The 57,671-nt window shown below is 42.3% G+C and carries 57 protein-coding genes and 1 other annotated feature (1 of these 58 running past the window's edge); of the genes, 41 read left to right on the top strand and 16 right to left on the bottom strand.

What is annotated here, in order from left to right:
• From JOC95_RS12255 to JOC95_RS12235, 5 genes are all read left to right on the top strand, one after another.
• On the top strand, positions 1-1,222 hold the 3' portion of the coding sequence (locus JOC95_RS12255) for a sugar ABC transporter substrate-binding protein (RefSeq protein ID WP_204416625.1). It extends 80 nt beyond the left edge of the window; the window shows 1,222 of its 1,302 coding nt (coding positions 81-1,302); the start codon falls outside the window, past its left edge; its stop codon occupies positions 1,220-1,222.
• An 82-nt stretch (positions 1,223-1,304) separates the two neighbouring features.
• Positions 1,305-2,597 carry a carbohydrate ABC transporter permease gene (locus tag JOC95_RS12250; protein WP_204416623.1) on the top strand — a complete coding sequence of 431 codons (1,293 nt, stop codon included), beginning with the start codon at positions 1,305-1,307 and terminating at the stop codon, positions 2,595-2,597.
• Entirely contained in the window at positions 2,597-3,439 is an 843-nt protein-coding gene (locus JOC95_RS12245; RefSeq protein WP_204416621.1) for a sugar ABC transporter permease, read from the top strand. The genes JOC95_RS12250 and JOC95_RS12245 overlap by 1 nt, the downstream gene beginning before the upstream one ends.
• Positions 3,440-3,539: 100 nt before the next feature.
• Positions 3,540-5,087 (top strand): alpha-amylase family glycosyl hydrolase, encoded by a 1,548-nt coding sequence (locus JOC95_RS12240; protein WP_204417264.1) that lies wholly within the window; start codon positions 3,540-3,542, stop codon positions 5,085-5,087.
• Between the two features lie 99 nt (positions 5,088-5,186).
• Complete coding sequence (locus JOC95_RS12235; protein WP_204416619.1) at positions 5,187-6,227, top strand: LacI family DNA-binding transcriptional regulator; 1,041 nt, start codon at positions 5,187-5,189, stop codon at positions 6,225-6,227.
• A 570-nt stretch (positions 6,228-6,797) separates the two neighbouring features.
• On the opposite strand, the gene JOC95_RS12230 is transcribed toward JOC95_RS12235, so the two are convergent.
• Positions 6,798-7,661 (bottom strand): SDR family oxidoreductase, encoded by an 864-nt coding sequence (locus JOC95_RS12230; RefSeq protein ID WP_204416617.1) that lies wholly within the window; start codon positions 7,659-7,661, stop codon positions 6,798-6,800.
• A 96-nt stretch (positions 7,662-7,757) separates the two neighbouring features.
• On the opposite strand from JOC95_RS12230, the gene JOC95_RS12225 reads away from it, so the two are divergent.
• Both JOC95_RS12225 and JOC95_RS12220 read left to right on the top strand, forming a co-directional pair.
• Positions 7,758-8,282 (top strand): GNAT family N-acetyltransferase, encoded by a 525-nt coding sequence (locus JOC95_RS12225; RefSeq protein ID WP_224839567.1) that lies wholly within the window; start codon positions 7,758-7,760, stop codon positions 8,280-8,282.
• The gene (locus JOC95_RS12220; RefSeq protein ID WP_204416615.1) at positions 8,282-8,836 is read left to right on the top strand and encodes a GDSL-type esterase/lipase family protein; all 555 of its coding nucleotides are present in this window, start codon (positions 8,282-8,284) and stop codon (positions 8,834-8,836) included. The genes JOC95_RS12225 and JOC95_RS12220 overlap by 1 nt, the downstream gene beginning before the upstream one ends.
• Before the next feature lie 41 nt (positions 8,837-8,877).
• Here JOC95_RS12220 and JOC95_RS12215 read toward each other — a convergent pair whose 3' ends face one another.
• Entirely contained in the window at positions 8,878-9,369 is a 492-nt protein-coding gene (locus tag JOC95_RS12215) for a YajQ family cyclic di-GMP-binding protein (RefSeq protein ID WP_204416613.1), read from the bottom strand.
• 160 nt (positions 9,370-9,529) lie between these two features.
• On the opposite strand from JOC95_RS12215, the gene JOC95_RS12210 reads away from it, so the two are divergent.
• A complete protein-coding gene (locus JOC95_RS12210) occupies positions 9,530-10,399 on the top strand; it encodes a CvfB family protein (RefSeq protein ID WP_239582896.1) in 870 nt (289 codons plus the stop codon).
• 322 nt (positions 10,400-10,721) lie between these two features.
• On the opposite strand, the gene JOC95_RS12205 is transcribed toward JOC95_RS12210, so the two are convergent.
• Positions 10,722-10,853 (bottom strand): DUF3941 domain-containing protein, encoded by a 132-nt coding sequence (locus tag JOC95_RS12205; protein ID WP_204416608.1) that lies wholly within the window; start codon positions 10,851-10,853, stop codon positions 10,722-10,724.
• Positions 10,854-10,925: 72 nt separating this feature from the next.
• Entirely contained in the window at positions 10,926-11,789 is an 864-nt protein-coding gene (locus tag JOC95_RS12200) for a DegV family protein (protein WP_204416606.1), read from the bottom strand.
• 197 nt (positions 11,790-11,986) lie between these two features.
• Between JOC95_RS12200 and JOC95_RS12195 the strand changes: the two genes are divergently transcribed.
• The gene (locus JOC95_RS12195) at positions 11,987-12,832 is read left to right on the top strand and encodes a YitT family protein (protein WP_204416604.1); all 846 of its coding nucleotides are present in this window, start codon (positions 11,987-11,989) and stop codon (positions 12,830-12,832) included.
• 49 nt (positions 12,833-12,881) lie between these two features.
• Here the strand turns inward: JOC95_RS12195 and JOC95_RS12190 are convergent, their stop codons facing one another.
• The 3 genes from JOC95_RS12190 to JOC95_RS12180 all read right to left on the bottom strand — a co-directional run bounded on the left by JOC95_RS12190 (position 12,882) and on the right by JOC95_RS12180 (position 14,134).
• Complete coding sequence (locus JOC95_RS12190) at positions 12,882-13,079, bottom strand: DUF3813 domain-containing protein (protein ID WP_204416602.1); 198 nt, start codon at positions 13,077-13,079, stop codon at positions 12,882-12,884.
• A 3-nt stretch (positions 13,080-13,082) separates the two neighbouring features.
• Positions 13,083-13,235 carry a hypothetical protein gene (locus JOC95_RS12185; protein WP_204416600.1) on the bottom strand — a complete coding sequence of 51 codons (153 nt, stop codon included), beginning with the start codon at positions 13,233-13,235 and terminating at the stop codon, positions 13,083-13,085.
• 92 nt (positions 13,236-13,327) lie between these two features.
• Positions 13,328-14,134 carry a Cof-type HAD-IIB family hydrolase gene (locus JOC95_RS12180; RefSeq protein ID WP_204416598.1) on the bottom strand — a complete coding sequence of 269 codons (807 nt, stop codon included), beginning with the start codon at positions 14,132-14,134 and terminating at the stop codon, positions 13,328-13,330.
• Between the two features lie 131 nt (positions 14,135-14,265).
• On the opposite strand from JOC95_RS12180, the gene JOC95_RS12175 reads away from it, so the two are divergent.
• From JOC95_RS12175 to clpB, 5 genes are all read left to right on the top strand, one after another.
• A complete protein-coding gene (locus JOC95_RS12175) occupies positions 14,266-15,066 on the top strand; it encodes a prolyl oligopeptidase family serine peptidase (protein ID WP_204416596.1) in 801 nt (266 codons plus the stop codon).
• 15 nt (positions 15,067-15,081) lie between these two features.
• Complete coding sequence (locus JOC95_RS12170) at positions 15,082-15,393, top strand: metal-sulfur cluster assembly factor (RefSeq protein ID WP_204417260.1); 312 nt, start codon at positions 15,082-15,084, stop codon at positions 15,391-15,393.
• A gap of 33 nt (positions 15,394-15,426) precedes the next feature.
• A complete protein-coding gene (locus JOC95_RS12165) occupies positions 15,427-15,765 on the top strand; it encodes a DsrE family protein (protein WP_204416594.1) in 339 nt (112 codons plus the stop codon).
• A 140-nt stretch (positions 15,766-15,905) separates the two neighbouring features.
• Positions 15,906-16,085: a YjzC family protein gene (locus tag JOC95_RS12160; protein WP_204416592.1), complete on the top strand. Its 180-nt coding sequence runs from the start codon at positions 15,906-15,908 to the stop codon at positions 16,083-16,085.
• A 97-nt stretch (positions 16,086-16,182) separates the two neighbouring features.
• Complete coding sequence (gene clpB / locus JOC95_RS12155) at positions 16,183-18,765, top strand: ATP-dependent chaperone ClpB (RefSeq protein WP_204416590.1); 2,583 nt, start codon at positions 16,183-16,185, stop codon at positions 18,763-18,765.
• A gap of 247 nt (positions 18,766-19,012) precedes the next feature.
• Here clpB and JOC95_RS12150 read toward each other — a convergent pair whose 3' ends face one another.
• Positions 19,013-19,195 carry a YjzD family protein gene (locus JOC95_RS12150; RefSeq protein WP_204416588.1) on the bottom strand — a complete coding sequence of 61 codons (183 nt, stop codon included), beginning with the start codon at positions 19,193-19,195 and terminating at the stop codon, positions 19,013-19,015.
• A gap of 151 nt (positions 19,196-19,346) precedes the next feature.
• Between JOC95_RS12150 and JOC95_RS21555 the strand changes: the two genes are divergently transcribed.
• The 5 genes from JOC95_RS21555 to JOC95_RS12130 all read left to right on the top strand — a co-directional run bounded on the left by JOC95_RS21555 (position 19,347) and on the right by JOC95_RS12130 (position 22,553).
• Positions 19,347-19,472 (top strand): hypothetical protein, encoded by a 126-nt coding sequence (locus tag JOC95_RS21555; RefSeq protein ID WP_263629559.1) that lies wholly within the window; start codon positions 19,347-19,349, stop codon positions 19,470-19,472.
• 180 nt (positions 19,473-19,652) lie between these two features.
• Entirely contained in the window at positions 19,653-20,390 is a 738-nt protein-coding gene (locus JOC95_RS12145; RefSeq protein ID WP_204416586.1) for an alpha/beta fold hydrolase, read from the top strand.
• 88 nt (positions 20,391-20,478) lie between these two features.
• Entirely contained in the window at positions 20,479-21,270 is a 792-nt protein-coding gene (locus JOC95_RS12140; RefSeq protein ID WP_204416584.1) for an NAD(P)-dependent oxidoreductase, read from the top strand.
• A gap of 125 nt (positions 21,271-21,395) precedes the next feature.
• Positions 21,396-22,364, top strand: a complete 969-nt coding sequence (locus JOC95_RS12135; protein WP_204416582.1) for a BMP family ABC transporter substrate-binding protein — start codon at positions 21,396-21,398, stop codon at positions 22,362-22,364.
• On the top strand, positions 22,365-22,553 hold the full coding sequence (locus tag JOC95_RS12130; protein ID WP_204416579.1) for a ComZ family protein: 189 nt from the start codon (positions 22,365-22,367) through the stop codon (positions 22,551-22,553).
• 35 nt (positions 22,554-22,588) lie between these two features.
• On the opposite strand, the gene JOC95_RS12125 is transcribed toward JOC95_RS12130, so the two are convergent.
• The gene (locus JOC95_RS12125; protein WP_204416577.1) at positions 22,589-22,837 is read right to left on the bottom strand and encodes a hypothetical protein; all 249 of its coding nucleotides are present in this window, start codon (positions 22,835-22,837) and stop codon (positions 22,589-22,591) included.
• A 261-nt stretch (positions 22,838-23,098) separates the two neighbouring features.
• Between JOC95_RS12125 and JOC95_RS12120 the strand changes: the two genes are divergently transcribed.
• The 10 genes from JOC95_RS12120 (at position 23,099) to JOC95_RS12075 (ending at position 33,756) form a co-directional block, all read left to right on the top strand.
• Positions 23,099-24,031 (top strand): beta-ketoacyl-ACP synthase III, encoded by a 933-nt coding sequence (locus JOC95_RS12120; RefSeq protein WP_204416575.1) that lies wholly within the window; start codon positions 23,099-23,101, stop codon positions 24,029-24,031.
• Positions 24,032-24,071: 40 nt separating this feature from the next.
• A complete protein-coding gene (fabF, locus tag JOC95_RS12115) occupies positions 24,072-25,313 on the top strand; it encodes a beta-ketoacyl-ACP synthase II (RefSeq protein WP_204416573.1) in 1,242 nt (413 codons plus the stop codon).
• 146 nt (positions 25,314-25,459) lie between these two features.
• A complete protein-coding gene (locus tag JOC95_RS12110) occupies positions 25,460-26,242 on the top strand; it encodes a DUF2268 domain-containing putative Zn-dependent protease (protein WP_204416571.1) in 783 nt (260 codons plus the stop codon).
• A 436-nt stretch (positions 26,243-26,678) separates the two neighbouring features.
• Complete coding sequence (locus JOC95_RS12105) at positions 26,679-27,656, top strand: ABC transporter ATP-binding protein (protein WP_204416569.1); 978 nt, start codon at positions 26,679-26,681, stop codon at positions 27,654-27,656.
• 2 nt (positions 27,657-27,658) lie between these two features.
• Positions 27,659-28,684 (top strand): ABC transporter ATP-binding protein, encoded by a 1,026-nt coding sequence (locus tag JOC95_RS12100; RefSeq protein ID WP_204416567.1) that lies wholly within the window; start codon positions 27,659-27,661, stop codon positions 28,682-28,684.
• Between the two features lie 111 nt (positions 28,685-28,795).
• The gene (locus JOC95_RS12095; RefSeq protein ID WP_204416565.1) at positions 28,796-30,478 is read left to right on the top strand and encodes an ABC transporter substrate-binding protein; all 1,683 of its coding nucleotides are present in this window, start codon (positions 28,796-28,798) and stop codon (positions 30,476-30,478) included.
• A gap of 157 nt (positions 30,479-30,635) precedes the next feature.
• The gene (locus tag JOC95_RS12090; RefSeq protein ID WP_204416563.1) at positions 30,636-31,586 is read left to right on the top strand and encodes an ABC transporter permease; all 951 of its coding nucleotides are present in this window, start codon (positions 30,636-30,638) and stop codon (positions 31,584-31,586) included.
• Between the two features lie 14 nt (positions 31,587-31,600).
• On the top strand, positions 31,601-32,515 hold the full coding sequence (opp4C, locus tag JOC95_RS12085) for an oligopeptide ABC transporter permease (protein ID WP_204416561.1): 915 nt from the start codon (positions 31,601-31,603) through the stop codon (positions 32,513-32,515).
• Between the two features lie 168 nt (positions 32,516-32,683).
• Complete coding sequence (locus tag JOC95_RS12080; protein ID WP_204416559.1) at positions 32,684-32,911, top strand: YuzI family membrane protein; 228 nt, start codon at positions 32,684-32,686, stop codon at positions 32,909-32,911.
• A 95-nt stretch (positions 32,912-33,006) separates the two neighbouring features.
• Positions 33,007-33,756: a YjbA family protein gene (locus tag JOC95_RS12075; protein WP_204416557.1), complete on the top strand. Its 750-nt coding sequence runs from the start codon at positions 33,007-33,009 to the stop codon at positions 33,754-33,756.
• A 61-nt stretch (positions 33,757-33,817) separates the two neighbouring features.
• Here JOC95_RS12075 and trpS read toward each other — a convergent pair whose 3' ends face one another.
• Positions 33,818-34,810: a tryptophan--tRNA ligase gene (trpS, locus tag JOC95_RS12070; RefSeq protein WP_204416555.1), complete on the bottom strand. Its 993-nt coding sequence runs from the start codon at positions 34,808-34,810 to the stop codon at positions 33,818-33,820.
• Between the two features lie 61 nt (positions 34,811-34,871).
• Positions 34,872-35,089, bottom strand: a binding site (T-box leader).
• Between the two features lie 41 nt (positions 35,090-35,130).
• Positions 35,131-35,508, bottom strand: a complete 378-nt coding sequence (locus JOC95_RS12065) for a DUF3899 domain-containing protein (RefSeq protein WP_204416553.1) — start codon at positions 35,506-35,508, stop codon at positions 35,131-35,133.
• A 330-nt stretch (positions 35,509-35,838) separates the two neighbouring features.
• On the opposite strand from JOC95_RS12065, the gene JOC95_RS12060 reads away from it, so the two are divergent.
• The 6 genes from JOC95_RS12060 (at position 35,839) to JOC95_RS12035 (ending at position 43,081) form a co-directional block, all read left to right on the top strand.
• Positions 35,839-37,533 carry a peptide ABC transporter substrate-binding protein gene (locus JOC95_RS12060; protein ID WP_204416551.1) on the top strand — a complete coding sequence of 565 codons (1,695 nt, stop codon included), beginning with the start codon at positions 35,839-35,841 and terminating at the stop codon, positions 37,531-37,533.
• Positions 37,534-37,686: 153 nt separating this feature from the next.
• Positions 37,687-38,616 carry an oligopeptide ABC transporter permease gene (gene opp3b / locus JOC95_RS12055; RefSeq protein ID WP_204416549.1) on the top strand — a complete coding sequence of 310 codons (930 nt, stop codon included), beginning with the start codon at positions 37,687-37,689 and terminating at the stop codon, positions 38,614-38,616.
• Positions 38,616-39,623 carry an oligopeptide ABC transporter permease gene (opp3C, locus tag JOC95_RS12050; RefSeq protein ID WP_204416547.1) on the top strand — a complete coding sequence of 336 codons (1,008 nt, stop codon included), beginning with the start codon at positions 38,616-38,618 and terminating at the stop codon, positions 39,621-39,623. The genes opp3b and opp3C overlap by 1 nt, the downstream gene beginning before the upstream one ends.
• Positions 39,624-39,645: 22 nt before the next feature.
• Complete coding sequence (locus JOC95_RS12045; protein ID WP_204416545.1) at positions 39,646-40,713, top strand: ABC transporter ATP-binding protein; 1,068 nt, start codon at positions 39,646-39,648, stop codon at positions 40,711-40,713.
• A 2-nt stretch (positions 40,714-40,715) separates the two neighbouring features.
• Positions 40,716-41,663: an ABC transporter ATP-binding protein gene (locus tag JOC95_RS12040; RefSeq protein WP_204416543.1), complete on the top strand. Its 948-nt coding sequence runs from the start codon at positions 40,716-40,718 to the stop codon at positions 41,661-41,663.
• 212 nt (positions 41,664-41,875) lie between these two features.
• Positions 41,876-43,081: a putative glycoside hydrolase gene (locus JOC95_RS12035; RefSeq protein ID WP_204417258.1), complete on the top strand. Its 1,206-nt coding sequence runs from the start codon at positions 41,876-41,878 to the stop codon at positions 43,079-43,081.
• Between the two features lie 55 nt (positions 43,082-43,136).
• Here JOC95_RS12035 and JOC95_RS12030 read toward each other — a convergent pair whose 3' ends face one another.
• The gene (locus tag JOC95_RS12030) at positions 43,137-43,325 is read right to left on the bottom strand and encodes a hypothetical protein (RefSeq protein ID WP_204416541.1); all 189 of its coding nucleotides are present in this window, start codon (positions 43,323-43,325) and stop codon (positions 43,137-43,139) included.
• A gap of 158 nt (positions 43,326-43,483) precedes the next feature.
• Here JOC95_RS12030 and JOC95_RS12025 point away from each other — a divergent pair, with 158 nt between their 5' ends.
• Positions 43,484-44,062, top strand: coding sequence for a GNAT family N-acetyltransferase (locus JOC95_RS12025; RefSeq protein WP_204416539.1), 579 nt, complete (start codon positions 43,484-43,486; stop codon positions 44,060-44,062).
• 610 nt (positions 44,063-44,672) lie between these two features.
• Here the strand turns inward: JOC95_RS12025 and JOC95_RS12020 are convergent.
• From JOC95_RS12020 to JOC95_RS12010, 3 genes are read right to left on the bottom strand one after another with little or no spacing between them, the layout of a single operon-like run.
• Positions 44,673-45,395, bottom strand: coding sequence for a GDSL-type esterase/lipase family protein (locus tag JOC95_RS12020; protein WP_204416537.1), 723 nt, complete (start codon positions 45,393-45,395; stop codon positions 44,673-44,675).
• Between the two features lie 33 nt (positions 45,396-45,428).
• Positions 45,429-48,497: an efflux RND transporter permease subunit gene (locus JOC95_RS12015; RefSeq protein ID WP_204416535.1), complete on the bottom strand. Its 3,069-nt coding sequence runs from the start codon at positions 48,495-48,497 to the stop codon at positions 45,429-45,431.
• A gap of 8 nt (positions 48,498-48,505) precedes the next feature.
• A complete protein-coding gene (locus tag JOC95_RS12010; RefSeq protein WP_204416533.1) occupies positions 48,506-49,723 on the bottom strand; it encodes an efflux RND transporter periplasmic adaptor subunit in 1,218 nt (405 codons plus the stop codon).
• A gap of 417 nt (positions 49,724-50,140) precedes the next feature.
• Between JOC95_RS12010 and spxA the strand changes: the two genes are divergently transcribed.
• Positions 50,141-50,539 carry a transcriptional regulator SpxA gene (spxA, locus tag JOC95_RS12005; RefSeq protein WP_078381419.1) on the top strand — a complete coding sequence of 133 codons (399 nt, stop codon included), beginning with the start codon at positions 50,141-50,143 and terminating at the stop codon, positions 50,537-50,539.
• Between the two features lie 47 nt (positions 50,540-50,586).
• Here the strand turns inward: spxA and JOC95_RS12000 are convergent, their stop codons facing one another.
• Positions 50,587-51,246 (bottom strand): TerC family protein, encoded by a 660-nt coding sequence (locus JOC95_RS12000; RefSeq protein WP_204416531.1) that lies wholly within the window; start codon positions 51,244-51,246, stop codon positions 50,587-50,589.
• A 414-nt stretch (positions 51,247-51,660) separates the two neighbouring features.
• Here JOC95_RS12000 and mecA point away from each other — a divergent pair, with 414 nt between their 5' ends.
• The 4 genes from mecA (at position 51,661) to pepF (ending at position 57,462) form a co-directional block, all read left to right on the top strand.
• A complete protein-coding gene (mecA, locus tag JOC95_RS11995; RefSeq protein ID WP_204416529.1) occupies positions 51,661-52,350 on the top strand; it encodes an adaptor protein MecA in 690 nt (229 codons plus the stop codon).
• A gap of 73 nt (positions 52,351-52,423) precedes the next feature.
• Positions 52,424-53,932 (top strand): cardiolipin synthase, encoded by a 1,509-nt coding sequence (gene cls / locus JOC95_RS11990; protein WP_204416527.1) that lies wholly within the window; start codon positions 52,424-52,426, stop codon positions 53,930-53,932.
• Between the two features lie 449 nt (positions 53,933-54,381).
• A complete protein-coding gene (locus JOC95_RS11985; RefSeq protein ID WP_204416525.1) occupies positions 54,382-55,548 on the top strand; it encodes a competence protein CoiA in 1,167 nt (388 codons plus the stop codon).
• Positions 55,549-55,647: 99 nt separating this feature from the next.
• A complete protein-coding gene (gene pepF / locus JOC95_RS11980; RefSeq protein ID WP_204416523.1) occupies positions 55,648-57,462 on the top strand; it encodes an oligoendopeptidase F in 1,815 nt (604 codons plus the stop codon).
• Positions 57,463-57,671: the final 209 nt, after the last annotated feature.

Here is a 57,671-nt window from a genome sequence, read left to right as displayed (position 1 = left end):
AAACGCGGGAGAAGGCAACGGCAATGGCAATGCTGCAAACAATGGTGAAGGTACGACAACTGAAGGTGTAGAAAAACCAGAAAAGCTTACAGTTTGGGTAAATGATCAAGAAGAGCAAAAAGCAGCTCTTGAAGAAATCTTCGCTGCATACACAGAAGAAACTGGAATCAAGGTAGAAGCTACTGGAATTTCCATGCTTGATCAAATCGAAGTACTAGCGCTGGACGCTCCATCTGGAAAAGGTCCGGATATTTTCTTCCAACCACACGATCGTATCGGTGATATCGTTCTTCAAGGTTTGGCTGATCCTATCGACTTAGGTGAAGATGCTAAGAAATACAGCGAAACTGCTATGAATGCAGTAACTGTTGACGGAGAAGTTTACGGTGTACCTCAAGTAATCGAAACTTACGGATTATTCTATAATAAAGATCTAGTATCTGCTGAAGAAGTTGCTACTATGGAAGGTTTAATGAAAGTTGCAGCTGATCAAACAGATCAAGCACAAGACAAATATGGTTTCTTAATGGAAGCAACTAACTTCTATTTCATCTATCCTTTCTTCGCTGGTAACGGCGGATATGTATTCAAGAACGATGGTTCTGGCTTCGATGCTAAAGATATCGGTCTTGCTAACGAAGGTGCTGTTGAAGGTGGAGAATTGGTACAATCTTGGTTCTCTAACGGTTACATCCCGAAAGAAATCAACGGAGACATCATGAATGGTCTATTCACTGGTGGAAAAGTTGCTTCTGTAATCACAGGTCCTTGGAATATCCCTACTTATAAAGAAGCTTTAGGGGACAAATTAGGTACTGCTACACTTCCAAAGCTTGACAATGGCGACGTTCCTAAATCTTTCGTTGGTGTTAAGACTTGGATGCTAAGCTCTTACTCTGAAAACCAAGAGTGGGCGATTGACTTGATGAAATTCGTTACAAACTATGACAATGCAATGAAATACTACTCTGCAGCTGGTGAAATGCCTGCACTTCAAGAAGCGCTTGATAGCGACGAAATCGCTAACGATGAGTTAATCGGTGCATTCGCAGAGCAAACTCAATACGGTGAGCCTATGCCAAACATTCCACAAATGCAACAAGTTTGGGAGCCTATGGGATCCGCTCTTCAATTCATCGCTAACGGCGACGATGTTGCTGATGTATTAGCAGAAGCGAAACAACAAATTGAAGATAAAATTGCTGCAAGTGGAGCACAGTAACAATTAAGAGGTAGAAGTTGGTGGATAGATGAAGCTTGCAGCTTGTCTATCCACTATTATTCTTTAAGAAGGAGGATCTGCTATGCCTGAGACAGCAACAACCACAATGCGGAAACATAACCCGACCTTAGCCATGATCCTTTCCATTTTGTTTGCAGGGTTAGGGCAACTGTATAACCGCAGATATGCGAAAGGTATTGCATTCATTATCATCGAGGCTTCATTTTTAATAACTTTCTGGAACTTTTTGAGCTGGGGATATTGGGGAATCTTCACACTTGGGGAAATCCCAAAGGTGGACCACTCCATATTTCTACTGATCCAAGGCTTGATTTCCATTATCATCACTGTATTTGCAGCTGGCCTGTATTACCTGAATGTCATGGATGCACGCAATAATGCCATCGATATTAAATTAGGTAAAGGTAAACCATCCATCAGAGAAGGACTTAAAAACTTCTATGACACCGGTTTTCCGTATTTCATGGTCATCCCTGGAATGATCATGCTAGTCTTTATCGTAGTATTACCGCTATTATTCATGGTTTCATTGGCTTTTACCGATTACAATCTCTATAACTCTCCACCTAGAAACCTTCTTAGTTGGGTTGGATTTGAGAACTTCATCAATCTGGTATCGATTCCACTTTGGAAATCCACATTTTTGAGTGTATTCTCATGGACGATTGTTTGGACTGTTGTTGCAACCACAACACAAATTGCACTAGGACTATTTTTGGCGCTGCTAGTTAACGACCCCCGTGTTAAATATAAGCGTTTCATCCGTACTATACTGATTTTACCTTGGGCAGTACCTGCTTTCGTTACAATCCTGATTTTCGCGGCAATGTTCAATGACCGATTCGGTGCCATCAACCGTGATATCCTTGGAACGATCGGCATGGCACTTCCATGGTTGACTGATCCATTCTATACAAAAATTGCAATCATCATGATTCAGACTTGGCTTGGATTCCCGTTCGTATTCGCTTTGTTCACAGGGGTTCTTCAAAGTATTTCGAAGGACTGGTATGAAGCTGCGGACGTGGATGGCGGAACACGTTTCCAGAAATTCCGTTTCATCACAATGCCACATCTCTTGTATGCTACTGCACCACTTTTGATCATGCAGTATGCAGGGAACTTCAATAACTTTAATATCATCTATCTATTCAATAATGGTGGTCCGGCAGTTCGCGGACAAAACGCAGGTGGATCGGATATCCTGATTTCCTGGGTGTTCAAATTGACGTTCGAGACGAACAACTATAACATGGCAGCAGCGATTTCCATTCTGCTTGGATTGATTGTAGCAGGCTTTGCCTTCTTCCAGTTCCGTCGTACTCGTTCGTTTAAAGAGGAGGGTAATATATAATGAACAGAAAAACAAAATCAAAGATCGAAGTATCACTGATCTATTTATTCCTGGGCTTCATGTTCATCATTATTGCCTACCCGTTATTGTGGACAATCGGTCTTTCCCTGAATCCGGGAACCAGCCTTTATTCCGCATCCATGATTCCTGAAAACTGGTCATTGGCACATTACAAGTGGCTATTTACGAGCCCGCAGAGTGATTATGTGCTTTGGTATAAAAACAGTATACTTGTGGCTGTCGCCAATGCATTCTTTTCTGTACTGGTAACATCCTTTGTTGCATACGCGTTTTCACGCTATCGTTTCCGTGGAAGAACTTATGGATTATATGCATTCCTGCTTCTCCAGATGTTCCCTGCATTGATGGCGATGGTTGCCATCTACATCATGCTGAACATGATTAAGCTAGATGACACATTAGTAGGTTTGACCCTGATTTATATCGGTGGCCAAATTCCATTTAACGCTTGGCTTGTTAAAGGGTATTTCGATACGATTCCAAAAGAATTGGACGAAGCGGCTCGCATGGATGGAGCAGGTCATTTTGGGGTGTTCTTTAAGATCATGCTTCCACTTGCCAAGCCTATCTTGGCGGTAGTTGCGCTATTTAACTTTATGGCGCCTTTCACGGACTTCCTATTACCGCGCATCATTTTAAGAAGCCCTGAAAACTTTACACTGGCATTGGGATTGTTCAACTTCATCAATGATCAGTTCGCCAACAACTTTACCCGATTTGCCGCAGGTTCGATACTCATCGCAATCCCGATTGCGTTGATGTTCCTATTCCTGCAACGTTATCTGATCGCAGGATTAACTGCCGGTGGTACAAAAGGATAATAATAGTATATAATCGTTTATGGAAAGCAAAGGTTCTTTTAATAGAAGGAACAAAAAGCGAAAACTACTAAAACGATTTTAAAGGAGGGAAGCGGAATTGATGAAAAGAGTGATGGGGCTCATTCTCATTCCGTTTCTTCTTTTTTCTGCATGGTTCGTACAACCAGTTCAACCTGTAAAAGCTGAAAAAGAAGAACACGCATGGCAAGATGAGATGATCTATTTTATTATGATCGACCGCTTTAACAATGGTGACACCACTAATGATTTCGACGTGAATCGTGATGATCCAAAAGCCTACCATGGTGGGGATTTCCGTGGAATTATAGAAAAGCTTGATTATATCAAGGACATGGGGTTTACAGCCATTTGGCTGACGCCCATCGTAAAGAATGAGGACAAGGGCTATCATGGCTATTGGACTGAGGATTTCTATGAAACGGAAGAGCATTTTGGGACTATTGAGGAATTTAAAGAGCTAGTAGAAGAGGCACACAAACGTGATATCAAAATCATCGTGGATATTGTAGTGAACCACACTGGCTATCAGCATGCCTGGCTGAAGGAACCGGACAAAGCAGATTGGTTCCATCCAAAGAAGGATGTCAGGGACTGGGAAGACCAGGATGAGGTCGAGAATGGCTGGATCTATGGCTTGCCGGACCTGAACCAGGAAAACCCGGAGACCCGCCAGTATTTGCTTGATATGGCAAAATGGTGGATTCAAGAAACAAATATCGATGGCTATCGACTTGATACCGTCAAACATGTTCCTAAAGAGTTCTGGACGGAATTTGCACAGGAAATGAAATCCGTGAAAGAAGACTTCTTTCTAATAGGGGAAGTCTGGAATGACGACCCGCGTTATGTGGCTTCATATGAGGAAACGGGGATCGATTCGTTCGTGGATTTTCCGACTTTTAATGAAATCACCCGTGTATTCTCTGCTCCAGATCAATCGCTGAGTCGTTTGGATACGGTATGGGCACACAATCAGACGTTCTACTCCAACCCGTATGTAATGGGAAAATTCATCGATAATCATGATGTAGAGCGATTTACGAGAGAGGCACTCAAGAAAAAGCAGCATCCGCCTGCAAGAATGAAGCAGGCTCTTGCTTATCTTTATACTGCACCTGGTATTCCAATTGTGTATTATGGAACGGAAATTGCCCTGGATGGCGGTAAAGACCCTGATAACCGCCGTGATATGAACTTTCGGGCGGATCAGGAAATCGTCGACTATATCACCAAGCTTGCAGAATTGAGAAAGAGCATGCCTGCACTGACACATGGAAGTTTCGAAATGCTTTATGAAGAAGGCGGCATGGCTGTCTTCAAACGTGAGTACAAGGAAGAAACTGTAATCATTGCAATCAACAATACAACAGGAACCCAAGTGGCCCCGATAGACCAGGAGAAATTGGGGGAAGACCTGCAGCTTAGAGGAACATTAAGCGATGAGCTTGTCCGAAATAAAGATGGTCAGTATCTGGTCAGCCTGGATCGCGAGACTGCAGAAGTGTATACGGTCAGCGAGGATACAGGGGTGAACGTTCCTTTTGTAACTGCCATGGGACTCATCTATGGGGGATTTATCGCATTCATCGCAGCAGCGATAATGAGGCGCAGAAAGAAAAAAGAATAAAATGGAGTGTGGACATTTCCCTCTTTGGGAAGTGCCCATATCCAATAATGTATCCGTTTACAAGTATGGAGTTTTATATAAAAGGGAGGGGATAGGTGCATGGCAGTTACGATAAAAGATGTAGCCAAGATTGCCAATGTTGCACCTTCCACAGTTTCTCGCGTGATCGCGAACAGTCCGCGCATAAGTGAAAAAACAAAGAAACGCGTGAGAGAAGCAATGGAAGAGCTTGGGTACCATCCGAACTTTATCGCTAGAAGTCTCGCAAACCAAACCACACAGGTCATTGGGCTTGTGATGCCAGCTTCAGCTGATAAAACATTTCAAAATCCATTTTTTCCGGAAGTGCTTAGGGGAATAAGTACAGCCGCACACGAAAAGCAGTATGCCCTTCAGATGTCCACCGGAGTGACGGCAAACGAGATCCTGGACGGTGTGATGCAGATGGTGCAAGGACGCAGGGTTGATGGAATCATCCTGCTCTACTCGGCAGTCGAGGATAAAATTATCAAGTATTTGCAAAAAGAGTGTTTTCCTTTTGTCGTAATCGGAAAGCCATTTGAGCAGGTGGAAGAGATTACACATGTGGATAATGATAATTACAGGGCAGCCAAAGAAGCGACAGAGCATCTGATAGACCTTGGACACAAGCGGGTGGCATTCGTCGGGGGAAGCATTCAGCTGGTAGTGACGATCGACCGCCTATTGGGCTATGAGAAAGCTTTGCGTACAGCGGAAATTCCCTACAAAGATGAATACATCATCCACGAGGAGTTCCTGAAAGAGGGAGGTCAGGAGGCGGTATCCGAACTGCTTAGCCTTGAAGAACCTCCTACTGCCCTAGTGGTAGCGGATGATCTGATGGCATTGGGGATCCTGAATACATTGCATGATATGGGAATCAATGTTCCAGAGCAGATGTCGATTGTCAGCTTCAACAATGTTCTGTTGGCAGAAGTGGCACGTCCGCCATTGACTTCTGTGGACATCAATATCTTTCAGCTTGGATTTCAGGCAGCAAAAACATTGATCCAGAAGGTGAAGGATCCAACAGAGCCGACAAAGCGGATCATCATTCCCCATGGTATGGTGAAGCGCCAGACGTGTAAGGAATATAAATGCAACACAGTGGAAAGCTAGTCTGAATTTTGGACTGGCTTTTTATATTTATTAATACATCCATGATAAACCCATTTAAAATGCGGATAACTATTTGTATAGCGTTTTATTTTTGGGTAAAAAATACAAAGCAAAGTTTGCCGAATCAAAAGCCCCGGATGATACCCTCACCCGAAGAAAACTTCGATAATGAGGGAATCAAAAGCCTTGAATGATACCCTCATCCGAAGAAAACCTCGGTATTGAGGGAATCAAAAGCCCTGAATGATACCCTCACCCGAAGAAAACTTCGGTAATGAGGGAATCAAAAGCCTTGAATGATACCCTCATCCGAAGAAAACCTCGGTAGTGAGGGAATCAAAAGCCCCGGATGATACACTCATCCAAAGGAAACCTCGGTAGTGAGGGAATCAAAAGCCCTGAATGATACCCTCATCCAAAGAAAACTCCGGTAGTGAGGGAATCAAAAGCCCTGAATGATACCCTCTTCCGAAGAAAACCTCGGTAGTGAGGGAATCAAAAGCCCTGAATGATACCCTCACCCAAAGGAAACCTCGGTATTGAGGGAATCAAAAGCTCCGGATGATACCCTCACCCATTCACAATTTTACCGCCATTCACATGCAAAATCTGCCCTGTCATGTAAGAGGAATCATCACTCGCAAGAAAAACGTAGCTTGGTGCGACCTCTTCCGGTTGTCCAGGACGCTTCATCGGGGTATTGGCGCCGAAACTTGCCACCTTGTCAGCCGAAAAAGTGGAGGGAATCAAAGGCGTCCATATCGGACCTGGCGCAACTCCGTTTACACGGATTCCCTTCCCTACCAGCTGCAGTGCAAGAGATCTTGTGAAAGTGACAATTGCCCCTTTTGTCGCAGAATAATCCAGCAAGGTTTCATTTCCGGCATAAGCTGTGACGGATGCCGTATTGATAATGGAACTTCCGCCTGCCAGATAGGGCAATGCAGCTTTTGTCAGATAGAAGAAGGAGAAAACATTCGTACGGAATGTCTTTTCAAGCTGTTCGGAAGTGATATCTTCTATCGATTCCTGCGGATGCTGTTCTGCTGCGTTATTCACAAGGATATCCAATTTATTGAAAGTGGTTATGCATTCATCGATGATCTTTTTGCAAAAAGATTCCTGTCCAATATCCCCTGCAATCAGATGACAACGGCGGCCTTCCTGTTCGACTTGCCTTTTTGTTTCATTGGCATCTTGATGTTCATTCAAGTAGACAATAACTACATCGGCTCCTTCTTTCGCAAAGAGGATTGCTGCTGCCCGTCCGATGCCACTGTCGCCACCGGTAATGATGGCCACCTTATCTTTTAGCTTACCGCTTCCCTTATAGGAAGAATCCTCTGATTTTGGGGCCGGCACCATCTCGGATTCTAGTCCCGGCTGCTGATTTTGATGCTGTGCAGGCAATGTTTTTTTTGTTTGATTTGACATGTGGACACCTCCAATAATTCTTTCATATTATTGGGAAAACGCTTATAATTTATCCTAATAAAGCTAGAACATTACAGTGGGAAATGAGGGGAAACGATGGGGGAGATAATAGTTCGCGAGGCAACCAAGGATGATGCTTCTTCAATGATTGAACATAGCAGGATAGCATATTCAGAAAGCAGGAACCTACTGACAACGCCTGAGGAATTCACTATTACGGTTGAAGAGGAGCTCCGCTGGCTTGCAGATATGAAGGCCAAAAACAATCTTGTACTAGTAGCGGAACAAAATAACAGGATAATCGGTATGCTTAGTGCGCAAAGGGGATCAAGAAAACGGGTGCAGCATAATTGCTATTTAGGAATCAGCATCCAGGAAGCTTATTGCAATAACGGGCTCGGCACCAGGATGATCACTATGCTTTTGGATTGGGCCGCTATGGATCCGATCATTGAAAAAGTCACCCTGGAAGTTTTCTCACACAATGATAGAGGAATACATGTATATGAAAAGCTTGGCTTCAAGGTGGAGGGCAGAAAAGAAAAGCATGCAAAGTTTGAAGATGGTACATATGCAGATGAATATGTGATGGGCCGATTTGTAAAGGGGAGTGGAAATTAGTGAAAACGTTGGTATGCTTTGGTGATAGCATCACGGCACGGGAACTTGATGAAAATGGGCGTGATAGACTGACACCCCGGATCGCAAAGGAAATGCCGGATTGGAAGGTTGTGAACAGTGGGGTATCGGGGAACACCACTGTCGATGCGCTATTGCGTATCGAAGAGGATGTTTTGGCACTCTCTCCGGATTTTGTCACCGTGCTCTTGGGAGCCAATGATTCTGCGATTCACCGGAATGTAGATATAGAATTGTACGAAGAAAATATTAGGAAAATCACTAGCTTGATCGGTCCTGAAAAAACATTGTTAATCAGTGCAGCACCGGTGGTCGAGTCCAGGCAGGATGCACGGAAAAATGATACGCTCCAAGATTTTGCAAGAGTGGTGGAACGCGTTGCGGCTGATACAGGCGCTTACTATCTTAATTTTTTTGAAAAGATGATCGGGCACCCGGGATATGAGGACTTCCTTACGGAGGACGGCTTACATTTCAATTACAAGGGTTACGAATTCCTATCACATGCAGTACTGACGAAATTAAAAAGTATCTAAAAAAGTGCCAGGCACCTATCGAGGTGCCTGGCACTATGTATTTAACGATAATTCACAAACTGAAGGTCGATATCAAGGTCAGCTGCCCTTAATGCGGCAATGACCTGCTGGAGGTCATCACGGTTTTTGCCGGTGACACGCACCTGGTCGTCCTGGATCTGGGTTTTTACCTTCAATCCGGAATTCTTGATGATGGTATTGATTTTTTTTGTATTCTCTTTATCGATGCCTTGAACCAAAGTTCCACGCTGGCGAACAGCCCCTTTGGATGCATCCTCGATTTTTCCGTATTGAATGTTCTTTGTTGGGACGTTTCGTTTGATCATCTTACTTACCATGACATCCTTCAGCTGATCGAGCTTGAATTCGCTGTCGGAAAGCAGCACAAGTTCTTCCTTCTCAAGCTTGATGTCACTCACAGAGCCTTTGAAGTCGAATCGGTTTTGAATCTCTTTCAAGGCAATATTGATGGCGTTTGTTACTTCTGCTAAATCTACTTTTGAAACAATATCAAAGGAGCTTTCTTTAGCCATGGGAAATCCCTCCATTTAAGGTTTAATATTTTACCAAAAGGCAATAGAATAAAAAAAACATCGCATTCTGTTCTTAATTATAGTAGAATGAAGCGGTTTGGACAACTTAATGAAAGTCGGGTACACTTTACATAAGAACGGATGAAAAGGAATGGTAAGAATGACTTTGGAAACAGGTACAGTTTTGGAATTGACAGTGGATAGGGAAACCCCACTTGGATATATGCTTACAGATGGCGAAGAGACCATCCTGCTTCATAAGAATGAGGCGACAAGGGAACTAGAGCAGGATGAAAAGGTGGAGGTCTTTCTCTATTCTGATCAGAAAAGCCGCATTACTGCAACGATGACCATCCCCAAAGGCCTAAATGGTCATGAATGGATGGAAGTGGTGGAAGTTCTGCAAGGGCTTGGCGTTTTCATCAACATAGGAATTGCGAAGGATGCTTTGATTCCTGAAGACGATCTACCGGTATTTGAAGATGTTTGGCCAGAAGTGGGAGATCTTCTATTATGCCGCGTGAAGACGGACCGCAGGGGAAAATTGATTGGTAAGCTTGCGTCTCAGGATGTCATGCTGGACCGCTCCATCCAGGCTCCCTCAGATATCGTAAACCAGAATGTCCAAGGAACGATTTACCGATTGCTGAAGGTCGGCAGCTATATGATCACCAATGAAGGTTATGTAGGGTTCATTCACCATTCCGAACGAAAGGTAGAGCCAAGATTGGGCAGTATTGTCGAAGGCAGAGTGATCGGTGTGAAGGACGATGGAACCATTAATGTCTCCTTGCTTCCAAGAAAACAGGATGCCATGGACGATGATTCCAAAGCGATCATGGATTACCTTGAGCTGCGCGGTGGCGCAATGCCATACAGCGATAAGAGTGCACCGGAGGATATCAAAGAACGCTTCCTTATCAGCAAGGCTGCATTCAAGCGTGCAATGGGGAAACTTCTCAAGGAAGGCCTGGTTACGCAGAAGGAAGGCTGGACTTATTTGAAGAAAGAGGAAGAGCAAGGGGAATAGGTTTTACACTTTGATTAAGCGTGTGGTGGTGAACCCGCGCTTTTTTTATTTGGAGGGCGGGGATTGCTTGGGTGTAGGTGGTTTGTGTATGAGTGTCGAATTGTGTCGGCAAATGTAGTTTCGTCGATATCAGAGTGGTTTTCGTGGATAAATGAAAACTTTCGTTGATATCCCATTGTAAATCGTTGATATATAAAATTTTTCATTGATATATGACCCAAAACCGTTGATATCCTGAAAATGGCTAGTCCAGAACGTCTGGGAAGCGCATTATATAGGACATTAAATCAAAAAAGCCCGGCTCCAATGCCGGGCTTTCCCATTATAGATGATCTGTTTTCTTGGAATACTGACGTTCGCCATTTTTTTGGCTCTTTTCGCGTTCCATGTTCTTTTCGTGGCGTTTGGCGTTATTATCTTTCGCCTTTTTATCATTATCGCTTGTATGTGGCATCAGGATGTACCCCTTTCAAATTAAAGATAGAAATAGGTTATCCAATTGCCAGAGCTACTATGTGCCGGTTAATTATGCTTTGTCATCGTTCAGGAAGAATAACGCAATCGTCCCTGGTCCTGCGTGTGCGCCGACAGCTGAACCGATCGTGGTGATAGTGAAGTTGCTGTTATCCGAAGATTCCTGTATCATCTCCTGAAGTGCAATGGCAGTCACTTCATCATCCCCGTGGCTAATGCCTACCCGTTGATTTTTAGCGGTGAATCCATTTCGCTCTTTCATGACCTCGAACATCCTGCGAAGCACTTTTTTTCGGCCGCGGATTTTTTCAAGTGGAATGAGCTTTCCATCCTCCATATGCAACAAAGGCTTGATATTCAATAGTCCTCCGACAAATGCGGATGCCTTGCTGACACGGCCGCCCCGAGCCAAATAATCGAGATTATCCACTGTGAAGACATGCTCCATATGGGAGATATCATAAGCGATTTGAGCTAAGATGTCTTCCTTGGAAGAGCCGTTTTCAGCTAATTCTGCTGCATGCTTCACGACAAGTCCCAAACCGAGGGAAGCGCATTTTGAGTCGATGATGGTGAGATCAAGGTTTGGGTGGTCCTCCATGACTTCTTGCCTCATCAATACGGCTGTTTGATATGTACCAGATAATTCAGAGGAAAAGGCGATATAGATGGCAGTTTGACCTTTTTCTGCAATTTCTGTAAAAAGTTCTTTCATCATGTTCGGGGATGCCTGGGAGGTTTTGACAACCTGTCCTTCCCGCATGGCATTATATACAGTAGAGGAATCAATCGTTACCATATCCTCATATTCCGTTTCGCCGAATAAGACTTTCAGTGGAATCAGAGCCACATGTTCCTGGTTAAAAAAGTCTTTTGATAAGTCGCAGGCACTATCTGCAATGATTTTTATTGTCATTCTGTCACCTTCTTTATTATACTTACATCCATGTATTCTTTTTGTTCCCTGCCGTGGAAGATTACTCCTTTTTTTCAGTTTACCTATTAAACGGAAACTCTTCAAGAAAAGAAATCGCAGCAATCGTTTGAGATGGGTAAAAAGAGGAAAAATACATAGAATAAGGCAGTAGGTTGGTTAGGAGGTTATTGATTCATATGATGATGCAGCAGCATGTGAAGAAAGTATTGATCGTATTGGTCGGGGCATTTTTAAATGCCATCGCAATGAATTTTTTCTTGATACCCGCAGATGTTTACGCAAGTGGATTTACCGGGGTATCTCAATTGATATTCCGTATTTCCGAGGATTATTTTCCGTTTACCATTTCCACAGGTATATCGTTGTTTCTCTTAAATATCCCTGTGACGATTTTAGCATGGAAAAAGGTAGGACGTTCTTTTACCATTTATAGTTTCCTAAGTGTTTTCCTGATGTCCCTGTTTCTCGAAATTGTCCCTATCTATAAGGTGAATGATGATATTCTGCTCAATGCAGTATTCGGTGGGGTCATTGCAGCTGTCGGGGTTGGACTGACACTGAAGTGGGGAGCCTCTACAGGTGGATTGGACATTATCGCAATGATCCTTTCCCGTATGAAGGACAAGCCTGTTGGGACCTACTTCTTCGCATTGAATGCCGTGATCATCATTACCGCCGGACTCATGTTCGGGTGGGAAAAAGCGCTTTATACACTTGTGACGCTTTATGCATCAACAAGGGTGATTGATGCGATTCATACGCGACATGAGAAATTGACGGCCATGATTGTCACGAAAAAAGGCAAGGATGTCAAAGATGCGATCCATGCCAAAATGGTGCGAGGCATTACATCTGTTCCTGCCAAGGGTGCATTTACCGGAGAGGACAAGGAAATGCTGATGATTGTCATCACACGATATGAAATGTATGATCTAGAACGGATCATCAAGGAAGCCGACCCAAATGCATTCACCAATATCGTTCAGACAGCCGGTATTTTTGGATTTTTCCGCAAGGACTAAAAAACAGAAAACAGCGCAGCCATCCTTTAAGCGTGGCTGCGCTGTTTTTTCATTTGCTTTCTAATGCTTGCAAACGGTCCTGCAGTTCCCGAAGCTGGCGTTGTTCCGCTTCGGTTGTGTTTGCATAGGCGGAGGATAATGCGTTTTTTGCAACATCTATTTCATTTTGTACCGATGAAGCATGCATATGGGCATTTTCCGCATTCATGACTGCTTCACGTGCGGATTGAAATAGCTGATTGCCCATGGACTAAAACCCTCCAAGAGAGTTCTGCTCGGCCTTTTGGGCTTTGCGTTCCTCTGCCTGTTCCATTGTCAGATGGTAAGGGATCTGCTGATCATGCTGCTGCACAGAGTTCTTTCCTTGTTGTACAAAACGTTTGGATTTGCTGCTTCTACCCATTATGAAAACCCCCTTTTCATATAGGACAACAAGCGTCCACTATATAGTGTAAGACAATCGGGCCGAATTATTTGAACAAAAAATTGGCAAGATCAAAGCTTCAAGTATTTTTCGAGGAATACGGCTATTCCGTCCTCCTGGTTGGACAGGGTGGTTTCCTTTGCTTTCTCTTTAAGTCCGTCTATCGCATTCCCCATTGCAATCCCAACCCCGGCAAATTCAATCATTTCATAATCATTATCCTCATCCCCGAAAGCAATGATGTTATCCGGTGGGATATTATAGTAATTGGAAATGCGTTTCAGTCCCACTGCTTTGCTCATTCCGGTGCGCACAATTTCAATCACATGCCATGGTGCCGCCCAGCGTCGATGGTCTATCACTTCAGCGTGGACTTCTGTCAGGTATTTTCTAATTTTCGCTACTTCCGCTTCGCTTGCGTGGATCAGAATACAGGTGGGATCCTTTTTCAGTACCTGGCGCAGATCTCCGGTTTCCATTTTGGGATTACCGAATCCGAAGATGTCCAATAGCTTTTCATCATGGAAATGAAAATAAACATCATCGATCACTTCCGCCAAAATATTATGTATTTGATATTTTTCACTGACTTCTATGATTTCTTTTACGGTGGAGAGATCCAATGGTTCATGATAGACACCCCATTCATCATTACCGGGAAAATGGACGAAGGCCCCGTTAAAATTGACGATCGGAGTGGTCAATCCCAATTCCTCATAGTACATGGAGCTTGCACGATATGGGCGGCCAGTGGCGATGACCACTTCATGGCCCTGTTCACGCGCTTTTTGAAGGGCGAGTTTATTCCTTGATGAGATTTTTTTATCGTCGGTTAATAATGTTCCATCTAAATCGACTGCTATTAAATGTTTTTCCAACGAAACCAAACTCCTTTAGCACTTACATATATTATCTTTCCTATTTCAAGTGTAACCTTTTTCAAATTTAACTGTCTACATGTTACACTTATCAAATATAAGATAACTTTAATCCTTGAGGGGGAAATGTAATGATACAGGTAACCAAAGGAACAACAGGAGCCGTTTCTTTTTTACATATAAGCGAGGCAACTGCGGCACATAGGCCCAAACCGACTGTCATCTTTTTCCATGGATTTAAAAGTGCCAAGGAAAATAATCTGCATTATGCATATTTATTGGCGGAAAAGGGGATAAGGGTCATTTTGCCGGATTGTATCCATCATGGGGACCGTGACAGTGGCCTATCATCCATTCAATTGACACAATCATTTTGGGAGGTCGTCATTCAGTCCATACACGAACTGGAAATACTTAAAGAATATTTGGTGGACCAGGGGTTGTCACAGGAAAAAGAAATTGGTGTAGCTGGTACTTCCATGGGAGCGATCATTACATTTGGGGCATTGAAAAAATATCCATGGATTAAAGCGGCTGTAAGCCTGATGGGATGTCCAAGCTATCAGGTGTTTGGCAAGTGGAAAATCGATCAAGTACTGGAAATGGGTTTTACGTTACCATTTGATGAGGGTCAGATTAAACAATATTTGGATAAACTCGCAGCCTATGACCTTTCACTTGAACCGGAAAAAATGAATGGGCGCCCACTCCTTTGCTGGCACGGGTCACAGGATCAGGAAGTACCAGTTGAGCCAGTTATCGGGTTTGTAAAAACTTTAAGAGGTTATTATAAGAATAACCCGCAAAATATCGGACTTATCATTGATGAACAAGCCGATCATAAGGTATCCCGTAAAGGAGTGCTTGCAACAGTGGATTGGTTCGCCACTCATATGGGAAGCAACATTGAAAGCCAATTGCAAAAAAAATAGTGGAGGAGCTTAATGATGAACGAACAATTGAAAGAAAAGATAATGGAAGCACTAGAAGAAGTGGAGGATCCCGAGCTTGGTGTAGACATCGTCAACTTGGGTCTTGTCTATGATGTAGAAATGGATGAAACACATAATGTAAGGATTACGATGACCCTTACTTCCATCGGATGTCCACTTGCAGGCGAAATTGTGGAGCAAGTGAAAAATAAACTATCACCAATGGAAGAAATCAATGAAGTGGATGTAAACATTACCTTCAATCCGCCTTGGGGAAAAGAGCGGATGTCACGTCTGGCAAAAATCGCCTTGAATGTGACAGATTAACCTACATAAAAAAATGGAGAGGGAGGAACATGTATGAAAAACAAAGTTATCCTGGTCAGTTCCAATCAGTTGGGAAAAGGTGATGAAGCCCTTGGAGAAGGCGTTCTCGAAACATTTTTCACACTTTTGAAACAAAGGGACGAAAAGCCGGAAGCTATTTTCCTGATGAACACTGGCGTGTTAACCCTAACAGAGCAATCCCTTGTTTCCGTGCATTTAAAGGAAATCCATGAGTCTGGTGTTCCTGTTTATGCATGTAAAACATGTGTGGACCATTATAATGTGGAAGAGCAGCTTATTAGTGGGAAAATCAGTGGGATGTCTCACTTTATCGAACTTGCAGCGGAATATGAAGTTTTGACCATTGCCTGATTTTGCTCCAGCATTCATGATGGAACGATGACATGAAAATCTGGAGTTTGGGAAAAATAATTAACGAGATAGGTTATCTCATGTAACCCCATTTGCCTGAAAGTGAATAGACATGGCTCTTTTTATAGGAGGGAATCGGAATGGGACAAAATCATCAATTCAGACCTGGACAAAAAGCCCCGAACAACGGTATATACCTGGAAATAGGCGAAACGGGAAGTATGGTTAAGAATCCGCAGAAGATCAATCTTAAAGCGGGGGACACTTTTCCCGAAACCTCCAACCATAACCGTTTGTGGGCTAAAAAGCGCAGACCATAGGATGAAACGTCACCTTTCTTGCAGAGGTGGCGTTTTTTGGATTATAATGAAAACACAAAGGTCAAAAAAGGTCAAACAAAAAGGCGGGTGTTGAAAAATGGACATTCAAAACATGACCATCAAGCTTCAGGAAGCGATCATTGGGGCAAAAGATTTGGCGGTGAGCATGAATCACCAGCAGCTGGAGCCTGAACATGTGCTACTTGCATTATTGCAGCAGGAAGAAGGACTCGGAAGAAGAATCCTTACCAAGTTAAACATAGATGTATCCGTACTAGTAAAAGAATTGGAAAATCTGTTAAGGACAAAGCCTGAAATAAGCGGTACCACTGAAGTGTATATAGGAAGAGAATTGAATAAGATACTTCAAAAGGCAAACGAGTGGAAGGGAAAATGGCAGGATGAGTATCTATCTGTCGAACATGTCCTGTTGGGGCTTTTCGATCAGGAAATCAACCATTTTAAATGGCAGGAGCTCTCGAGAAAATTTTCGATTACACAGGAAAGACTCGAGGAAGTGATATTAGAGATAAGGGGGAACCAAAAAGTGACATCTCAGGAACCGGAAAATACATATGAGGCATTAAAGAAATATGGTAGAGACCTGATTGAAGAGGTGAAAGCCGGTAAGCTTGATCCGGTAATCGGCCGGGATCAGGAAATACGCAGGGTAATCAGGATCTTGTCCAGGAAAACGAAGAACAACCCTGTACTGATCGGGGAGCCGGGAGTAGGGAAAACAGCGATAGTGGAAGGATTGGCTCAACGAATTGTCAGAAAGGATGTTCCAGACGGTTTGAAGGATAAGACAATCTTTTCACTCGACTTGAGTTCATTGGTCGCTGGTGCCAAATATCGAGGGGAGTTCGAGGAAAGATTGAAGGCGGTCCTTTCAGAAATCAAGAAAAGCGATGGCAGGATCCTTCTGTTTATCGATGAACTGCACACCATTGTCGGGGCCGGTAAAACGGAAGGGGCAATGGATGCCGGGAATATGCTCAAACCGATGCTTGCAAGGGGAGAGTTGCATTGTATCGGAGCCACTACATTGAATGAGCACCGACAATATATCGAGAAGGATCCTGCATTGGAACGCCGTTTTCAGCAAGTCCTTGTGGAAGAGCCGACAGTCGAGGATACTATCTCCATTTTGCGTGGGCTTAAGGAAAGGTTTGAAATCCATCATGGCGTCAATATCCATGATAGGGCGATAGTGTCGGCTGCTGTCCTTTCCGATCGATATATCTCTGAACGCTTTTTACCAGATAAAGCGATTGATCTTGTAGATGAAGCATGTGCCATGATCCGGACCGAAATCGACTCGATGCCTTCTGAACTGGATGAAGTGACAAGAAAAGTGATGCAGCTTGAAATCGAGGAAGCTGCCCTTAAAAAAGAAAAGGATCAGGCAAGCTTGGATAGGTTGCAGAATCTGCAAAAAGAGCTGGCGAATCTCAAGGAAAGGTCTACCGGCATGAAAATGCAATGGCAGCAGGAGAAGGATGCCATCGGGCTGGTACGGCAAAAACGTGAAGAAATCGAAAAAGTAAAGAGAGACCTTGAAGCAGCCGAGAGCAATTATGACTTGAATAAAGCTGCAGAACTACGTCACGGTAAGCTGCCTGCCCTTGAAAAGGAACTATTACAGCTCGAGGGCGATGCGAAGGCAGAAAAAGGGGCACATTCGCTTCTTAGGGAAGAAGTGACAGAGGATGAAATAGCAGGCATCGTTGCAAAATGGACCGGTATTCCGGTTGCGAAGCTGGTGGAGGGCGAACGTGAAAAACTGCTGAAGCTAGAGGAAATACTTCATGAACGGGTAGTTGGGCAGGATGAAGCGGTACAGCTTGTTACAGAAGCTGTACTTCGGGCAAGGGCGGGTATCAAAGACCCGAACCGTCCGATAGGCTCCTTTGTTTTCCTCGGCCCGACGGGTGTTGGGAAAACGGAATTGGCAAAGGCATTGGCACAGTCATTGTTTGACGATGAGAGCCATATCATCAGGATCGATATGTCCGAGTATATGGAAAAACATGCTGTTTCAAGGCTTATCGGAGCGCCTCCTGGATATGTCGGTTATGAAGAAGGCGGCCAGCTCACAGAGGCCGTAAGAAGAAAACCATATTCAGTAATATTGCTCGATGAAATTGAAAAGGCCCATCCGGATGTTTTCAATATTCTATTGCAGCTCCTGGATGATGGAAGAATCACCGACTCTCAAGGAAAAACAGTTGATTTTAAAAATACTGTCATCATCATGACCTCCAATATAGGATCCCATTTGCTTCTCGAAGGGGATGTAACGGATGAAACAAAAGATAAAGTGCTGCAGCAATTGAAAGCTCACTTCCGTCCTGAATTATTGAATAGGATCGATGATACCGTTATCTTCTCCCCCTTATCCAAAAATGACATTGGGATGATTGTGGAAAAGCTGATCAAAGAATTGCAAAAAAGACTCGAAAACAAACACCTTCAACTCAAGATTACGGAAGAAGCCAAACAGCATATAGCTGACCGTGCATTTGATCCTGTTTTCGGCGCACGCCCATTGAAGCGTTTTATCCAGAAACATATAGAAACACTGATTGCAAAAGAAATCATAAAAGGTTCCATCCAGGATTTTCAAGAAATTATTATCAGTCTCCAAGCAGGAAAATTGGAGATCGTGACTAAATAAATATATAAAAAGTATTGCTCTGTAAAGGCTAGTGTTGAATTTTTAAGAATCTAGCAGTTGATTGGAGCAATAGGCGAAGACTCCTGCGGGAGGCAGCGTTTAGTGGAGACCCCACAGGCGAAGCCGAGGAGGCTCCACAAACGCCCCGCGGAAAGCGCAGCCTAGTGCGGAAATCAACTGCGATATTTATTGGCACCACAAAAAAAGAACTTGTCCCAGAAGGTCAAGTTCTTTTCACTCGTGCTTATCAGTGTTTTTCAACAGGCTCGTTTGGCAGCGCTTCCCCAATCAGCATCACAATTACGGAAAAGACGATAGCAACAGTTGAAGCTAACATGTAATTATATGTATCACCAACCATGTTTGCAACAACATATGAAAGCATGTTTATCAGAAGAAGTGACCAGAAAACAGTCCAGAATACTCGCATCTTGACTTCCCCTCCATTTCCCTTTTAATAGTTCAACACCTTAAAAGAGCCAGGTGCGCAGCTTTTGTGTATCCATCGGATATTTTACCACAATCAGCGCATATAATAAATGTAAAATGTTTAAGCTTGAAGAAAAAGGGGTTGAATATTTATGAATAGTGAAGAAAAAATGCAGGAACTCGAAATGCTCCTTTCACAGGAACAGAGCAATTTGACTGAGCTGGGAATGGAAACCTTGCATAGGCTTAAGCAAGAGCTTCAATATGGATCGGAATGAAAAAAGGGAAGATCAAGCTAATCTTTCCTTTTTATTTTTCGATTAATCTCTTTATTCCCATTGAGGGTTGGAGAAAGTATTACGTTTAAGCGAAAATAAGCCTTTTGCCTTTATCAGAGCAGGATTCTTTTACATAGCATATTCTATACAAGTTTGTAATCCGGAGGCTGGGTGAGGAATATGGAAGAAAATCAACGTTTTTTTCAGATGGGTGGACAATGGAATGCCGTTCATGTTCCGGAAAAACCAAATGGCTTTGGTGTATTGATAATCGGCGATGCCAATCACTTCGTTGATGACCACAACAGCCTTTGGATCCAACATATCGGCAGAAAGCGCATCATAGATGAAATTGTGAGAGCGGGATATACCGTTTTCTACTCTAATTTATATGGGGTACACTGGGGAAGCGTGAAATCTGTCCTGCTTGCCAGGCAGCTGTATCATATCATTCAAAAACAGGAAATATTGAATGATAAGATCCATGTTCTTGCTGAAGGAATGGGAGCCTTGACGGCATTGCAGCTATCGGAGTTGTTGAAGGAACATATCCGATCGATTGCACTTATCAATCCGTGCATAGATCTCAAAGCCCAGATGGAGCAGGAAAAGGACAGGAAATTCTTTTTTAAGAAGCTACAGAAGGAACTTGCAGCAGCATACGATATTTCATTGGATGAGATAAAGGGGTATGATGGATTCCCGACGCTTCAGAGTCTGTTAACTTCCCTGCCGGCTAAAATTTGGCAAACAACGACCAATACCAGCTATGACCCAAATCTTCATTGTAAAAGGTACGAGGAACTCAGACAAAAAAACGGGATTCCCATTGCAGTAACCTACCATCTTGTTGAAAAACGTTATGCCTATGGAAGCTCGATCTGTCAATTTTTCAAAAAAAATGAACAGCATTTATAGAAGTCCCTATCCCAATATGGAGTGATAGGGACTATTATTATGGCCAAAAGCATACGATACAGTATTAAACTATTGGTTGGAGTGAATCATGATGAAAAATGCAATGGTTGTCGGTGCAACCAGCTTTGTCGGTTTTTCTCTATGTAAAAAGTTGATACACAGAGAAGTAGAAGTGTATGGGGTGGAGCTGAGTCAAAATAAAGCTGCGCATGATGAAGATAAACTGATGGAAATTGGACGGAATGCATATTTCCGTTATCAGGGCTTATTTAATAGAGAAAGCTTAGAAGCTGCCGGTAAATTTGATGCTGTATACTTTTGTCTGGAAACTGAGGAAATGTTTAAAAGGGAATATCAAGAAGTAATAGCCTTCATGTCCGAACAATCGGGTAAGGTGTTCCTTGTCACTCCGCGAATCTTTGCTGAAACCTGCACCATCCTGCAAAAACTTTTGAAGCATGCCAATTCAACGTTGGTGGTCCATCCAGCTTTGTTCGGGCCATGGCAGCCACAAGAGGAACCGATACAAAGAAAGATCATAGAGGGATTGACAGGAGAAGCAGGAAGCGAAAAACTGGTGATGGAAGACCAGGATATTCTTTATGTAGAAGATTTTGCAGAAATGCTCATAAAGTTATCTGAACAGCGGTTTAAGAAAGAGAGCCGAACAGTCCGGCTGGCCAGTAAGGATAATAAGGCCCTGAAAATACTAGCTGATGAAATGGATATTGTGATAACGGATAAAAAGGATGCTACCCAAACGGAGTGGGAAAAAGACGCCGAGGTAATCTATGTGGAATCATCTCTGGAAGTGACAGAAGCGTTGTCCCTCCAAAGGCAACACACTGCCAAAAGAATAAAGATTGTAGATAATCCTTAATGGCATTTAAACAATTAACTGAAATTTTAACTTTTCCTTTCTTCTCCTGAGAGGTACAATATAAGAGGAAAACCAATCAGTAAGTAAATAGGAGTTTTTTTAAGGAACTAAGGTGGTGCTTCATCATGAAAAAGCCAATATGGTTCATTCTTCTTGTTTTTCTTTTTTTATCTGCATGTGGACAACCTGAAACAGAATCAAAGCTTCAGAAGGTGGGACTGCTCGTCCCTGACTCCATTGATGATCAGGTATGGGGAACCAAGGGGTATAAAGGCCTTTTGAGGATCCAATCGGAATTTGGTGTTGATGTTTTCTATGAAGAAGGAATACATAAGGAAGATGAAATCATCAAGGCGGTAAAGAAGTTTGAAAAAAAAGGAATCAATCTCATATTCGGCCATGGCAGTGAATATGCCCAAGTTTTCAGCAAAATAGGAGACGAGTATCCAGATATTCACTTTGTCTGTTTTAATTCGGATGTAAGTGGAGATAATGTTACAAGTCTTAATTTCAAGGCGAATGCGATGGGATTTTTCGGTGGGATGGTAGCGGGGAAGATGTCGCAAACCAATAAAATCGGGGTCATTGCAGCTTTTGAATGGCAGCCCGAAGTAAACGGTTTTTTTGAAGGTGTCCTTTATGAAAATCCTGATGCAACGGTCTATATAGAATATACGCAGGACTGGGATAATCCGGAAATGGCCAATTCCAAGCTTGAAAAAATGCTGGCTAGTGGAGTGGACATTGTCTATCCAGCCGGTGATGGGTTCAATGTTCCCATTATCAATACACTTAAGGATAGAGGGCTCTTTGCCATTGGATTTGTATCCGACCAATCGGACCTAGGGGAGAATACGGTTTTGACAAGTACCGTTCAGCATGTTCCCGCGTTATATGAATTGGTGGCAAAGCGTTTTCTTGCCGGTGAGCTCAAACCTGGCAACAGCTATTTTGATTTTGAGGATGAAGTCATTTCACTTGGCACATTCAGTCCACTTGTAAGCGAAGAGTATCAACAGGATATACAGGACCACATAGCAAATTACAAGGAAACAGGTCTATTACCTAATCAGTCAGAAAGTGGGAAAGAATAAATGGAACAGGATAGAACGATGCAGTACATGGCAATCGCAATGAAATATTTACCGGAAGCAAAACAAATGCTTGATGAAACTGGACTGACACTCGAACCACAGCACATTCAGCCTTTAATATCCCTGCTCACAAAAGTGATGGACGACGCTTATGAATTGGGGAAACAGAATAGTTTGGATATAGACTAAAAAAAGGATTGCCCTAAAATTTAGGGCATCCTTTTTTACTTTTTCTTAAAGTAATCGATGATAGGGGAGAACTCTTTTAGCATCGGCTTCAGTTTATTGACAGAATCCATGATGGAGTCCACCTGCTCAATCAATGCATAATAGTCTTCTCCAAATTTCTTCTGAGTACCTTCTTCAGTTTTTTCAGTGGGATTTTCACTTCTTCTGGGCTGGCCGAACATCAACCTTGTAAAGGGATCTGCGTCCACTTGCTCTTTTTCCTTATTAACCTGTTCCTCACTCATTGTTGTCACCTCTTTTGTATAACTGGGTTGTCAAAATAGTGTATGCATCCTCTCAAAAAAGGCATGGGCAATTGCCTTAATACATGGAGGGGATATGAAAACGGAGCAAGAATATATTGTCAAGATGACATTTATGGGTTAAAATTAGTACCAAGTCATAATATTTGATAATAAAAAATAACCTATAAAACATGACGCATGTGAGGAAGCTCCATCGCATTATTTTAAAGCCATATTAAAAGAGAGTCAGGTGTTATTTCAATGAATGCAGGGATTGTCGGAATCGGAAGATATGTACCTGAAAAGGTACTCACAAATGCTGATCTGGAAAAAATGGTAGATACAACGGATGAATGGATAAAAACGAGAACCGGGATAGAGGAAAGAAGAATCGCAAGTGATGAGGTGGAAACGTCCGACATGGCCTTTTTCGCCGCTGAAAAAGCGTTGAAGGATGCAGGGATTTCCGCTGAGGAAGTAGAAATGATAATCGTGGCAACCGTGACGCCGGATCATCCATTTCCTTCAGTTGCATGTATGATCCAAGAAAGACTGGGCGCGAAAAAAGCGAATGCTTTTGATATCAGTGCTGCCTGCGCAGGATTCATGTATGGCATCATCACCGCCAAACAATTTGTGGAAGCGGGGACCTATAAACACGTTTTAGTTGTAGGGGTGGAAAAGTTGTCCAAGATCGTGGACTGGGAAGATCGAAACACAGCAGTGCTCTTTGGTGATGGTGCAGGTGCCGCTGTCATTGCACCAGTTTCTGAAGGGCGCGGTATCCTCTCTTTCGAACTTGGAGCAGATGGAACCGGTGCGAAACATCTCTATCAGGATGAAACCATCATCATGAACGGCCGTGAAGTGTTTAAATTTGCGGTCAGACAAATGGGTGAGTCTTCTGTTAATGTATTGCAAAAGGCAGGTTTGACGAAGGAGGATGTCGACTTCCTCATTCCTCACCAAGCAAACATCCGGATCATGGAGGCAGCCAGGGAGCGTCTGGGGCTGCCTGAAGAAAAAATGTCCATGACGATAAATAAATACGGCAACACTTCGGCTGCATCCATCCCGATTTCCATTGTGGAAGAATTGGAGAACGGGACAATCAAAGACGACGACCTGATAGTTATGGTAGGATTTGGTGGGGGATTGACATGGGGTGCAATCGCAATCAGATGGGGAAGATAATGAACATAATTGTACATGATGCTGGAAGGAGTATATTCTAATGCAAAAAAGAAGAGTAGTAGTAACAGGGCTTGGTGCGGTGACACCAATCGGAAAAGATGTAAATGAGGCTTGGGAAAATGCAATAAGTGGTGTATCTGGTGTAGGGCCACTGACCCGTGTGGACAGTGAAAAGTTCCCTGCAAAGGTCGCTGCAGAAATCAAGGACTTCCAGCCTGAAGAATATATGGATAAAAAAGAAGCGCGTAAGATGGACCGTTTTACACAATACGCCATTGCAGCATCTTTCATGGCAGTGAAGGATGCTGACCTTACGATCACGGAAGAAATCGCCCCAAGAGTAGGAGTTTGGGTAGGTTCCGGCATAGGCGGAATGGAGACATTCGAACAGCAATATAAGACTTTTCTTGAAAAAGGCGCCAGACGCGTCAGTCCATTCTTTGTGCCGATGATGATTCCTGACATGGCAACAGGACAGATTTCAATCGCTTTAGGTGCAAAAGGTGTGAATTCCTGTACAGTAACCGCTTGTGCGACAGGTACGAATTCCATTGGGGATGCATTCAAGGTGATTCAGCGCGGGGACGCTGATGTGATGATTTCCGGGGGGACGGAAGCTCCATTAACTGAAATGTCGTTTGCAGGCTTCAGTTCCGCAAAAGCACTTTCCTTGAACCCCAATCCGAAAACGGCAAGCAGGCCATTCGATTTAAACCGTGATGGCTTTGTAATGGGTGAGGGAGCGGGTATCCTAGTTCTTGAAGATCTTGATCATGCTCTTGCCCGTGGAGCGAGGATCTATGCTGAAATCGTAGGATATGGAGCAACAGGGGACGCACATCACATTACAGCACCAGCTCCAGGCGGTGAAGGCGGAGTGCGTGCGATGAGAATGGCAATAAACGATGCAGGTCTCAAGCCAGAAGAAATCGACTATATCAATGCCCATGGTACAAGTACCGAATACAATGATAAATTTGAGACATTGGCAATCAAGGAAGTAATGGGGGAGCATGCACAGAAAGTTGCGATAAGCTCCACTAAATCCATGACCGGGCATCTGCTTGGGGCTGCTGGGGGAGTGGAAGCGATTTTCACGATCAAAGCGATCGAGAATTCCATCATCCCGCCAACCATCAACCTGGAAACACCGGACCCTGAATGCGACCTGGACTATGTCCCAAACAAAGCACGCCAAAAAGAGGTCAAGGCGGCAATGAGCAACTCACTTGGATTTGGGGGACATAACGCGACGATAGTATTCAAAAAATACGAAAAATGATATAGGTACAATGGAAGCACCAGCCATTTAACATGCGGCAGGGTGCTTCTTTTTATTTTGATGAGGGTTTGGAACGTGTACACCATCTCACCAATTCCCCATCCTCAACATACAATGGGAAAAAGTGAAGAAAAGGGCTGTAGAAAATGAGCATAATTCATACGGATCGATGGTTGGAAGAAGACTACCATCAACCCTTGAACATTTCCAAAAAACTGCTGAAATACTTTGAGGATGTAACGGAACGAGAACTATATGACTACCTGATTATGCATGGGATGTACAGACCGGTGAAAAATGGGAATGAGACAGTCGAGAAGCTGATCAGGCTAGATTGCTGGAATGTCGTACTAAAAGAGTGGAAGCGCTTGAAGAAAATGTGGAATGGTCCCGACATCCCGATTTTCATATTTCCGTCTGATGAACTTAATCCGCAGATCAAAAGGGACTTTAAAGGCAAATCAGGAGTGGCTTTCAAGGATAAGCTCTTTCTGTTCCTTCCGGAAGATATAGAACATAATGAACTAAAGGCGCTACTCACACATGAATATAACCATATTTGCGTGCTGGCCAACAACAAGAAAAAGGATGATCACTATACCCTGATAGAATCGGTATTAATAGAAGGTTTGGCTGAGAGTGCAGTGAAATACAGCTTGGGGGAACAGTATACAGCAAATTGGACGAAGTACTATTCGGACAAAGAATTGAAGAATTTCCTGGAGAGATATATACTCCCAAACAAAGATCTCATCAAAAAAGAAAGAGAACACATGAAAATCTTATATGGAAAAGGGTTTTATCCCAAAATGGTCGGATACTGTGTAGGATATTACTTGATTCAAAGGCTCTTGGAGGAGAAGGAATGGCTCTATCCTGCATTGATGAAGCACAGTCTAACTGACGTGCGAATACTATTAGAGATATAATTCTTTGAGGAATAGTGTAAAAATATCAAAAATATTAAAAAACTAGCAAAAAAAGCTAGTTTTTTTGCATTTTTTTGTATATAATCAGTTTTTGTAGAAGATTGTTATTAGTCCTAATTAAAAAAATTTTTAGTTAATTTTCAAAATTAGCTTGATTCTGTAACGAAACTGTAATAATATACAAACAGACGATAATTATTTTCCGATAATTTAGTTTTTACAGATTAATATCAAGCAAATATTGAAGCAATCCTGTAATAAATAGCATGGAAAGCCTACATAAAGATACAATTTACTAGGCGAGAGATTATAAGATTAATAATTTTGTAATATTTGCGTTAAAAATTAACCGAATATTTTTAACAATGAATTTACAAAAGGTTACTGTAGCATCAACAGACCATGCATCGAAAGAGAAAAGGATGGTGAAGGCTAAATGTCAGCTTTATTGGAAGTGAGAAACCTACAGACTCACTTTTTTAGAAAAAAGCAAGCTATTCCAGCGGTAGATGGTGTAGATATCTCCATTAAAAAAGGAGAGACTGTCGCACTTGTTGGTGAATCCGGATCAGGTAAATCGATTACTTCCCTATCTATCATGGGTCTTGTACCCAGCCCGGGAGGCAAGATAGTAGGCGGGGAAATATTATTTGATGGTACTGATCTTACGAAGCTAACTGAAAGTCAGCTTTGCAAGGTTCGCGGAAATGATATTTCAATGATTTTCCAGGAGCCGATGACTTCCCTGAATCCCGTACTGACCATCGGGGAACAGATTACGGAAGTATTGATGCTTCATCAAAAAATGTCTAAAACAGCTGCAGTGAAGAAAGCGATTGAAATGCTTGAACTCGTTGGATTCTCAAGAGCTGCGCAAATAATAAATGACTACCCGCATAGACTTTCCGGCGGGATGAGACAAAGGGTCATGGTCGCAATGGCGATGAGCTGTAATCCTAAGCTCCTGATCGCAGACGAGCCTACAACAGCATTGGATGTTACAATCCAGGCGCAGATCCTTGACCTGATGAAGGACCTTAGTCATAAATTTGATACTAGCATCCTTCTGATCACGCATGATTTAGGAGTCGTATCAGAAATTGCTGATAGAGTAGTAGTTATGTATTGTGGCCAAGTAGTGGAGGAAGCATCCGTTGATGACTTGTTCGATGAACCATTACATCCATATACAGTGGGATTGATGAATTCAATCCCAAGCATCGAGGCAGATATTTCAAGGCTTGAGTCCATTCAAGGAAATGTACCGCCACCGACGAACCTGCCGCCAGGATGCCGTTTTGCACCACGTTGCCCACAAGCGTTCGACCGTTGCTTCAATGAAGTGCCAACGCTTGAAAAGAAAGAAGGGAATCGTTCAGTACGATGCTTCTTGTATGAAGGGAAGGAGGCGTAAGCATGATTTCGACAGATACGCAAAACACCAATACGATTCAGAAAGACAGCTCTTCCGACTACCTTCTTGAAGTAAGAGGCCTGAAGAAGTACTTTCCAATCAAAGCAGGCTTGCTGCAACGTAACGTTGGGAATGTAAAAGCGGTGGATGATATCAACCTTTTCATCAAAAAAGGTGAAACGCTTGGTATCGTAGGCGAATCTGGCTGTGGTAAATCCACTGCCGGAAGAACACTTATCCGACTATACGAACCCACTGAAGGTGAAATAATCTTCAAGGGCCGTGACATTGCCAAAATGAGTGAGAGCGAACTAAGAAAGACGGTAAGACGCGATATCCAGATGGTTTTCCAGGATCCGTTCGCAACGCTGAATCCAAGGAAGACATTACGATCCATCTTAAAAGAGCCGTACAATACGCATAATCTTTTCACAAAGAAAGAGCGTGAAGAGAAAGTACAGGAACTGCTTGAAAAAGTAGGACTTGATCCTTCTTATATCAATAGATATCCACATGAATTCTCTGGCGGACAGCGTCAGCGTATCGGTATTGCAAGAGCGTTGGCATTGAATCCTGAACTGATCATTGCCGATGAAGCAGTATCAGCATTGGATGTTTCGATACAAGCCCAGATCATCAACCTTATGCAGGATCTACAAAAGGAAATGGGATTGTCATACATCTTCATCTCCCATGACTTGAGTGTCGTGCGACATATAAGTGATAGAGTCGGGGTTATGTATCTAGGGAAAATGATGGAGCTTGCAAGCAAAAACGACTTGTATAACGAGCCGTTGCACCCATACACACAAGCATTGCTTTCAGCTGTACCTTCCACACGTCGCAAAGGTCAGGTGAAACGTGAGCGCATCGTCCTGAAGGGTGAGCTTCCAAGTCCGGCAAATCCGCCGACTGGCTGTGTATTCCATACCCGCTGCCCTGCAGCAATGGAATCATGCAAGCAGATCATACCTGAATTCAAAGAAGTAAAACCAAATCATTTTGTCGCTTGTCACCTATACGAATAGGTGACAGGTTATCAAATATATACCCATTGAAAGGGGGAGATAATCCAGAAGGCAAAACATTCTTTACCTTTCATTTTCAGAACATTTAAAAATTTCAAGGGGGAGTTAAACGTGAAGCAAAAGTCATTATTACTTATCGCTTTAACATTGGTGCTTTCATTGTTCTTAGCTGCTTGTTCTTCTAACAACACTTCTAACAATGCAACAAACAATGGCAACAACAACGGCAATACAAACAATGGCGGGGGAACTAAAGAAGAAGAGCCTGCTGACAGCAACGAGCCAGTACAAGGTGGAGACCTTGTAATCGGTTCTACTGGTAACCCTACTCTATTCAACACTCTTTACTCTGCAGATACTGCATCTTCTGCTATCGAAGGTTTCGTTTACGATTCTCTAGTTGGCGGAAACACTGAATTCGAACCTGAATTATCTATGGCTGCAAGCTGGGAGCCTTCTGAAGACGGCCTAGTTCACACAGTTAAGTTAAAAGAAGGTTTAAAATTCCATGACGGCGAAGCTGTAACAGCTGAAGACGTTAAGTTCACATTCGAAATTCCTTTAAGCGAAGACTATGATGGTCCTCGTGCTAGTTCTTTCGAAAAGATCACTTCTGTTGAAATCGTTGATGATCTAACAGTTAAGTTCACTTTAAGCGCTGTAGCTCCTGATTTCCACATCACTTTAAGCTATGGTATCTTACCACAGCACATCCTTGGTGACGTTCCTGTTGCTGAAATGGGTGAGCATGAGTTCAACAGAGCTCCTATCGGTTCTGGTCCATTCAAATTCGTTGAGTGGGTTGACGGACAATATGTAAAGGTTGAAGCTTTTGATGACTATCATGAAGGCCGCCCTTACCTTGATACACTTACTTACAAAATCGTAACTGACGGTGACCAATTGTTAACTCAATTAAGCACTGGAGATGTACAATTCACAACTGTTCCTTCTACTGACTTAGAAACAGTTAAAGAATGGGAAGGTCAAGGGAAATTGAAGATCGAATCCGGTCTTGCTCTTTCTTACACTTACCTAGGATACAACCTACGTAACCCATTATTCCAAGACAAGTCTGTACGTCAAGCTTTAACTCATGCAATCGACAGAGAGACTATCGTTTCTTCTGTAATGAACGGTGACGGAGAAGTAGCTCACTTCCCTGAGTCTCCACTTAGCTGGGCATATGATGATTCTGAAACTCCAAAGTTCGAGTACGATCCTGAGAAAGCTAAAGAAATGCTAGCTGCTGCTGGATGGAAAGCTGGAGCTGACGGAATCCTTGAAAAAGACGGACAAAAATTCTCATTTGAATTAAAAACGAACCAAGGTAACAAAGTTCGTGAAGATATCGCGGTTGTTGTTCAACAACAATTGAAAGAAGTTGGAATCGAAGTTAAACCAAACATCATGGAATGGTCTGCATTCTTAGCGGATGTTAACCCTCCTGCATGGAAATTCGACGCTATCATCCTTGGATGGAGCTTAGGAACTGATCCAGATCCATCTGGTATCTTCCACTCTAAAGAAATTGAAGAAGGCTTGAACTTCATCAACTACTCTAACCCTAAAGCTGATGAGCTTATGGACAAAAACTTAAGCACTATGGATCAAGAAGAGCGTAAAGGCTATATCGTTGAAGTTAACAACATTATCGCTGAGGAGCAACCATACACGTTCTTGTACTATCCAAACGTACACCGTGCGATGCCTGCTAACTTAGAAGGTTATACTTTCCACGCGAAGTCTGACTTCTACAAGATCAATGAATGGTGGTTAAAGCCTGCTAACTAATAGTTACAGGTAGAATTGGAGGGGAGGGAGCAATCCCTTTCCTCTTTTCATGAATTTGACAGTAATATCAGGGCATGCCGAAAGGGTCCCTGATAATCATATAATCCCTGACACGTTTAACTCCGCTTAAAGTAAAGACAGAAAAGGAGAATCAGCTATGATCTCATACATTATCCGCCGTTCTTTAATGGCTATTCCCTTGCTTATCGGTATCACTATATTATCCTTCGCTATCATACAGATGGCGCCAGGTGGACCATCTTCCCTGATGATGGACCCGAATATCAGTAAAGAGGATTTGGCAAAGTTTGAAGAGCGTTATGGATTGAATGATCCAGTGCATGAACAGTATATTAAATGGGTAGGCAACATGGCCCAGGGTGACTTTGGGACTTCCTTGATCAAACGTGGTGTACCTGTAAGTGAAATGATTATGAACCGTCTACCTAACACCTTGCTGCTTATGATTGTTTCCACTGTATTGGCAGTCATTATCGCAGTACCATTTGGAGTAATATCTGCTAGAAAGCGTTATTCATTGACAGACTATGGAGTCACGGTCACATCCTTTATAGGGCTAGCCACTCCAAACTTCTGGGTTGGTCTGATTTTGATCATGATATTTGCTGTTCAATTAGGATGGCTACCTACAGGTGGCGTTGCGACTTTGAACGCAGATTTCAGCATCATGGACCGTATCAAGCACTTGATCATGCCGGCATTTGTACTTGCCAGTGCGGACATGGCAGGATTAACCCGTTATACCCGTTCAAGTATGATCGAGGTATTGAGCCAGGATTATATGCGTACAGCACGTGCAAAAGGTCTTAGAGAACAAAAAGTTGTGTACAAGCATGGATTGCGTAACGGTTTGATTCCTGTTATCACGATTTTTGGACTTATGCTTCCTTCCTTTATCGGCGGGGCAGCAATTACAGAAAGAATTTTCAACTGGCCTGGAATTGGTTTGTTATTTATCGAATCCGCCTTCCAACGTGATTATCCTGTCATCATGGCCTTAACAGTAATTTCAGCGGTCTTAGTAGTTATCGGCAACCTGATTGCAGATATTCTCTACGCAGTCTTTGACCCGAGAATCGAATACTAGGAGGGGGAACATCGATGCAAACTCAAACATCGCCTCAAAACAATACAAACTTGTCGTTAGACCCCAATTTAAAAGCTAAACCGGACACATTGACGAAAATCATGTTCCGCAAGTTCATGAAGAATAAATTGGCTGTCATCGGAGCTGTTATTTTAGGGATCATCATGTTTGGTGCATTATTTGCACCCTGGCTTACTTCTCATCCTTATGAGCAGCAGAATCTATTGAATAAGCTGCAGTCCCCAGGTGGGGAACATTGGCTTGGTACGGATCGCTTCGGACGTGATGTATTTGCCAGAATGCTGTATGGAGCAAGAATCTCCTTATTGGTAGGGTTTGCATCCGTAATTGGTGCAATATCTATTGGAACTGTAGTTGGTGCGGTAGCTGGTTATTTTGGTGGATTAATTGATTCCATCCTAATGAGATTGGTAGATATCATTCTTTCCATACCATCCCTATTCTTGTTGATTACGCTTGTAACGATCTTTGATCCAGGTATCGATAAACTGATTATGATCTTTGCCTTGACAGGTTGGACAAGTACAGCACGTCTAGTACGCGGAGAGTTTTTATCATTAAGATCTCGTGAATTTGTTCTTGCTTCCAAAACAATTGGTACAAGAAGCTATAAAATCATTTTTGCACATATCCTGCCGAATGCTCTTGGGCCGATCATTGTATCTGCAACGCTCGCGGTAGGTGGAGTCATACTTGCAGAATCTGCATTGAGTTACCTAGGATTGGGTATCCAGCCACCAACACCAAGTTGGGGGAATATGCTTCAGGATGCGCAAAACTTTACAATCATGCTTAAACACTGGTGGTATCCTTTATTCCCAGGTTTAGCAATCTTACTGACAGTATTAAGCTTCAACTTTATCGGTGATGGCCTTCGAGATGCGCTTGATCCAAGAATCAACGATTAAAGAAAAGTCAAGATGAACTCTTGACTTTTCTTTTTTTTTTGTAGTAAAGAGCCCGTTTTTAATAAGAATATGTCATCAATAACACTCTCTTACATAAACTAGTAGTACAAGAATGGACAAGGGGTTCGTTGGGATGAAATATAACGATCTATTAATGAGTGGCGGCTGATGATAAGGGGCTTTTTCTTTCTTTGTGGATTTGGTATGGCGGTTTCCGGGGGGATCAGCATCCTGGCCTATTTGAATCTATTTGCCACGGGGAGCAGTATAGTGGAATTCTTTAAATTTATACTTTTGCGTCCAGAATGCTATCTGCTTCCACTCGGAATCGGAACTGTAAGCTGGGCACTCTTTTCGTTGCAAAAGAAAAAGCCAACGTTCAGGGAAAAAGACTGAAATGAAAAAATAAATGGCTAATATGGAATAATTTTGCACCTCACTGCCCATACTGTTGGATAAATAAAGTGTAGATGTAAAGTGAGGGGTATGATATGTTGTATCTTCATGACGTATGGGTAAATTGGTTTGAAGGAGAAGAAAACGGATATAATGTTTGCCATTTTCACGAATGGAGAAAAGACGATAGTGTGGAGCTATTAGACCAGGTTCCATTGCTTAAAGTAGAGTCTGTTCTATTCAACTACATTGAAAACGACCTCCAAGAGCTGCCTCCATCTTTACTAGAAGAGATTTTTCAAAAAAGCTATATCAGGAAAAATCATGAGCGGATTCAATTAGATTATTGTTTTGTTGTGACGGATGGGAAAGGGATATTAGCTGTAGACACTATCGGATATAACATTCCTATTAGAAAAAGCAGGCTGATCCCAAGACAGGAGCAGTTGGTATATGATATGGTCGAGAACCATGACTATTCCATCTTTGCCTTCTCGCCAACAACCAAGACAGAGAAGGACTACCACATTTTATCTCCAGCACCGGAGATCATGAACGGACTGACCCGCAAGGAAAGACAATTAAAACAATTGTTATTTATGGCACTTGATCAGCTAAGATCGACGAGCAATGTTGCTGAAGTAAGGTACTGGTATACTGAGTGGAATCCTTTGCATTATAGGGAAATCCAAAGAATGACATTCGAAGAAGTATGGACTCAGTTATTTGAAGAGACAAGGGATGGATGGTCCCCGAAGCATCAACTCTTCTGTGAATCTTTAGTAAAAGGACAACCTTTCTTTGAAAAACTATGGGAACTCGAGCAGCATCCTAAGGTGAATTGAATGTTTCCGAGGGAATAAAAAAAGAGTAGAGGGTGTATAAAACGCCTCCTACTCTTTTTATTTATCTTCTTTTCTTCCTACCCAATCCCATTGCATTTTCTATTTTGGCCAATGTCTTCATCGCGACACGATTTGCTCTTTCCGCACCCTCATCCAGGATAATATCCAATTTATCGGATTCTATCAAGTCATAGTATCTAGTTTGAATCGGCTCGAGAGCATTTACTACCACTTCAGCAAGATCACCTTTAAAATCTCCATAACCTTTCCCTTCATAATAGGCTTCCAATTCTTCAATCGATTTGTTTCCAAGGATGGAATAGATGGAAAGGAGATTGGATACTCCAGGCTTGTTTTCTTTGTCAAATTTTACAATTCCTTCAGAGTCAGTCACAGCACTTTTTATTTTCTTTTCCAATTGTTTTGGCGTATCAAGTAATGAGATAAAAGATTTTTGGTTCGGGTCTGATTTACTCATTTTCTTGGTAGGCTCGGCCAGTGACATAATTCTAGCCCCGACTTTAGGGATTTTTACTTCAGGAACTGTTAAAATTTCCCGATACTTTTTGTTGAATCTTTCAGCAAGGTCGCGAGTCAATTCCAGATGTTGCTTCTGATCTTCTCCTACAGGAACAAGATCAGTATTGTAAAGCAGGATATCTGCTGCCATAAGAGGCGGGTACGTCAATAGACCGGCAGTAACGGATTCCTTCCCTGCAGATTTATCCTTGAATTGAGTCATGCGCTCAAGCTCTCCGATATATGCAACACATTGCATCATCCAACCCAGTTGTGCATGTGCAGGGACTTCCGATTGAATGAATAATGTCGCTTTCTCCGGATCAAGTCCAATCGCAACATATAAAGCAGCGAGTTTTCTAATATTTTTCCTAAGCTCGGTCGGGTCTTGATGCACAGTGATGGCATGCTGGTCTACAATACAGAAATAACTGTTATACTCTTCCTGTAATTCAATAAATTGCTTCATTGCCCCGATATAATTTCCTAATGTGACATTGCCGCTCGGCTGAATGCCAGAAAATATTGTCTTCATTTTGGTTCCTCCAATGTAAAAATAGTTAAAAAAACATACAAAAAGGCCCATTCATCCCTAAAAAAGGGACGAATGGACCGTGGTACCACCCTTATTATTTCATGCGAAAAATGCAGAAATCACTTGAGCCTGTAACGTAAGGCAACGTCTAAGCCTACTCATTTCTTTTCAGCCCGATGCTCAAAAGTCCATTCCTGACCGCTGGATGTTTGTTCGCACCACCCACAAACTCTCTAAAAAACCAACCTGATCAGTACTACTCTTTTTCATAGCATTTTGTAATAAATTGTACTTTATTATAGCTTAATATATGGTAAATATCAACTATTATAAAAGACCACTAAGCCTATGAGCATACATACCAACAGTAGTAATGCCCCTATAAGCAAAGGGGATACGTTAATTGGGTCAAGTAATTCCGAAGGATTCCTCATTTCTGCAGAAGGATCCTCTTCCAATTGTTTATCAGCCTGTTTAGCGGCGAAAATTTTTCTGAATCCATAAGTGATGGCATCAAAAAAACCTTTTTGAGTGACTAAAATCAGCATGGTAAAAAAGAGAGTGATTCCAGAAAAGAAGAAGGATGTATTGATAAATACTAGTAAAGAGAAAGTACCATAATAGAAGTAACCGGCACAAATGGTTAGTATCAAAAGAACCAAAAAGTAAATGGCGGCAGTTTTTATAGTCTTGTTCATAATTCCTCCTAAATAAGTTACTAAATTGTATTGTAAAGAAATGAATAGAATATGACAAATTTAAAGAGACTATAAAAGGAATAACCTGTAAAAACATTTTGTTAAATTTATGAAATGTTTGTAAAGAAATTGTAATAAAAAACATTAAACATACGTAAAAATTATAGGACTAAAGAACTATTTTTGTAATGATAATAGTTGAAAAATCAGTATTTTGTAAAATTGTTGTTAAAATAATGAATGCACAATGTTTAGAAAACTTGTATAATAAAAATCGTTACCTCGAATTACTCACAAAATTCGACACATTTCTTATGGGGGGTCAAGTAAATGAAAAAGTCAAAATTTTTACTTCTTTTAGCGCTTTCACTTGTACTGAGTGTATTTTTAGCTGCTTGTGGCGGCGGAAACTCAAGTCAGAACAATAGTGGTAAAGGTGAAGGACAACCACCTGCTGGTGAAGGTGAAGCAACTGGACCACAAGTACTTAATGTTTTAGATTCTGCTGAAATTCCTACAATGGATACAGTAAAAGGAACAGATGCAGTAGCTTTCAACGTAATGAACAACGTTTTTGAAGGTCTTTACAGACTTAGTGAAAATGATGAAGTAGTTGAAGGTATTGCAAAAGAACATAAAGCAAGTGAAGATGGTCTTGTTTACACTTTTACACTTCGTGAAGATGCAGTTTGGTCCAATGGTGACCCTGTAACAGCCAAAGATTTCGTATACGGTTGGCAGCGTGCGGTAGATCCTACTGTAGGTTCTGAGTATGGACCATATATGATGAATGGCAAAATCAAAAATGCTGAAAAAGTATCTGCTGGAGAACTACCTTTAGAAGAACTTGGCGTTAAGGCATTAGATGATTACACACTTGAAGTAACACTAGAGCAACCTGTTGCTTACTTCGAATCTTTAATGACATTCCCGACTTTCTTCCCGCAACACCAAGGATTTGTTGAGGAGCAAGGTGAAAACTACGCTCTTGAAGCAGAAAACCTAGTGTACAACGGACCATTTGTATTATCCAAATGGGAGCATGAAGTAGGCTGGACAATGACGAAGAACGATAAATACTGGGATAAAGACACTGTAAAATTAGATGAAATCAATGTAAAAGTAGTTAAAGAAGTATCCACTGGGGTTAACCTTTACACTGCAAAACAAATTGATATTTCACCTGGATTGACTTCTGAGTTTGTTGACCTTTATAAAGAAGATCCAAACTTGATTCAATATCTAGAGCCAACAATTTTCTGGTTTAAAATGAACCAAACGAAAAATGAAGCATTGGCTAACGTAAATATCCGTAAAGCACTTTCTATGGCTTTCAATAAAGAAGATCTTGCAAAAGTTGTATTGAACAACGGTTCTGTACCTGCTAACTTCTCTGTACCTGTTGAATTCGTTCAACACCCTGAAAGCGGAGATGACTTCCGTGATAAATTCGGCGATTTCAACAAATTCGATGCTGAAAAAGCAAAAGAATTCTGGGAAAAAGGTCTTGAAGAGCTAGGAACAGATGCAGTTACAATCGAAATTCTTGGTGGCGACACTGAAACGGCTAAAAACATGCAACAATACCTTCAAAACCAATTCGAAACGAACCTTCCTGGATTGACAATCGAATTGAAAGAAGTACCATTTGCTCAACGTCTAGATCTAGATTCAGCGATGGATTATGACATGCAATTAGCTGGTTGGGGTCCTGACTACCTAGATGCAATTTCTTTCGCTAACCTTTGGATCACTGATGGTGGAAACAACAAAATGGGTTACTCCAACCCTGAGTATGACAAGCTTTTAAATGATGTAATGACTACTTATGCGAACGATCCTGTAAAACGCTTCGAAGCTATGCAAGAAGCTGAGCGTATCCTTCTTGAAGAAGATGCTGCGATTGCACCGATCTACCAACGTGGTACTACAAGATTATGGCAGCCATACGTGCAAAACGTATACAAACATAACTTTGGTCCAGACTTCAGCTACAAGTGGGCATACATTAGCGGAAAAGAATAATAAAGATATTTCAGTATAAAATTATTGCTTCCAAACTTCAGAAAAAGAGAGTATATTGAAATATATACTCTCTTTTTCCCTGTAAACAAATTGTCGAATTATAGGGAAAATTATAGATAGTTTGATTATTCATATTTTTTAGGAGGTGCAAAAATGACTAAGTATTTATTGCAGCGTATTCTCTATATGATCATCACCTTATTTCTAATCGCTTCATTCACATTCTTCTTGATGAAACTAATGCCAGGTACTCCGTTTACCATGCAGGAAAAAATGACAGAGGCCCAAAAAGCAATCCTATATGCCAAATACGGCCTTGATGATCCTGTCCCAGTGCAATATGCAAAATATATCCTAAGTCTAGCACAAGGGGATCTTGGTATTTCCTTTCAATATGACAACAGAAGTGTCACCGATCTGATTATGCAGCGTATCGGACCTTCTGCACAATTAGGTTTCCAGGCCATGCTGGTTGGAACAATCATTGGTATCTTCCTTGGTGTGATTGCAGCATTAAGGCAAAATACATGGGTGGATTACGGTTCAACAGTTTTGGCGGTATTAGGTAAATCCATTCCTTCTTTCGTTTTTGCAGGATTATTACAATATTATATTGCAGTAAAATTAGGTTGGTTCCCGGTGGCCTTTTGGAACGGCTGGGAATACACCGTACTCCCTACAATTGCACTCTCCATGTTCCCGATTGCAATTTCTGCACGTTTCATGCGTACAGAAATGATTGAAGTATTGGGATCGGATTATATAACGCTTGCAAGAGCAAAAGGTGCATCTTCCTTTGACATCGCATTCAAACATGCTTTGCGAAATGCATTAATACCGGTGGTAACCGTTCTAGGACCACTAGCGGTAAGTTTAATGACAGGTACGCTTGTAATCGAGAAAATATTTGCAGTCCCAGGATTAGGGGAACAGTTCGTTCGTTCCATTACAACGAACGATTATCCGGTCATCATGGGAACAACCCTTTTCTTTGCTGCACTATTCATTTTGATTGTACTGATTGTTGACATCCTTTACGGGGTCATCGATCCGCGTATCCGTTTGGCAGGAGGTAAAAAGTAATGAACAATAATTATGAAAAACTTCCTAAAGATCTTTTTGAACCAGCAAAGCAAGATCCAAATAGAGGCGAGAAAATTTCCAAACCAAGCTTAACCTATTGGCAGACAGGTTGGCTGAGATTAAAGAAAAACAAAGCCGCAATCGTTGGTGTTTTCATTCTTTTCTTAATCACTTTCCTAGCAATCTTTGGACCATTTATGAACAGCCATGGATTCAATGATCAGGATCTCATGAGAGCCAACTTGCCGGCCAAGGTTCCCGGGATTGAAAACCTTGGAATCATGGATGGTACAAGAAATGGTGTAGATATTTATGAGCAACGTGGCGTCACGGATTATTTCTGGTTCGGAACAGATGGTTTAGGGCGCGATTTATGGACAAGGATCTGGGAAGGTACCCGGGTTTCCGTCTTTATCGCTTTATTGGCTGCACTGATTGACATGGTTATCGGGGTTGCATATGGTGGAATCTCCGCTTATTATGGCGGCCGCGTCGATAATGTGATGCAGCGTATCATCGAAGTGCTGATCGGTATTCCTAACCTTGTCATCGTAATTCTGATGATACTGGTCATGGAGCGAGGCATGTTGGCAATCATCATCGCCCTCACCATAACCGGTTGGGTCGGGATGGCTCGGGTAGTCCGGGGTCAGGTATTAAAGCTAAAAGGCCAGGAGTTTGTCTTGGCATCGAGGACACTCGGTTCATCTGATAGAAAAATCATTACAAAGCACTTACTGCCCAACGTAGTAGGCGTAATTATCATAAACACAATGTTCACCATTCCAAGTGCGATATTCTTTGAAGCGTTCCTTAGCTTCATCGGTTTGGGGCTGCAGCCTCCAATGGCATCCCTTGGTACGTTGATTGAAGATGGCTATAAATCATTACAGATCTTCCCACACATCATGATCTATCCTGCAATAATCATCAGTATGTTGATGATTGCGTTCAACCTTGTTGCAGACGGTATGCGTGATGCATTAGACCCTAAAATGAAGGACTAGTATAAAGGCAGGTGAAATGAACATGGAAAAAATACTTGAAGTAAAGAACTTACACGTTTCATTTGATACATTCGGTGGGGAAGTCCAAGCAATCCGCGGCGTTAACTTTGATTTGAAAAAAGGGGAAACGCTAGCGATTGTTGGCGAGTCCGGTTCCGGTAAATCGGTTACAACGAAGACGATTATGAGACTATTGCCAAAAAACAACTCCCATATCAAAAGCGGGGAGATCCTGTTTGACGGAAAAGACCTTTCAAAGCTTTCAGAAAAAGCAATGCAAGGAATCCGGGGTAAAGATATCTCGATGATCTTCCAAGACCCGATGACTTCACTTAACCCGACGATGACTGTTGGAAAACAGATCATGGAGGGAATCATCAAGCATCAGAAATTAAGTAAAAGTGCTGCAAAGGAAAAAGCGATCGACCTTCTTCGTTTAGTAGGGATTCCAATGGCAGAAGAACGCTTTAAACAGTATCCACACCAATTTTCAGGTGGGATGAGACAAAGGGTTGTCATTGCAATTTCATTGGCATGTAACCCAAAGGTATTGATTGCAGACGAACCGACTACAGCATTGGACGTAACCATCCAGGCACAGATTCTTGACTTGATGAAGGATCTTCAACAGAAGATTGAAACATCGATTATTTTCATCACGCATGATCTTGGTGTAGTTGCCAACGTAGCAGATCGTGTCGCAGTCATGTATGGCGGACAGATTATCGAAATGGGTACAGTGGATGAAATCTTCTACAATCCTCAACATCCTTACACTTGGGGCTTATTGAGCTCCATGCCGGATCTGGAGCTTGGAGATGATGCTGAGCTATATGCAATCCCTGGAACTCCTCCTGATCTGACTGATCCTCCTGTAGGGGATGCATTTGCTGCCCGTAATGAATTTGCGATGCAGATTGATTTGGAAATGGAGCCACCGATGTTCCAGCTTTCAAAAACGCATTTTGCAAAAACATGGTTATTGCATGAAGACGCTCCAAAGGTTGAACCGCCTCTGGCAGTTCAAAAACGCAGACGTCACATGCCTAACAATTTTGATAAGCCTGTTATGATAAAGGACGGTGAATAACAATGGCCACTAGTGAAAAATTATTGGAAATCCGTAATTTGAAGCAGTATTTCAATGAAGGAAAGCCTAATATGGTCCGCGCTGTCGATGGATTGAATTTTGATATCTACCGTGGTGAAACACTGGGTCTTGTAGGCGAATCCGGTTGTGGTAAATCTACAACAGGCCGCACGATCATCCGCCTTTATGATGCTACAGATGGCGAAGTACTGTTTGAGGGCGAAAATGTCCACGGAAAAAAATCGAAAAAAGAGCTGTTAAAGTTCAATCGCAAAATGCAGATGATCTTCCAGGATCCTTATGCTTCATTGAACCCGAGAATGACGATTGCCGATGTCATCGCAGAAGGCATTGACATTCATGGTCTTGCAAAGAACAAGAAGGAACGGATGCAAAAGGTTTACGATCTTCTGGAAACAGTAGGACTAAACAAAGATCACGCTGGTCGTTATCCTCATGAATTCAGTGGTGGGCAGCGTCAACGCATCGGTATAGCACGAGCATTGGCTGTTGAGCCTGAGTTCATCATTGCGGATGAGCCAATTTCTGCACTTGACGTTTCCATCCAGGCGCAAGTCGTCAACCTGATGAAAAAGCTGCAGAAGGAAAAAGGATTAACGTACCTTTTCATCGCGCATGACTTGTCGATGGTTAAATACATCAGTGACAGAATCGGAGTCATGTATTTCGGAAAGATTGTGGAGCTTGCAGATAGCAATGAGCTTTATAATAATCCGATCCATCCATATACGAAGTCTCTGTTATCTGCCATCCCTCAACCGGATCCTGATTCAGAGCGCACTCGTAAGCGTTTTGCATATGACCCTAAATCACATGGATACGCAGAAAACGAGGAACTTGAGCTTCGTGAAGTGAAGCCGGGACATTTCGTATTATGTTCTGAAGCTGAGTATAAGAAGTATCAAGCTGAATATGCTGTTGTAAGATAAAAAATCGGCCCATATTACGGGCCGATTTTTTTGATGGCTATCAATTCTCTATTTGCTCATATGCTTGTGCACTTGTAAATAATATATAGAGAATAGCACTAAACTGGTACTCTTGGATTATTTTGAGGAAATTTGCTGAAAAAGCCAAAAAGAAGGCGGATTTCCTTTATAATAGAAACTAACAAGAATTGAGACATAAATGGGGGAGAATGATGAAAAAAATGTTCGGTGGCTTGGTTGCTGCAATTGCACTGAGTATGATGTGTTTCTCTCCGGTGCAGGCTGAAGAGGGAAGCCTGCAGGTGGAGAAGCACAGCACAAAAAAAGTAGAGGTACAGGAAAAGGAATTGCCGGTTAGCATGGCAAGATTTGCGTTTGATTCCGGGTACGAATTCGCATATCCAGATGCAGTGCGGGGAATCTACGTCACGGCGCATTCTGCTGGCGGGGAAAGGTTTGAACGTCTGATCAACCTCCTTGATACAACTGACCTTAATTCAATGGTCATCGATATCAAGGATGATCATGGATATTTGACGTACATACCTGAAGAGGGTTCACCATTCATGGATATTGCCCAGCCTTATATCCATGACACGCAGGCAATGATGAAGAAATTGGAAGAAAAGCAGATCTATCCTATTGGTAGAATTGTAGTCTTCAAGGATTCTGTTCTGGCAGAAAAACGACCGGACCTATCTTTTGTGGATAATGGTCAGGTATGGAAAAATGGAAGAGGGGAATCCTTCGTCAATCCATTCATGAAAGAAGTTTGGGATTATAATGTGAATATTGCAATCGAAGCTGCAAAAATGGGCTTCCAAGAGATCCAGTTCGACTATGTGCGCTACCCTGAAGGATTTGAGAAACGGGATACGACACTGCAATATGGATACGGTGATTATAAAGATCTTGACCTGGATAATGTTCAAAAGCGTGTAGAAGCTGTGACTGATTTTGTGGAATACGCAAGTGAAAAACTTGAGCCATACAATGTTCAGGTTTCTGTAGATATATTCGGCTATACTGCAACGCTTCCGGAAGCTCCCGGGATCGGACAGAATTTCAGCCGAATCTCAGAACATGTCGATGTAATCTCGTCCATGATCTATCCAAGTCATTGGACCTCCTATTTTGGAGTAGAGAAACCTGATAAGGAACCTTACAAAATTATCGCGGAATACGCAAAGTTTGAAAATGCAAGACTTGATGAGTTGGAAGAACGCCCGGTATCAAGACCTTGGATCCAAGACTTTACGGCAAGTTGGCTTGGTGCAGGAAATTATATTCCGTATGGCAAGCAGCAGGTGGAAGATCAGATCCGCGCACTGAATGAAAATGGAATAGATGAGTTCCTTCTATGGAATGCGGGTAACACGTATACAGAGGGTGTAAACTTCAAACCGCTCGGTGATTGACATATAATCAAAAAGCTGCCACTCATTTCGATGAGGGCAGCTTTTTCCTATCTATTCACTTTTTTCCGCCACCGACGCTTTTCCAGCCAGCCTGCATGCTAGTGGATTTATCGAAGCTTTCAGAGCCTTTTTTGCCTCGGCCGAACAATTTTTCCCCGATACCGTTTGCCAGGACACCCATAACAGCCGTAATTGCTATAATCAGCGTAGCTACAAGTCCAAAATCAATAAAGAATTCTATCACACTGACATCCCCTTTTTGCCTTATGTAAAATACATCCTGATTCTATTGTAAGTTATGACTATCATAAAAGAAAGAGGGTATATTAACGATGAGGTATGTTTATGTATGTTATGCTTGATTAGGAGAAAGAAAAAGATGGAAGGGGATCAAAAAAAGATATGAATTGGTATGAAAAATTAAATCAATATTTTCCTGTGGAAGAGATGAAATCAAAAGAGCATATGGAGCTGTTGTTAAAAGAAAAAGGCCATATGTACCATAAGGATGAAGGTGAGCATCACGTTCTCATGTATGCCGAATTCGATCAGTTTATTTTCATCGACTATCTGTTTGTTTCAAAAGCATCAAGGGGCCAGGGACTTGGTCACAAGCTTCTGGAAAAGCTGAAACAAAAAGGGAAGCCGATCATCCTGGAAGTGGAGCCGGTTGATTATGAAGATACGGATACGGAAAAAAGGCTGAAGTTTTATAAAAGGGAAGGCTTTGATCATGCTTCCTCCATCGGATACAGCAGAAGGTCGTTGGCGACAAATGAAGTAAATCAGATGGAGATACTGTACTGGTCACCGAACAACCAGGACGAAGCGGCGATCTTTGAGGGCATGAAACAGATGTATCAACAGGTCCATACATATAAGGACAAGGAGCTTTACGGAGAGTCCTATGAAACGGTCGACAAGGTGCTGAGTTTTGACGAAGAGGATAATGGAAATGATAATATACTTTCCAAGCTTTAATTTAACTTACATATGAAAAAAGTGCTTCCAGAACGGTAATAGGTTCTGGTTCTAGGTACATTCCAATTAAATGATTCAAGAAAAGACGTATGAATTGGCATACGTCTTTCTCTTTTTTGCCAACGTTCTGCAATATTTATTAACTTTGACATAGCAACTGCTTCCTGTATCTAGAATCAAGAGGGCTTTACCTTATCGATTGGGAGATTAGATTAAGCACTCGAGCTAATAAATAGACGGAGAAATTCCGCTTATTTAGTAATTACTATTAAAAAAGGCTGAAATAAACGGAGAAATTCCGGCTATTAACTGAAAAAAATAGAAAATGGGTGATTTTACTGTGCGTAAGCGGAAAAACTCCCCTTATTTCCCCAAAAACAAGCTACCTTCTCCATTTAACCGGAAAAACTCCGCTTATTTTACTTTTGCTGATTATTCGATAAAGTGCAAGACATCTTATATAGACGACCCGAATCAGTATTTATATTCCTAATAAAGAAACTCGCCGATTACTTAGGCGAGTTTCAATTTCGTACAGTTGTCTTTTCGGCACATATTATAAAGAAAAGCACCTCAAAACGGAACGGTTTACCAGAACGGAAGCACTATTTTATTGCGCCTTTTCATATGCTTTTTGCATCAGTGCTACAATTTCTTGATAGCCTTGATCATTTGGGTGGATGTCATCCTCTTCGATATGAGTGAGTGCCACTTCTCTGTTGACGAATGCTTCATAGGGGTCTATGAAAAGTGTGGATCCTGAACTCAGTTTTTTTACAGAACTATTGAACTTTGGTGCATACTCTGCTCCAAGCTTGTGCAGGGGATGACCAGAAGGATAAGGATTGTATAGTCCGACAAGCATAACGGTAGCTTTAGGATTGAGCTCCCTGATCAGTTCATAGTTCTCCTTCAAGCTTCTTTCTAATATCTGCATATTTAGATCCAGTTGTGACTCTTCCGGATCAGGCACGGAACGGACAGTCTGTAAAAAGTTGTTCCCCCCGATGGAGATGGATATGATATCCGCCGTCTTAAGACGGTTCCTCAGCCCTTCATCCGCAGAAAGCAGTGCCAGTAGCCCGGTTGAAGTCAATCCTGGAATGCCGTAATTTTCTACTTTGACAGTATTTTCTTTTCTCAGATATTTAGTGAATTGAGGCACAAAGCCATGGATGCGCAAATAGTTCTCCTCAGAAGAACCGAGGCCGGCAGTCAATGAATCACCTAAAGCGATATATGTCATCTCTTTGGGAGATTCCGCTATAACTGGAGGGTAAATTATGAAACTGCCGAAAATAAGAAATGCAGTAAACAACAGTTTTCTGCCCATCGTTATTTCATCCTCTCTACAAGACACAGTGGTTTATAGCTCCACTTTTTCCATTTTCTTTGCTTGTCTTTTTTCTTTAAATTGATCCAATAGATAGTATAGGACAGGGATGAGAACCAGTGTGATCAAAGTGGCGAAGCTCAGTCCGAATACGATGACGATCGCCATAGGCTGCTGAATTTCCATCCCTTCCCCGATCCCCAAGGTAAGGGGGATCAATCCTAGAATAGTGGTCAGGGTAGTCATCAGGATGGGACGTATCCTTGTAGGTCCGGCAATTAAGATCGCTTCCACAGTGCTATTCCCATCTTTTTTCAATAAGTTGACGTAATCAACGAAAACAATTGCATTGTTTACCACTATTCCGGTCAGAATGAGCATCCCTACCAGGGAGCCGACCCCAAGCGGCTGGAAAGTTACGAGAAGACCAATGATAATTCCGATTATCGTCAGCGGAACAGAAAACATGATGATAAAAGGATAATAGTATGATTCAAACTGGGCGGCCATAACCATGTAAACGAGGACAACAGCAAGCGCCAGTGCCCCACCCAATTTGAAGAAGGCATCATTCATCTGCTCATCCTGTCCGCCGATGGTAATTTTGTATTGTTTGGTAGGGATATAGACATTTTCCTTTAGAGTCTTCTCTATATCCTCCACCACACTGCCCAGATCACGGTTCACAATATCGGCATTAACCGTAATTTCGCGGAGTCGGTCTGTCCTGGTTATTTGACTCGGACCTTGTCCGCGAGTTACTGTTGCCACTGCTTGCAGCGGAATATTTTCTCCTGTCGGGGTACTGATGAGCAAGGTCTCCAAATCTTGAATGGAGCTTGTGTAGGTGTCTTCGATAGTCAGTCTGATATCAAGTTCTTCCCCTTCACGAGCCATTCTCGATGCCACAACTCCCCTGGTAGCACTGGAGACGGCCGAGGCGATCTGGGCACTCCCTACCCCGAACTGACTGGCCTTTACCCTGTCAATGTCGACGACTATTTCCGGATTACCCTCAGTGTAATTGGAGCTGGGCTCTCTTATTCCTTCAATATCGGATAAAAGCGTAATGGTTTGATCGGCCATATCTTTCAATGTATCAAGGTCAGGTCCCGTAATGCTGAGCGATACAGGATTTTGCGAGAAGCCGGAGTCACCGGAGGAGATGGAAATTTCCACACCCGGAATGTCCGATATCAGTTCCCTGATTTCATCTCCGACTTCAGTATCTGCCCTGTTCCGTTCACTCAGAGGGACAAGAAGGATACTGTAATTTGATCTATTCAATTGTGTTCCTGCCGAAACAGAGAAGTTATCAGTCCCTCCTACTGTTACAAAGGATAAATCAATCTCTTCAATACCTTTCAATCTCTCGTCGATTTCCTCCATTACATCATAGGTAGCATCAAGCGAGCTTCCATCCGGCAAGCGCGCTGTCATCGAGATAAAACTTTGATCCTGTTGAGGTAAAAACTCCTTCCCGATAAACGGTGTCCCAAAAAGGGAAGCAACCAGAAGGAGCAATACCAGCGATATCGTCTTCTTAGGATGCTGAAGTGCCTTATATAGTAAATTCCTATACCATAATGAAAACGTACTGAATCTCTCTTCAAATCTAGAGCTCTTATTATTGACTTTCAAAAGCAAGGATGAGAACAAAGGTACAATGATCAATGCCGTGAACAATGATGCTAAAAGCGAAAACGAAACAACAAGAGCCAATGGTTTGAACAGCTGTGCAGCCAACCCATCAACAAAAACAATCGGTAAAAATACAATGACGGTAGTAAGGGTGGATGCGATGATGGCTGGACCCACCTCACTTGTCCCCTCGATTGCCGCATCTTTCAGCGAATATCCCTTTTGCCTTAAGCGATATATATTTTCCAGTATAACAGTGGCATTATCCACCATCATACCGATACCCAAAGCCAAGCCGCCGAGCGTCAATAGATTCAGAGTCTGGCCGCTGAAGTACATAAAGATGAACGTGGTCACTATGGAAAGGGGGATGGAAAACAGAATGATCAGCGTACTTCTTAAATTTCTTAAGAAAAAGTAAAGCACCAGTGCTGCCAGAAGACTTCCGAGTATCATGTTAGACGCTACAGCGCGGATGGATTGTTCGATAAATTGGCTCTGATCAAAGATAGGTTTAATTTCGACACCTTCAGGCAGTGTTTCTTTGATTTCCTCCAATTTTTTATTGATGTCATTCGCCACAGTGACGGTATTGCTTCCAGACTGTTTCAGGATGGACATTCCTACAGCAGGCTCGCCATTCAGATAGCTTAACTGAGTGGTAGGCTGAAGCGTTTCCTTAACCTCACCAAGCTGATCGAGCTGAATGATCCCTTTGGAGTTTGGGATAGGGAGCGTCTTGATATCAGTGATCGATGCATACTCCCCGGTTATTCGGATAGGCAGGTCTTGATTCTGGTCGGTCAAAGCACCACCTGGTAGATTCAAGTTTTCTGAGGCGATGATTTGCTGCAATTGATCGATGGAGATTCCAAAGGAAGAAAGTGTATTCGGATCCAGTGTTACTCGGACTTCACTTTCGGCACCGCCTTCGACCGAAATGGATGCAATTCCATCCACACTGTTCAGTTCAGGTTCGATTTCCTCCTCTGCCAGCCTCTTCGCTTTTACCATCTCACCGGATGGATCTGTTATAGCAAGCTGTACAATGGGGAGGTCACTTGGATTAAATCGCAAAACGCGTGGCAGTTGTGCCCCTGGAGGCAGGAAATCCCTAACAGCGTCGATTCTCTCCCGCATATCAAGCGCTGCGAAGTCCATATTGGTTCCCCAGGTGAAAGCAACCAGTACCAATGAGCCTCCTGTCCTGGATATCGAAGTCACAGATTCAACATTCGGCAGAGTGCCCATGGCATTCTCGATAGGGGAGGATATCAAATTTTCAATTTCCTCAGGGCCGGCCCCTTCATAGGTAGTGGTGACGGCCACTATCGGAAAGGTAAGTTCAGGGAATAGGTCGACCGTCATGCTCCTCATACTGACTGCGCCAAGTATGAGCATAAGTACTATGACCATGCTCATGGCAATTGGTCGCAGTACGGATAGCTTTGCAATTTTCATAGTGCTGCTCACTCACTTTGTTCTGTAATGTCTGTGCCGTCTTTTAACCGTTCTTTTCCGCCAACGGCGACTTTTTGACCTTTTGTCAAGCCTTCGACAATCTGAATCAGTTCCCCATCACGAAAACCGGTTGTAACATCTCGGCGCAATGCTTTTCCGTCTTCAATCAAAAAAACATAGGAGTTGGATTCTTCATAGAGTATTGCATCATTCGGGACGACGATTTGAGCATCAAGATTATCAACCGCCACATATGCGGTGGCACGCATTCCACCTTTAATGAACTGCTCTGTGTTGCTGACGGGGATAATGACAGAAAACATATTGGTCTGTTGATTGACTGTCGGAGAAACAGTTTCGATTGCGGATTCATAAGTATCCGACAAACCTTCAAAAGAGATGGTGGAAGTCTGGCCAGCCTTCAATTTCGAAACCTGGTAACTATTCACCTGAAAAGTCGCCGAAATATTCTCCTGCTGGATTATGGTCCCGATCGGTACATTCGGAGCGGCAATCCCGTCTTCCACTACATTAAGCTCGGAAACGATGCCGTCTATCGGACTTGTGATACTTGCTGCTTCTGCAAGCTGTTGGGCCTGTTTCAAGCCTTGTCGGGCTTGTGTTAATTGTGCTTCTATTTCTACTGTATTAAAGGATGGCATTTGCTGCATCTGGCTTGCTGCGGTTGCAAGTTGTGCTTGCTTTAGCATCACTTCCATCGTACTTTGAAGCAAATCCAGGGAAGTGACAGCCCCCGTTTCGACTCCATCCAAAAGAGCTTGGGATTTTTCTAAAGATTGGTTTAACTCTGCCTGTAACTTGGGTATATCAGTTAAAGAGGCTTGACTTTCTGTAGCCTGTTGCAATTCTTTCATTTTAGAGAGGGCATTTTCCAATTCGGACACAGCATTTTGAGCCTGGGTGACCTGCTCATTCGCAGCTGTTGGATCCAATGAAACAATTAAATCGCCCTTTTTGACTATATCACCAATTTTCACATGAACCTGTTCAACTGTTAGGGGGGAGGTAGTGAGGAGCGGTACTTGGGTTTCAGGTACTGCCATTCCAACTAATTCAATGGTGTTGCTAATGTTCTTTTCAGTGACTTCTGCGACCGACACCGGAACTTTATTGGATTCCGTATTTTGACTTGTAATCTCTTTTTGGCTGCAGGCTGTCGAGAATGCGAGCAAAAAAATTGCAGGAAACAACCATGTTTTTCTCAATGTCTTTCACCTCATACTTATCATGTCTAATTATAAAACTAACATGTATTAGAAACCCTTACAAATCTTAACTATCAGAGGGTAAAGGAAAGAACACATTTGTTAACAAAATGTGAACGGGGAAAAAATATTGAGAATTAGTTTCAATTAATTGAAACTTTTCACCAACCTTATCCGTCATATATAAGGAGAAAACTTGTACAAGAAGTTTAAAAAAGTAAGATTACGAAAAAGCGAACATGTTGTGACAACTTGTCTAACTTTTAAAATACTGTACCTTTTTACACGAAAATCGTGTATAATACTTAATAGAAATTCCTTTTTTATAGTAATTTCAAATTGAGAGTGATTCACAATTAGAATCCTACAGCATGTTCTTTTTCGAATAAATTAAGAATAAAAGGAGAGGGAAAGTTCATGGTAACCTTATATACATCTCCAAGTTGTACGTCTTGCCGAAAAGCGAAAAATTGGTTAGAAGAGCATAACATTCCATATACAGAAAGAAATATTTTCTCTGAGTCTCTATCCATTGATGAGATAAAGGAAATCCTTCGCATGACGGAGGATGGAACAGATGAAATCATTTCTACTAGATCAAAAATCTTTCAAAAGCTGAATATCAATGTGGAGGCTATGCCTCTCCAAGAATTATATTCTGTCATAAAGGAACATCCAGGTCTCTTAAGACGACCGATAATCATTGACGAAAAGCGATTGCAGGTAGGATACAACGAAGATGAAATTCGTCGATTCCTTCCAAGGAAGGTTAGGACGTTCCAGTTGCGTGAAGCTCAGCGTCTCGTGAACGGTTAATAGAATAATAAAAAAAGCTTCTACATTTTCAAATGTAGAAGTTTTTTTTAGCTTTTCCGGCCGATTGTCTTTTGGATGCCTGACACTGCAAGGACACTTACTGTCAATAAAAACGGAAATAAGGTCCTCCAGCTTTCCTGATCTACCAATGCTTGCATTACCGGTTCATCCATCATCATTTTTCCGGCGGTAAAACTGAGTATGCTTGCACCAAAATAGATAATTATAGGATATTTATCCATTACCTTTAATATAATTTTACTCCCCCATATAATTATCGGGACGGATACGATCAAACCGATGACCACGAGTAGAAACTGACCGTGTGCGGCGCCGGCAACTGCCATGACATTATCAATGCCCATGACGATATCTGCCATGACGATGGTTCTGATTGCGACCCCAACTGATGTGCTTCCTTTAATCACCTTTGACTCATCTTGTTTTTTTAGAAGATTAATGGCTATGTAGACCAATAGGACACCGCCTACAAATTGCAAAAATGGGATGGCAAGCAAGTACACTGCACCAATGGTGATAAGTATCCGAAAAATTATTGCCAATAACGTCCCGGTGACAATTGCCTTATTCCTGTACTGCTCTGGAAGATTTCTGCAGGCCAGTGCAATGATGATTGCGTTGTCTCCTCCAAGTACTATGTCAATGCCGATGATAATCAATATGGAAGTAATAAGCTCCAAATCCACACTATCGCCCCTCCTTGTCCCATTCCTTTATAAATATAGTTGGCGTATCTTGGATTTATGTCTTAATTTTGATAGTGATTCAGAGGGTTTGAAGGTGCGTGAAGCATAAAATGGGCATATGAACGATTTTTAAAAAAATGAGCTTTTTTATTTCCATTCTTCCTTTTTTTATCATAAAATAAGAGTACAAGGTATTCCATCTTTGCATAGGATATAGGTTTACGGGCTGTGTGAAATGGATAAATTGTAACAAAGGCTAAAAAGTTTCGAGGAGGGTCCCTTCCAAGGAAAGACGGAGGAAAATGAGAAGCGGACAGTATAGAGGATAGCTTATCTCATGCTTGTACAAGGGTTATGAGGTTCGTGTAATGATGAGCGCTGATCATTTACCTAATAAGAAGGGAGTGTTGTTGGATGGAAATCGAACGAATTAATGATCATACGGTAAAGTTTTATATTTCATATGGTGATATAGAGGAAAGAGGCTTTGACCGCGAAGAAATCTGGTACAATCGCGAAAGAAGCGAAGAGCTTTTTTGGGAAATGATGGACGAAGCACACGATGAAGAGGATTTTATGGTGGAAGGTCCTTTATGGATCCAGGTACAGGCCCTTGATAAAGGCTTGGAGGTTGTTGTCACAAGAGCTCAGCTTTCCAAGGACGGCAAAAATTTCGAAGTTCCCGTATCAGAAGACAAAAAGATAGATATTCCTGTGGATGAGCGAATTGAAGCATTGATTGATCAGCATTTCAACTCCAATCCCAAAGTGGATAATAAAGATGATAAGTTAGAAGAAGAAACAGATCTATTGCAGTTCATGATCCGTTTCAGGGATCTCGAATATATAATTTCTGTCAGTCATCGCTTACAGCACCTGGAGAATTTAGATAACAGCCTATATTTCTTTGAAGGAAGCTATTATCTATATGTTGATTTTTCCAGTGAGCATTATACGGATGAGGAAATAGATAACGTTCTGAGTGTTCTCCTTGAGTATGGGGATGAATCGGCAATGAGCATCCACCGTCTCCAAGAGTATGGTTCCGAAGTTGTGAAAGCCACTGCAATGAAGGATATGACCATGCATTTTCCACTTAAATAAAAAGACCGATTTCACTTTGTTGAAATCGGTTTTTTTTCCACACAGATAGATGTACTTAGGGAGATGAAGTTTGTTGAAGAATACGGTTAGGGTTTCGGTTTTTGTATTGGCGATAGGGGCAGTCCTATTTGCCACCCAGGGAATATGGGAGGGATGGCTGCTAGGTTCGATATCTATACTTTTTACTATCAGCGTCGTCTTTATTGGATTTTTGATTTCATTGGAGAACCGGCACCCGACTAGAACCCTGACATGGCTTGTTGTACTGGGCAGTTTTCCCGTTTTGGGGTTTTTCTTTTACCTCCTGTTCGGGCGTAATGTACGAAAGCGGAGGCTGTTTCAAAGAAAGGCACTATTGGATAAAGAAGCGATAAGGGAAATTGAAGGGGAAAGAATCTATACGAAAGAAGACATCGCAATGCTTGGGGAGAGCAAGAGTAGCATTTTCCGCCTGTCCCAAAATATCGGAAGAAGTCCCATTTCCTTTCAGACGGATACCGAAGTGCTGACAGATGGCGATAGGACCTTCTCTAAGATCCTGGAAGAAATCAATAAGGCCAAGCACCATATCCACCTCGAATATTACATCGTGAAAAATGATGAAATTGGCAATCAAATCAAACAGTTATTGATAGAAAAAGCGAAATCAGGCGTATATGTACGTTTCCTTTTTGATGCTGTCGGCAGTCTTGGGCTTGGCAAAGCTTATTTAAAAGAATTGCGAGATGCAGGTGTGGAAATCGTTTCTTTTTCTCCGGTTGCATTTCCAGTTTTCAACAATAAAGTTAATTTCAGAAACCATCGCAAAATAATTGTTGTAGATGGAGAAGTAGGTTTCGTCGGTGGCCTTAATATCGGGGATGAATATCTCGGAAGGGATGAATACTTCGGCTATTGGCGCGATACCCATCTTTTTGTAAAGGGTGAGGCGGTCCGGACCCTTCAGTTGATATTCCTGCAGGACTGGTACTATGCAACCGATCAGTCACTGCTGACACCGAGTTACCTGACACCTACCCTGACGGAGAGGAAACATGGAGGAGTCCAGATGATAGCCGGTGGACCGGATCAGGAGTGGGAAGTGATAAAAAGCTTGTACTTTTCCATGATTACTTCTGCTCAGAAATCAATCTGGATCGCCTCCCCTTATTTTGTACCGGATGATGATATCTTCACCGCGTTGAAAGTCGCTGCATTAAGCGGCTTGGATGTCCGACTGTTGGTTCCTAAACGCCCGGATAAAAGAATTGTCTACTATGCTTCCCACTCCTATTTTCCAGAGATGATGGAGGCGGGGGTACAGATCTATGAATATGAAAAAGGCTTCCTGCATAGCAAAGTAGTGATAGTGGACGATGAAATCGCCTCGATTGGAACTGCGAATATGGACATGCGAAGCTTCCATCTGAATTTTGAAGTCAATGCGTTTCTATATAATACAGAAAGTGTATTATCGTTGGTGGAGGATTTTGAAAAAGATCTTCTAGAGAGCAATCCAATCGTCAAAGGCGTGTTTGCCAACCGTCCTTTTTACCAAAAGCTTGCGGAGTCCTTGGCTAGGCTCGCTTCGCCACTACTTTAATTTCATGTGTGCTGTCTGAAAGTGACTTCATTTCACTTTTGGGCAGTTTTTTTGTTGTATGGGTGGGTGGGATTGCCGACCCCGTTGAAGGACTTTCTTCTTGATGGTTGGGGTTGTTCAGCAAAAGGTCCATCATAAGCGGAATGAAAGCCCTTTTCCGTTAGAAGGTTAGGCAAAAGGTCCATCATAAGCGATATGAAAGCCCTTTTCCATGTGAAGGGCAGTCAAAAGGTTCATCATAATCGGAATGAAAGCCCTTTTCCGTGAGAAGGTTAGGCAAAAGGTCCATCATGCACTTAAAATACAGCATTCTCAAACATCTCTACAGAACCTCACTAAAAATCTATTTCAATGGCACATTTAATCAAAAATACGATTTTCAAAATGCGAGAGGATATTGTCGAGTGATGCAGAATATAGGGAGAGAACATTTAAAAAGGAGTGAGACAATGTTTGTAGCAAAAAGAGAAGATGGTATCCTAATAACCTTGCATGATTGCAATGACACGTCACTACAGGAGAAAATAAGGAGGTACAAGTATAATTGCCCTGCTTGCGGTTCGGAGGTGAAATTGAAAAGCGGGAATATACGGAGAATGCATTTCGCACATCTTGATACAGAATGCCGGGCTTCAAGTGAAGCGGAAACCTCCTATCATCTAGAGGGAAAATCAAAGCTCCATGAGGCATTGAAAATAAATGGCTCTCCCGAATTGGAATACTATATCCCAAAGACCAGCCAAAGAGCGGATGTATTTTTAAGAACAGAGCAGGACTTTGCATTTGAATTTCAATGCTCTTCCATCCAGCCCTCCGTCATCGAACAGAGATCCTCATCATATCAATCAGAATCCATCATACCCGTCTGGCTCATCGGCAAAGAGAAGCTTGGAAACATCCAATCCTATATGAAACTATCCGCGTTTCAATGGTCTTTTCTACAAAATCATAAAGAAGGCGCGTCCCCATACATTTTAAGTTTTTGTCCGCGATATTCGGTTTTTCATTATCTCTATCCACTATTTGGTTCAAACAGCCTCGATTCATATATATTCTCTAAAACCAGCAAAGAGTGGCAGCTTCAACCATCCTTTATAAAAAAACAGCCGCCATCTTATTGGAAGACAAAATGGCTCCATTCCAAAAAAAGATGGAGATACACCCACTGCCTCTACCCAGCAAATCAGATGCTGCGCAATTATTGCTACTCAAAGGTTCAAATCCCGCTCTCATTATGTCCTGCAGTCATCGGAATACCCGTTAAATCCTCCTTTTGGTTTCAGACACCCGTCCAACAGTGGCAGGCGTGGCTATATTTTGACTCCATCTATCATACACCCATCCATTACATCATTCACATTCCATCCCTGATGACCCGTTTTAATCAACGCATCCAACAAGCTCATGTGAAAGTAAAACAGCTTCCATTAGTGAGATTCGGATATTATACAGATGCTGTAATGGAATACCTGGAGCAACTTTGCATCACTGGCATACTTGAGAAGGAGAGCGACCTCGTCTTCAGGAAGGCTGTAAATGAAAAAAAATATAGCACGTTGGAGGAAGCAACAGCCCATGACAAGGATATTCTCGATAGGATCGAGTTGGAATTGTGAAGAGGCTACAATTAATGAAAAGAAAAGAGGGAATAATAAGCTTGCGTCGAATAGGTAAAAGATGCATATTTTCAATTTTTATCAAGGGGGTACCAATTCATGGCAGAACAAACAGCCGTTAAGAAATTACAAGAACGCAAAGACATCTCTGTAGAGGATACATGGAGATTGGAAGATATTTTTTCAAGTGATGAGGCATGGGAAAAGGAATTTCAGGATGTAAAAGGGATGATCGGCAAGATTCAGGAATTTAAAGGAACACTTTCGGAATCTGCAGGGAATCTGTATGAAGCACTTCAATATCAGGATAGCATCTCAAGCCGTCTAGGCAAGCTGTATACATATGCGCATATGCGCTACGATCAGGATACAACAAACAGCTTTTATCAAGGCTTGAACGATAGGGCAACCAATCTTTACACACAAGTCGCAAGTGCTTTATCGTTTGTGGTCCCAGAGATCCTGACAATGAAGGAAGAGGAGATTGCCAAATTCCTTCAAGAAAAGGAAGAGCTTTCCCTTTATAAGCATTCCCTGGACGAAATCAATCGTCAGCGTCCTCATATTTTATCCGAAAAGGAAGAGGTCCTGCTTGCAGAGGCATCCGAGGTGCTATCGGCATCTTCGAATACTTTTGGCATGCTGAACAATGCAGATTTGACGTTCCCATCTGTTAAGGATGAGAATGGGGAAGAAGTGGAGATTACACACGGGCGTTATATCCGCTTCCTCGAAAGTGAAGATCAGGAAGTAAGAAAAAATGCTTTCAAAGCGGTATATGAAACCTATGGGAAATACAAGAATACATTTGCGAGCACTTTGGGTGGTACTGTCAAAAAGGACAACTTCCAAGCGAAGGTCCGCAATTATGATTCTGCGCGTCAATCCGCGCTGAGCAATAATAACATCCCTGAAACGGTGTATGACAACCTTGTGGATACAGTCAATAAGAACCTGCACCTGCTACACCGTTATGTAGAGCTTCGCAAAAAGGTGCTTGGTGTGGAAGAGCTTCATATGTATGACCTTTACACTCCACTTATCAAGGATGTAAAAATGGCTGTGACATATGATGAAGCGAAGGAGTATATCCTTAAAGGACTTACTCCGCTTGGGGAAGAGTATTCCGAAATCCTTAAAGAAGGCTTTGAAAACAGATGGGTGGATGTGCAGGAGAATAAAGGGAAGCGTTCTGGTGCGTATTCTTCCGGTACGTATGGAACCAATCCATATATCCTTATGAACTGGCAGGACAATGTCAATAACCTGTTCACCCTTGCCCATGAGTTTGGTCATTCCGTGCACAGCTACTATACAAGAAAAACACAGCCGTACCCTTATGGAAACTATTCCATCTTTGTTGCGGAAGTGGCATCCACGTGCAATGAGGCATTGCTGAACGATTATCTGTTGAAAACCATCGATGATGATAAGAAGCGTCTGTATCTGCTTAACCACTTCTTGGAAGGGTTCCGTGGCACCGTATTCCGTCAAACCATGTTCGCAGAATTCGAACACAAAATCCATGAGCTGGCTCAAAGTGGCGAGGCCCTGACTTCGGATCTATTGACTGAAACTTACTATGAGCTAAACAAAAAGTACTTTGGCGATAGTATCCATATTGATGAGGAAATCGGTTTGGAGTGGGCAAGAATCCCTCACTTCTATTACAACTATTATGTTTATCAATATGCGACAGGCTATAGTGCTGCCACAGCACTTAGCAAGCAGATCCTTGAAGAGGGACAGCCTGCTGTCGACCGTTACCTTGAATTCCTGAAGGCGGGAAGCTCCGACTATCCAATCGAGGTATTGAAAAAGGCAGGAGTGGATATGACACAATCCACCCCGATCGAAGAAGCATGCAAAGTGTTCGAAGAAAAGCTGAAGGAAATGGAAGAGCTTCTTTCTTAAAAAAAGGCATTAATAAATATAAATTTTTGTTCTCTAGTGTATATTAGCTGTTGATTGGAGCAATAGGCGGAGACTCCTGCGGGAGATGGCGATTAGTGGAGACCCCACAGGCGAAGTGTACTGAACCCTTAAAATTGGACACTTGTTTTCTAAGCGGCTTGCTCAAAACTAGCCCGATAAGCTACCGGACTTTTACGCTTTAATCTTGA

This window comes from Sutcliffiella tianshenii, assembly GCF_016908565.1.
GTDB lineage: Bacteria > Bacillota > Bacilli > Bacillales > Bacillaceae_I > Sutcliffiella_A > Sutcliffiella_A tianshenii.
The sequence above is the reverse complement of the archived record's forward strand: the minus strand, read 5'-3'. Positions and strand labels throughout refer to the sequence as shown.

Excerpts from the sequence above, each read along its gene's own strand:
- JOC95_RS12250 (WP_204416623.1), top strand. The coding sequence starts at position 1,305 with ATGCCTGAGACAGCAACAACCACAATGCGGAAACATAACCCGACCTTA.
- JOC95_RS12245 (WP_204416621.1), top strand. The coding sequence starts at position 2,597 with ATGAACAGAAAAACAAAATCAAAGATCGAAGTATCACTGATCTATTTA.
- JOC95_RS12240 (WP_204417264.1), top strand. The coding sequence starts at position 3,540 with ATGAAAAGAGTGATGGGGCTCATTCTCATTCCGTTTCTTCTTTTTTCT.
- JOC95_RS12235 (WP_204416619.1), top strand. The coding sequence starts at position 5,187 with ATGGCAGTTACGATAAAAGATGTAGCCAAGATTGCCAATGTTGCACCT.
- JOC95_RS12230 (WP_204416617.1), bottom strand. The coding sequence starts at position 7,661 with ATGTCAAATCAAACAAAAAAAACATTGCCTGCACAGCATCAAAATCAG.
- JOC95_RS12225 (WP_224839567.1), top strand. The coding sequence starts at position 7,758 with ATGGGGGAGATAATAGTTCGCGAGGCAACCAAGGATGATGCTTCTTCA.
- JOC95_RS12215 (WP_204416613.1), bottom strand. The coding sequence starts at position 9,369 with ATGGCTAAAGAAAGCTCCTTTGATATTGTTTCAAAAGTAGATTTAGCA.
- JOC95_RS12210 (WP_239582896.1), top strand. The coding sequence starts at position 9,530 with ATGACTTTGGAAACAGGTACAGTTTTGGAATTGACAGTGGATAGGGAA.
- JOC95_RS12205 (WP_204416608.1), bottom strand. The coding sequence starts at position 10,853 with ATGCCACATACAAGCGATAATGATAAAAAGGCGAAAGATAATAACGCC.
- JOC95_RS12200 (WP_204416606.1), bottom strand. The coding sequence starts at position 11,789 with ATGACAATAAAAATCATTGCAGATAGTGCCTGCGACTTATCAAAAGAC.
- JOC95_RS12195 (WP_204416604.1), top strand. The coding sequence starts at position 11,987 with ATGATGATGCAGCAGCATGTGAAGAAAGTATTGATCGTATTGGTCGGG.
- JOC95_RS12190 (WP_204416602.1), bottom strand. The coding sequence starts at position 13,079 with ATGGGCAATCAGCTATTTCAATCCGCACGTGAAGCAGTCATGAATGCG.
- JOC95_RS12185 (WP_204416600.1), bottom strand. The coding sequence starts at position 13,235 with ATGGGTAGAAGCAGCAAATCCAAACGTTTTGTACAACAAGGAAAGAAC.
- JOC95_RS12175 (WP_204416596.1), top strand. The coding sequence starts at position 14,266 with ATGATACAGGTAACCAAAGGAACAACAGGAGCCGTTTCTTTTTTACAT.
- JOC95_RS12170 (WP_204417260.1), top strand. The coding sequence starts at position 15,082 with ATGAACGAACAATTGAAAGAAAAGATAATGGAAGCACTAGAAGAAGTG.
- JOC95_RS12165 (WP_204416594.1), top strand. The coding sequence starts at position 15,427 with ATGAAAAACAAAGTTATCCTGGTCAGTTCCAATCAGTTGGGAAAAGGT.
- JOC95_RS12160 (WP_204416592.1), top strand. The coding sequence starts at position 15,906 with ATGGGACAAAATCATCAATTCAGACCTGGACAAAAAGCCCCGAACAAC.
- clpB (WP_204416590.1), top strand. The coding sequence starts at position 16,183 with ATGGACATTCAAAACATGACCATCAAGCTTCAGGAAGCGATCATTGGG.
- JOC95_RS12150 (WP_204416588.1), bottom strand. The coding sequence starts at position 19,195 with ATGCGAGTATTCTGGACTGTTTTCTGGTCACTTCTTCTGATAAACATG.
- JOC95_RS21555 (WP_263629559.1), top strand. The coding sequence starts at position 19,347 with ATGAATAGTGAAGAAAAAATGCAGGAACTCGAAATGCTCCTTTCACAG.
- JOC95_RS12145 (WP_204416586.1), top strand. The coding sequence starts at position 19,653 with ATGGAAGAAAATCAACGTTTTTTTCAGATGGGTGGACAATGGAATGCC.
- JOC95_RS12140 (WP_204416584.1), top strand. The coding sequence starts at position 20,479 with ATGATGAAAAATGCAATGGTTGTCGGTGCAACCAGCTTTGTCGGTTTT.
- JOC95_RS12135 (WP_204416582.1), top strand. The coding sequence starts at position 21,396 with ATGAAAAAGCCAATATGGTTCATTCTTCTTGTTTTTCTTTTTTTATCT.
- JOC95_RS12130 (WP_204416579.1), top strand. The coding sequence starts at position 22,365 with ATGGAACAGGATAGAACGATGCAGTACATGGCAATCGCAATGAAATAT.
- JOC95_RS12125 (WP_204416577.1), bottom strand. The coding sequence starts at position 22,837 with ATGAGTGAGGAACAGGTTAATAAGGAAAAAGAGCAAGTGGACGCAGAT.
- JOC95_RS12120 (WP_204416575.1), top strand. The coding sequence starts at position 23,099 with ATGAATGCAGGGATTGTCGGAATCGGAAGATATGTACCTGAAAAGGTA.
- fabF (WP_204416573.1), top strand. The coding sequence starts at position 24,072 with ATGCAAAAAAGAAGAGTAGTAGTAACAGGGCTTGGTGCGGTGACACCA.
- JOC95_RS12110 (WP_204416571.1), top strand. The coding sequence starts at position 25,460 with ATGAGCATAATTCATACGGATCGATGGTTGGAAGAAGACTACCATCAA.
- JOC95_RS12105 (WP_204416569.1), top strand. The coding sequence starts at position 26,679 with ATGTCAGCTTTATTGGAAGTGAGAAACCTACAGACTCACTTTTTTAGA.
- JOC95_RS12100 (WP_204416567.1), top strand. The coding sequence starts at position 27,659 with ATGATTTCGACAGATACGCAAAACACCAATACGATTCAGAAAGACAGC.
- JOC95_RS12090 (WP_204416563.1), top strand. The coding sequence starts at position 30,636 with ATGATCTCATACATTATCCGCCGTTCTTTAATGGCTATTCCCTTGCTT.
- opp4C (WP_204416561.1), top strand. The coding sequence starts at position 31,601 with ATGCAAACTCAAACATCGCCTCAAAACAATACAAACTTGTCGTTAGAC.
- JOC95_RS12080 (WP_204416559.1), top strand. The coding sequence starts at position 32,684 with ATGATAAGGGGCTTTTTCTTTCTTTGTGGATTTGGTATGGCGGTTTCC.
- JOC95_RS12075 (WP_204416557.1), top strand. The coding sequence starts at position 33,007 with ATGTTGTATCTTCATGACGTATGGGTAAATTGGTTTGAAGGAGAAGAA.
- trpS (WP_204416555.1), bottom strand. The coding sequence starts at position 34,810 with ATGAAGACAATATTTTCTGGCATTCAGCCGAGCGGCAATGTCACATTA.
- JOC95_RS12065 (WP_204416553.1), bottom strand. The coding sequence starts at position 35,508 with ATGAACAAGACTATAAAAACTGCCGCCATTTACTTTTTGGTTCTTTTG.
- JOC95_RS12060 (WP_204416551.1), top strand. The coding sequence starts at position 35,839 with ATGAAAAAGTCAAAATTTTTACTTCTTTTAGCGCTTTCACTTGTACTG.
- opp3b (WP_204416549.1), top strand. The coding sequence starts at position 37,687 with ATGACTAAGTATTTATTGCAGCGTATTCTCTATATGATCATCACCTTA.
- opp3C (WP_204416547.1), top strand. The coding sequence starts at position 38,616 with ATGAACAATAATTATGAAAAACTTCCTAAAGATCTTTTTGAACCAGCA.
- JOC95_RS12045 (WP_204416545.1), top strand. The coding sequence starts at position 39,646 with ATGGAAAAAATACTTGAAGTAAAGAACTTACACGTTTCATTTGATACA.
- JOC95_RS12040 (WP_204416543.1), top strand. The coding sequence starts at position 40,716 with ATGGCCACTAGTGAAAAATTATTGGAAATCCGTAATTTGAAGCAGTAT.
- JOC95_RS12035 (WP_204417258.1), top strand. The coding sequence starts at position 41,876 with ATGAAAAAAATGTTCGGTGGCTTGGTTGCTGCAATTGCACTGAGTATG.
- JOC95_RS12025 (WP_204416539.1), top strand. The coding sequence starts at position 43,484 with ATGAATTGGTATGAAAAATTAAATCAATATTTTCCTGTGGAAGAGATG.
- JOC95_RS12020 (WP_204416537.1), bottom strand. The coding sequence starts at position 45,395 with ATGGGCAGAAAACTGTTGTTTACTGCATTTCTTATTTTCGGCAGTTTC.
- JOC95_RS12015 (WP_204416535.1), bottom strand. The coding sequence starts at position 48,497 with ATGAAAATTGCAAAGCTATCCGTACTGCGACCAATTGCCATGAGCATG.
- spxA (WP_078381419.1), top strand. The coding sequence starts at position 50,141 with ATGGTAACCTTATATACATCTCCAAGTTGTACGTCTTGCCGAAAAGCG.
- mecA (WP_204416529.1), top strand. The coding sequence starts at position 51,661 with ATGGAAATCGAACGAATTAATGATCATACGGTAAAGTTTTATATTTCA.
- JOC95_RS11985 (WP_204416525.1), top strand. The coding sequence starts at position 54,382 with ATGTTTGTAGCAAAAAGAGAAGATGGTATCCTAATAACCTTGCATGAT.
- pepF (WP_204416523.1), top strand. The coding sequence starts at position 55,648 with ATGGCAGAACAAACAGCCGTTAAGAAATTACAAGAACGCAAAGACATC.